Source organism: Bacillus sp. V33-4 (assembly GCF_002860225.1).
Lineage (GTDB): Bacteria > Bacillota > Bacilli > Bacillales > Cytobacillaceae > Bacillus_BJ > Bacillus_BJ canaveralius.
The window spans coordinates 1-57,671 of record NZ_PGVC01000006.1 but is presented as its reverse complement, the minus strand read 5'-3'; the positions used below and the strand labels follow the sequence as shown (position 1 = coordinate 57,671).

Annotated in this window: 53 protein-coding genes and 1 pseudogene (1 of these 54 running past the window's edge); 21 read left to right on the top strand and 33 right to left on the bottom strand. The window is 42.2% G+C overall.

What is annotated here, in order from left to right; genetic code table 11:
- Window positions 1-148 carry the final stretch of an SDR family oxidoreductase gene (locus tag CVD23_RS03140; protein ID WP_101665161.1) on the top strand. Its footprint begins 722 nt before the window's first position, so the window shows 148 of its 870 coding nt (coding positions 723-870); the start codon falls outside the window, past its left edge; it ends in the stop codon at window positions 146-148.
- 61 nt (window positions 149-209) lie between these two features.
- Here the strand turns inward: CVD23_RS03140 and CVD23_RS03135 are convergent, their stop codons facing one another.
- The 6 genes from CVD23_RS03135 to CVD23_RS03110 form a co-directional block, all read right to left on the bottom strand.
- Window positions 210-1,253, bottom strand: a complete 1,044-nt coding sequence (locus tag CVD23_RS03135; RefSeq protein WP_101665160.1) for a LacI family DNA-binding transcriptional regulator — start codon at window positions 1,251-1,253, stop codon at window positions 210-212.
- Between the two features lie 41 nt (window positions 1,254-1,294).
- Window positions 1,295-3,655 (bottom strand): glycoside hydrolase family 31 protein, encoded by a 2,361-nt coding sequence (locus CVD23_RS03130; protein ID WP_101665159.1) that lies wholly within the window; start codon window positions 3,653-3,655, stop codon window positions 1,295-1,297.
- Window positions 3,656-3,802: 147 nt separating this feature from the next.
- Window positions 3,803-5,344, bottom strand: a complete 1,542-nt coding sequence (locus CVD23_RS03125) for an alpha-amylase family glycosyl hydrolase (protein WP_101577697.1) — start codon at window positions 5,342-5,344, stop codon at window positions 3,803-3,805.
- Window positions 5,345-5,505: 161 nt separating this feature from the next.
- Window positions 5,506-6,348, bottom strand: coding sequence for a sugar ABC transporter permease (locus CVD23_RS03120; RefSeq protein ID WP_101665158.1), 843 nt, complete (start codon window positions 6,346-6,348; stop codon window positions 5,506-5,508).
- 1 nt (window position 6,349) lies between these two features.
- The gene (locus CVD23_RS03115; protein WP_101665157.1) at window positions 6,350-7,630 is read right to left on the bottom strand and encodes a carbohydrate ABC transporter permease; all 1,281 of its coding nucleotides are present in this window, start codon (window positions 7,628-7,630) and stop codon (window positions 6,350-6,352) included.
- A 115-nt stretch (window positions 7,631-7,745) separates the two neighbouring features.
- Window positions 7,746-9,020 (bottom strand): extracellular solute-binding protein, encoded by a 1,275-nt coding sequence (locus CVD23_RS03110; RefSeq protein ID WP_101665156.1) that lies wholly within the window; start codon window positions 9,018-9,020, stop codon window positions 7,746-7,748.
- A gap of 337 nt (window positions 9,021-9,357) precedes the next feature.
- Between CVD23_RS03110 and CVD23_RS03105 the strand changes: the two genes are divergently transcribed.
- Together CVD23_RS03105 and CVD23_RS03100 are read left to right on the top strand one after the other, a co-directional pair.
- A complete protein-coding gene (locus CVD23_RS03105; protein ID WP_101665169.1) occupies window positions 9,358-11,115 on the top strand; it encodes an alpha-glycosidase in 1,758 nt (585 codons plus the stop codon).
- Window positions 11,116-11,167: 52 nt separating this feature from the next.
- Window positions 11,168-12,520 carry an MATE family efflux transporter gene (locus CVD23_RS03100; protein ID WP_101665155.1) on the top strand — a complete coding sequence of 451 codons (1,353 nt, stop codon included), beginning with the start codon at window positions 11,168-11,170 and terminating at the stop codon, window positions 12,518-12,520.
- A gap of 75 nt (window positions 12,521-12,595) precedes the next feature.
- Here the strand turns inward: CVD23_RS03100 and asnB are convergent, their stop codons facing one another.
- Entirely contained in the window at window positions 12,596-14,443 is a 1,848-nt protein-coding gene (asnB, locus tag CVD23_RS03095) for an asparagine synthase (glutamine-hydrolyzing) (protein WP_101665154.1), read from the bottom strand.
- Window positions 14,444-14,612: 169 nt separating this feature from the next.
- Between asnB and CVD23_RS03090 the strand changes: the two genes are divergently transcribed.
- On the top strand, window positions 14,613-15,176 hold the full coding sequence (locus CVD23_RS03090; RefSeq protein ID WP_101577691.1) for a DUF2777 domain-containing protein: 564 nt from the start codon (window positions 14,613-14,615) through the stop codon (window positions 15,174-15,176).
- Window positions 15,177-15,279: 103 nt separating this feature from the next.
- On the opposite strand, the gene CVD23_RS03085 is transcribed toward CVD23_RS03090, so the two are convergent.
- From CVD23_RS03085 to CVD23_RS03060, 6 genes are all read right to left on the bottom strand, one after another.
- Window positions 15,280-15,582, bottom strand: coding sequence for a spore coat protein (locus tag CVD23_RS03085; RefSeq protein ID WP_101665153.1), 303 nt, complete (start codon window positions 15,580-15,582; stop codon window positions 15,280-15,282).
- Window positions 15,579-15,785: a hypothetical protein gene (locus CVD23_RS03080; protein WP_101577689.1), complete on the bottom strand. Its 207-nt coding sequence runs from the start codon at window positions 15,783-15,785 to the stop codon at window positions 15,579-15,581. Before CVD23_RS03080 ends, CVD23_RS03085 begins: the two co-directional genes overlap by 4 nt.
- A gap of 126 nt (window positions 15,786-15,911) precedes the next feature.
- Window positions 15,912-16,271, bottom strand: a complete 360-nt coding sequence (locus tag CVD23_RS03075; protein ID WP_101665152.1) for a YisL family protein — start codon at window positions 16,269-16,271, stop codon at window positions 15,912-15,914.
- Between the two features lie 89 nt (window positions 16,272-16,360).
- Window positions 16,361-17,269, bottom strand: coding sequence for a fumarylacetoacetate hydrolase family protein (locus CVD23_RS03070; protein ID WP_101665151.1), 909 nt, complete (start codon window positions 17,267-17,269; stop codon window positions 16,361-16,363).
- 41 nt (window positions 17,270-17,310) lie between these two features.
- Entirely contained in the window at window positions 17,311-18,501 is a 1,191-nt protein-coding gene (locus CVD23_RS03065) for a DUF418 domain-containing protein (protein WP_101665150.1), read from the bottom strand.
- A gap of 187 nt (window positions 18,502-18,688) precedes the next feature.
- Entirely contained in the window at window positions 18,689-20,281 is a 1,593-nt protein-coding gene (locus CVD23_RS03060; RefSeq protein ID WP_101665149.1) for a long-chain-fatty-acid--CoA ligase, read from the bottom strand.
- Window positions 20,282-20,522: 241 nt separating this feature from the next.
- On the opposite strand from CVD23_RS03060, the gene CVD23_RS03055 reads away from it, so the two are divergent.
- The 6 genes from CVD23_RS03055 to CVD23_RS03030 all read left to right on the top strand — a co-directional run bounded on the left by CVD23_RS03055 (window position 20,523) and on the right by CVD23_RS03030 (window position 22,504).
- Entirely contained in the window at window positions 20,523-20,744 is a 222-nt protein-coding gene (locus CVD23_RS03055; protein WP_101577684.1) for a spore germination protein, read from the top strand.
- A 15-nt stretch (window positions 20,745-20,759) separates the two neighbouring features.
- On the top strand, window positions 20,760-21,005 hold the full coding sequence (locus CVD23_RS03050; RefSeq protein ID WP_101665148.1) for a spore germination protein GerPB: 246 nt from the start codon (window positions 20,760-20,762) through the stop codon (window positions 21,003-21,005).
- Window positions 21,006-21,051: 46 nt separating this feature from the next.
- On the top strand, window positions 21,052-21,669 hold the full coding sequence (gene gerPC / locus CVD23_RS03045) for a spore germination protein GerPC (RefSeq protein WP_101665147.1): 618 nt from the start codon (window positions 21,052-21,054) through the stop codon (window positions 21,667-21,669).
- Window positions 21,666-21,848, top strand: a complete 183-nt coding sequence (locus CVD23_RS03040; protein ID WP_101577681.1) for a spore gernimation protein GerPD — start codon at window positions 21,666-21,668, stop codon at window positions 21,846-21,848. Before gerPC ends, CVD23_RS03040 begins: the two co-directional genes overlap by 4 nt.
- Window positions 21,849-22,217, top strand: coding sequence for a spore germination protein GerPE (locus CVD23_RS03035; protein ID WP_101577680.1), 369 nt, complete (start codon window positions 21,849-21,851; stop codon window positions 22,215-22,217).
- Window positions 22,218-22,285: 68 nt separating this feature from the next.
- Entirely contained in the window at window positions 22,286-22,504 is a 219-nt protein-coding gene (locus tag CVD23_RS03030; RefSeq protein WP_101577679.1) for a spore germination protein, read from the top strand.
- A 115-nt stretch (window positions 22,505-22,619) separates the two neighbouring features.
- On the opposite strand, the gene addA is transcribed toward CVD23_RS03030, so the two are convergent.
- Window positions 22,620-26,390, bottom strand: a complete 3,771-nt coding sequence (gene addA / locus CVD23_RS03025; protein WP_245917452.1) for a helicase-exonuclease AddAB subunit AddA — start codon at window positions 26,388-26,390, stop codon at window positions 22,620-22,622.
- The gene (gene addB, locus CVD23_RS03020; RefSeq protein WP_101665146.1) at window positions 26,359-29,880 is read right to left on the bottom strand and encodes a helicase-exonuclease AddAB subunit AddB; all 3,522 of its coding nucleotides are present in this window, start codon (window positions 29,878-29,880) and stop codon (window positions 26,359-26,361) included. Before addB ends, addA begins: the two co-directional genes overlap by 32 nt.
- A gap of 403 nt (window positions 29,881-30,283) precedes the next feature.
- Between addB and CVD23_RS03015 the strand changes: the two genes are divergently transcribed.
- Complete coding sequence (locus CVD23_RS03015) at window positions 30,284-31,297, top strand: DUF1646 family protein (protein ID WP_101665145.1); 1,014 nt, start codon at window positions 30,284-30,286, stop codon at window positions 31,295-31,297.
- 304 nt (window positions 31,298-31,601) lie between these two features.
- Here CVD23_RS03015 and CVD23_RS03010 read toward each other — a convergent pair whose 3' ends face one another.
- The 5 genes from CVD23_RS03010 to CVD23_RS02990 all read right to left on the bottom strand — a co-directional run bounded on the left by CVD23_RS03010 (window position 31,602) and on the right by CVD23_RS02990 (window position 37,830).
- A complete protein-coding gene (locus CVD23_RS03010) occupies window positions 31,602-32,960 on the bottom strand; it encodes an IS1182 family transposase (RefSeq protein ID WP_101665144.1) in 1,359 nt (452 codons plus the stop codon).
- A gap of 330 nt (window positions 32,961-33,290) precedes the next feature.
- On the bottom strand, window positions 33,291-33,845 hold the full coding sequence (gene lepB / locus CVD23_RS03005; RefSeq protein WP_101665168.1) for a signal peptidase I: 555 nt from the start codon (window positions 33,843-33,845) through the stop codon (window positions 33,291-33,293).
- 91 nt (window positions 33,846-33,936) lie between these two features.
- Window positions 33,937-34,539 carry a TVP38/TMEM64 family protein gene (locus CVD23_RS03000; protein WP_101576330.1) on the bottom strand — a complete coding sequence of 201 codons (603 nt, stop codon included), beginning with the start codon at window positions 34,537-34,539 and terminating at the stop codon, window positions 33,937-33,939.
- A gap of 119 nt (window positions 34,540-34,658) precedes the next feature.
- Window positions 34,659-35,606 carry an LCP family protein gene (locus CVD23_RS02995; RefSeq protein WP_101576329.1) on the bottom strand — a complete coding sequence of 316 codons (948 nt, stop codon included), beginning with the start codon at window positions 35,604-35,606 and terminating at the stop codon, window positions 34,659-34,661.
- Window positions 35,607-35,841: 235 nt separating this feature from the next.
- Window positions 35,842-37,830: a S9 family peptidase gene (locus tag CVD23_RS02990; protein WP_101665143.1), complete on the bottom strand. Its 1,989-nt coding sequence runs from the start codon at window positions 37,828-37,830 to the stop codon at window positions 35,842-35,844.
- A gap of 209 nt (window positions 37,831-38,039) precedes the next feature.
- On the opposite strand from CVD23_RS02990, the gene CVD23_RS02985 reads away from it, so the two are divergent.
- Window positions 38,040-38,423 (top strand): hypothetical protein, encoded by a 384-nt coding sequence (locus CVD23_RS02985; RefSeq protein ID WP_101576327.1) that lies wholly within the window; start codon window positions 38,040-38,042, stop codon window positions 38,421-38,423.
- Window position 38,424: 1 nt separating this feature from the next.
- Here CVD23_RS02985 and CVD23_RS02980 read toward each other — a convergent pair whose 3' ends face one another.
- Complete coding sequence (locus CVD23_RS02980) at window positions 38,425-39,006, bottom strand: competence protein ComK (protein ID WP_101665142.1); 582 nt, start codon at window positions 39,004-39,006, stop codon at window positions 38,425-38,427.
- 193 nt (window positions 39,007-39,199) lie between these two features.
- Between CVD23_RS02980 and CVD23_RS02975 the strand changes: the two genes are divergently transcribed.
- Window positions 39,200-39,436, top strand: coding sequence for an IDEAL domain-containing protein (locus CVD23_RS02975; protein ID WP_101576273.1), 237 nt, complete (start codon window positions 39,200-39,202; stop codon window positions 39,434-39,436).
- Window positions 39,437-39,604: 168 nt separating this feature from the next.
- Here the strand turns inward: CVD23_RS02975 and CVD23_RS02970 are convergent, their stop codons facing one another.
- The 3 genes from CVD23_RS02970 to CVD23_RS02960 form a co-directional block, all read right to left on the bottom strand.
- Window positions 39,605-40,885, bottom strand: coding sequence for a M48 family metallopeptidase (locus CVD23_RS02970; RefSeq protein WP_101576272.1), 1,281 nt, complete (start codon window positions 40,883-40,885; stop codon window positions 39,605-39,607).
- 175 nt (window positions 40,886-41,060) lie between these two features.
- Window positions 41,061-41,366, bottom strand: coding sequence for an AzlD domain-containing protein (locus CVD23_RS02965; RefSeq protein WP_101576271.1), 306 nt, complete (start codon window positions 41,364-41,366; stop codon window positions 41,061-41,063).
- On the bottom strand, window positions 41,356-42,087 hold the full coding sequence (locus CVD23_RS02960) for an AzlC family ABC transporter permease (RefSeq protein ID WP_101576270.1): 732 nt from the start codon (window positions 42,085-42,087) through the stop codon (window positions 41,356-41,358). The genes CVD23_RS02965 and CVD23_RS02960 overlap by 11 nt, the downstream gene beginning before the upstream one ends.
- A 131-nt stretch (window positions 42,088-42,218) precedes the next feature.
- Between CVD23_RS02960 and CVD23_RS02955 the strand changes: the two genes are divergently transcribed.
- The gene (locus CVD23_RS02955) at window positions 42,219-42,770 is read left to right on the top strand and encodes a helix-turn-helix domain-containing protein (protein ID WP_101576269.1); all 552 of its coding nucleotides are present in this window, start codon (window positions 42,219-42,221) and stop codon (window positions 42,768-42,770) included.
- A gap of 78 nt (window positions 42,771-42,848) precedes the next feature.
- On the opposite strand, the gene CVD23_RS02950 is transcribed toward CVD23_RS02955, so the two are convergent.
- The 5 genes from CVD23_RS02950 to CVD23_RS02930 all read right to left on the bottom strand — a co-directional run bounded on the left by CVD23_RS02950 (window position 42,849) and on the right by CVD23_RS02930 (window position 48,332).
- A complete protein-coding gene (locus CVD23_RS02950) occupies window positions 42,849-43,643 on the bottom strand; it encodes an ABC transporter ATP-binding protein (protein ID WP_101576332.1) in 795 nt (264 codons plus the stop codon).
- Window positions 43,618-44,646: an ABC transporter permease gene (locus tag CVD23_RS02945; RefSeq protein ID WP_101576268.1), complete on the bottom strand. Its 1,029-nt coding sequence runs from the start codon at window positions 44,644-44,646 to the stop codon at window positions 43,618-43,620. The genes CVD23_RS02950 and CVD23_RS02945 overlap by 26 nt, the downstream gene beginning before the upstream one ends.
- Before the next feature lie 31 nt (window positions 44,647-44,677).
- Window positions 44,678-45,673, bottom strand: coding sequence for an ABC transporter substrate-binding protein (locus CVD23_RS02940; protein ID WP_101665141.1), 996 nt, complete (start codon window positions 45,671-45,673; stop codon window positions 44,678-44,680).
- Window positions 45,674-46,142: 469 nt separating this feature from the next.
- The gene (locus CVD23_RS02935) at window positions 46,143-46,919 is read right to left on the bottom strand and encodes an enoyl-CoA hydratase-related protein (protein WP_101665140.1); all 777 of its coding nucleotides are present in this window, start codon (window positions 46,917-46,919) and stop codon (window positions 46,143-46,145) included.
- Between the two features lie 744 nt (window positions 46,920-47,663).
- Entirely contained in the window at window positions 47,664-48,332 is a 669-nt protein-coding gene (locus tag CVD23_RS02930) for a class I SAM-dependent methyltransferase (RefSeq protein ID WP_373270831.1), read from the bottom strand.
- Window positions 48,333-48,633: 301 nt separating this feature from the next.
- Here CVD23_RS02930 and CVD23_RS02925 point away from each other — a divergent pair.
- A pseudogene (locus CVD23_RS02925) lies at window positions 48,634-48,846 on the top strand (hypothetical protein); the annotation flags it as partial.
- 434 nt (window positions 48,847-49,280) lie between these two features.
- On the opposite strand, the gene CVD23_RS02920 reads toward CVD23_RS02925, so the two are convergent.
- Together CVD23_RS02920 and CVD23_RS02915 are read right to left on the bottom strand one after the other, a co-directional pair.
- A complete protein-coding gene (locus CVD23_RS02920; RefSeq protein ID WP_180955503.1) occupies window positions 49,281-50,186 on the bottom strand; it encodes an endonuclease/exonuclease/phosphatase family protein in 906 nt (301 codons plus the stop codon).
- A gap of 148 nt (window positions 50,187-50,334) precedes the next feature.
- Window positions 50,335-50,643, bottom strand: coding sequence for a sortase domain-containing protein (locus tag CVD23_RS02915; protein WP_101665139.1), 309 nt, complete (start codon window positions 50,641-50,643; stop codon window positions 50,335-50,337).
- Between the two features lie 82 nt (window positions 50,644-50,725).
- Here CVD23_RS02915 and CVD23_RS02910 point away from each other — a divergent pair, with 82 nt between their 5' ends.
- Window positions 50,726-51,283 (top strand): PhzF family phenazine biosynthesis protein, encoded by a 558-nt coding sequence (locus CVD23_RS02910; protein ID WP_245917340.1) that lies wholly within the window; start codon window positions 50,726-50,728, stop codon window positions 51,281-51,283.
- Window positions 51,284-51,383: 100 nt separating this feature from the next.
- On the opposite strand, the gene CVD23_RS02905 is transcribed toward CVD23_RS02910, so the two are convergent.
- Window positions 51,384-52,076 carry a DUF421 domain-containing protein gene (locus CVD23_RS02905; protein ID WP_101665138.1) on the bottom strand — a complete coding sequence of 231 codons (693 nt, stop codon included), beginning with the start codon at window positions 52,074-52,076 and terminating at the stop codon, window positions 51,384-51,386.
- A gap of 275 nt (window positions 52,077-52,351) precedes the next feature.
- Between CVD23_RS02905 and CVD23_RS02900 the strand changes: the two genes are divergently transcribed.
- From CVD23_RS02900 to CVD23_RS02890, 4 genes are all read left to right on the top strand, one after another.
- Window positions 52,352-52,453 (top strand): YjcZ family sporulation protein, encoded by a 102-nt coding sequence (locus CVD23_RS02900; protein WP_101576261.1) that lies wholly within the window; start codon window positions 52,352-52,354, stop codon window positions 52,451-52,453.
- Window positions 52,454-52,759: 306 nt separating this feature from the next.
- A complete protein-coding gene (locus CVD23_RS02895; protein ID WP_101665137.1) occupies window positions 52,760-53,659 on the top strand; it encodes a VanW family protein in 900 nt (299 codons plus the stop codon).
- A gap of 1,030 nt (window positions 53,660-54,689) precedes the next feature.
- Window positions 54,690-54,824 carry a hypothetical protein gene (locus CVD23_RS22265; RefSeq protein WP_257985631.1) on the top strand — a complete coding sequence of 45 codons (135 nt, stop codon included), beginning with the start codon at window positions 54,690-54,692 and terminating at the stop codon, window positions 54,822-54,824.
- 257 nt (window positions 54,825-55,081) lie between these two features.
- The gene (locus tag CVD23_RS02890) at window positions 55,082-55,183 is read left to right on the top strand and encodes a YjcZ family sporulation protein (RefSeq protein ID WP_101576259.1); all 102 of its coding nucleotides are present in this window, start codon (window positions 55,082-55,084) and stop codon (window positions 55,181-55,183) included.
- 78 nt (window positions 55,184-55,261) lie between these two features.
- On the opposite strand, the gene CVD23_RS02885 is transcribed toward CVD23_RS02890, so the two are convergent.
- Complete coding sequence (locus CVD23_RS02885) at window positions 55,262-56,704, bottom strand: aminotransferase-like domain-containing protein (RefSeq protein ID WP_101576258.1); 1,443 nt, start codon at window positions 56,702-56,704, stop codon at window positions 55,262-55,264.
- Window positions 56,705-56,833: 129 nt separating this feature from the next.
- Between CVD23_RS02885 and CVD23_RS02880 the strand changes: the two genes are divergently transcribed.
- Window positions 56,834-57,448: a LysE/ArgO family amino acid transporter gene (locus tag CVD23_RS02880; protein ID WP_101576257.1), complete on the top strand. Its 615-nt coding sequence runs from the start codon at window positions 56,834-56,836 to the stop codon at window positions 57,446-57,448.
- Window positions 57,449-57,671: the final 223 nt, after the last annotated feature.

Genomic DNA, 57,671 nt, shown 5'->3' with positions numbered 1-57,671 from the left:
CGCCAAGTTCGGTGCCAATACACCGATGGGCAGAGCCGGCCAGCCATATGAGCTTGCACCCAGCTATGTTTATCTCGCCAGTGACGACTCAACTTATGTCAGCGGCCAAATTATCCATGTTAACGGCGGAACGATTGTGAACGGGTGATACTGGCAGTGCTAGTTTGTATTTTGTGCAAAAAAAGCAGTGGGGCTGTCGCTCCGCTGCTTTAAATAATGATCCGGTTATTGATTTTGGGCTGGCCGCAAGAAGATCTGATCATAAGTTCATGCGGGATAATAATTCTTTTCACTGGTTCTTTCGGGTTTTCAATTTTTTCAATCAAGCTCCGCGCTGCTTCATATCCGAGTGCGAATATATTGATATCGACAGACGTTAACGGGGGCCGGGACATCTCCGACAGCAAAACATTGTTAAAGCTGATAATCGACATATCATCCGGAACGCTGATGCCCATTTCATCGAAGGTATTCAAAATACCTAAAGCCATTAAATCATCGGCAACAACAAGGGCTGTTGGCTGTTTTTCGAGGGAGATAAGTGCATTGACTGCTTCCTGACCGCCTTCTCGTAAAAACTCCTCATGGATGATGTATTCATTGGCAAGAGATATCCCTGCCCCACGGAGCGCCTTTTCATATCCTAGCAGACGGTCCACCGTTACAACAAGGTTCAAATTTCCGCCGACAAAGCCGATTCGCTCATGGCCGAGTGAGATTAAGTACTCTGTAGCCTCTTTCGCGGCGCGAAAATTATCATTATCGACATGGGTAATTTCTTCGACGTTTTTAAAAGGTTTGCCAATCACAACAAACGGAAACTTTTGGTCCTGCAAATAGGTGAGCACTTTGTCTTCTACTTTTGAATAAAGAAGAGCAACGCCGTCAACCCGTCGCCCCTGCACCATTTGAACGACTCCTTCAAAAATTTGTTCCTCCGTTTTGCCAGTTGTCATCGTTAGGGCGTATTGGTTTTCATGAGCGCCTTCACTCAACCCTCTTAACACGGTTGGGAAAAACGGGTTTTGAAAAACAACATCGGTTGAACTTGGCATCACCAGGCCAATTGCTTGAGTTGACTGGCTTGCCAGGCTTCTCGCTATAAAGTTCGGATGATAACCGAGCTGCTCCATTGCTTTGCGGACCTTTTTCTTTGTTTTTTCGCTGATACGCGGACTATTTGCAATAACACGCGAAACCGTTGACGGTGCTACCTTTGCAAGCTTGGCGACGCCTTTAATTGTAACAGCCATTCTATCACCCTCCCTCGGAAGCCGTTATTCCGTTAGTTATATTATAATTGAAATGTAAACATTTGTTCGTTCTTTTTTATCGCTGATTTTACGATACCGTTTACTGAAACAGAAATATTGTCGCACACACCGTGAATAACCAACTCAACAGTCTTCCAATCAGGCTGAAAATTTCCTCTGTCTGTTATCGTTAGGTCGACGTTTCCATCCCGGCATATAACGTTCATTTCTTTCGTAAGATATTTCCCATTCTCGTAATCGAAGCTGATGCCATCATCCTGATAAAGCTTGAATGAGTAATCGGTGCTGTCTCCATAGTACAAATGAACGGTTAACTTCTCGTCTTTCATTTCAGTAGTTTGCTTCAGTTCACCTTGAACGACAAGCGATCCCTTTTTTATAAATACCGGCAGCACATCGAGCTCTGCCTTTATTAAGTGATGCTGCTCTCCCGCCCATTCCTCGCCTGTCCAATAATCGATCCATTGCCCCTCAGGGAGATAAACAGCGCGGTGTTCTATACCCGGCTGCATGATTGGTGCAACAATCACATTATCGCCAACCATAAATTGATCTGACAGCTGATATGTGTTGGCATCATGCGGGTATTCGAACATTAATGGGCGCATCACCGGCGTTCCGCATCGATGTGCCTCCGCAAACAAAGAATAAAGATGCGGAAGCCACTGGTAGCGAATTTCAATATATTTCTTAATAATTTTTTCGTATTTTTCGCCAAACGACCACGGCTCCTGCCTTGCAAAGCCGATTGCACTGTGATTGCGGAAATACGGTGTAAAGGCGCCAACCTGCGTCCAACGCGTGAGAAGTTCTCCATTGGAATCATGGGCAAAACCACCGACATCAGGACCTGCAAAAGGAATTCCCGATAATCCGAGATTCATAACCATCGGCAGCGACATTTGCAAATGCTCCCAGAAGCTGCGGTTATCCCCGGTCCATACAGCTGCATAGCGCTGCACGCCAGCAAAGCCCGCCCGCGTCAGCAAAAACGGCCGCAAACCTTCCAGCTGGTTTTTCATGCCGGTGTAGGTTGCCTTCCCCATCATAAGTCCATAAAGATTGTGCAATTCACGATGGGTCTTCGGATCACCTTCGTTTTCATGAATGACTTTCAGATCCATCGTTTTCGTTTCGTTAAAGACGGCCGGTTCATTCATATCATTCCATATGCCTTCAATTCCTAAATTCGTGTAAAATTCGTGTTTTTCTCCCCACCATTTACGGACTCTGGAGCTTGTAAAATCAGGGAAAGCACTATTTCCCGGCCATACATCACCTAAGTAAATTTTTCCTTCGATGTACTTGCAAAAGTGGCCGCCCTGGACTCCTTCTTGATAGATCTTGTACTCAGGGTCCTCTTTAACACCCGGATCGACAATCGGAATGACGCGTATACCTTTTTCTTTTAGGTCACTGACAAGCTGGGCTGGTTTCGGAAACCGGGCGCGATCAAAGGTAAACACGCGATATTCGTTCATATAATGAATGTCTAAATAGATGACATCAAGCGGGATACCCTTTTCAAGAAAAGTATTTGCAAGCTCCCGCACTTCCTGCTCCGACTCGTAGCTGTAGCGCGATTGATGATAGCCGATTGCCCATTTCGGAGGAATCGGAATCCGGCCGGTTAAGGCCGTATATTGCTCAAGCACATCCTTTGGCTCAGGACCTGACATAACGTAATAATCGATTTGTCCTCCTTCTGCGCCAAAAGAATAACCATCTTTTTCAGTCTTAAAATCAAAAGTAGTTTTAAAGGTGTTATCAAAAAATAGTCCATGAGCACTGCCGTTTCTCAGCGTCATAAAATAAGGAATTGATTGATATAACGGATCTGTCTCGGGATTATGGGGTGCATAGACATCAGTGTTCCACATCGTCATTTTTTCGCCGCGTTTATCAAGAAAACCGGTCTTTTCACCAAATCCGTAAAAATGGTCTGCCACGTCCATCTCTTTAAAGCAAATCACTTCATTCGAATGATTATAGCCCATTCCTTTTGCCGCTTCCCGTATAAGTACGTTCCCGTCCTGATCAGACACAGTGAGTCTCACTGGGTTCTTTTTTATCTGAACGGTCAACTTTGCTGATTGCAAAAGTATATCTTCGTCTGCGTCTTCTGCTAAAAAATCAACACTCTCTGGTTCTGCAATTAGAGCCGGGCTGCTTGCAAGTGTTGTATCCCCAAACGGGTTTAAGACAAAGCGAACAATATCAGCACGATAAAAGACGATCTTCAAATCCCCTGATTCGGTTTGAACGGTTGCTCCATTGGCTGTTTGTTCAAATTTGATGACTTTTCCAATATCATTAAAATTACGATTTTTCACTTGCTTTTTTTGGCCAGGGTGAATAGCAAAACTAGTGTCTTCAAGCATCTCTCCGCCTCCTCATGCCATTCTAACAGGCTGTTATTAAGATGAGTTTCTGTCAGATCGATCGCTCCCTGATAAGTCCGCGTTGCGGCAACAAATCACCGGTGTGCAGGTTTAATTTGCAGGGTGACACTGCTTTACCATCCCTGCCTAGGAGCTTTTTCTTCTCGATCTCTTCCAGACTAAAATAATAAATACGAGGAACGCTGCATAGACAGCACCCATAACTGTGAGATAAGGAATATTTAAACCGGTTTTTTCTGTTAAAAAGTAGATTTCCGCTTCTTCCCGGTCGAGGACGAGTTTATATTGTCCTTCACTGCTCTTAATCAGGTCGCCATTCAACAGACCTCTTAACTCTTTGTCCGCATCAAGACTGCTCTCCTCCAGCTCAGCTGACTTTGTTTCAGAGCTGTTATTAATCGCAATCACCGACGTTTCGTCACCCGAGGTCCGCTTATAAACAACCATTCCTTTGTCTTCAAATAAAAGCTCGATCGTTCCTCTTGTTAAAGATGGATATTGATCGCGCAATTCGCCCAATTTTGTAATATAGTCAACTAATTCTTTATCTGTCCGGAAATCCATTTGCCTGTGATTATCTGGTTCGTCTCCGCCGTCAAGGGCAATCTCACTTCCGTAATAAACAATCGGAATTCCGGGCGTTGTGTATAGATAGGTTAAAGCAAGCTTCCATCTCGGGCCGGGATGAATCTCATTTTTGATAATATCCCGCGTGAAGCGGGCTGTCTGATCATTATCCATAAAAGTTCCCATTAAATATGGGTTATCATAGCTTTCCTGATGTTGCTCCCACGCGCTGAAAAGTGTGCCGAGTGACTGATCGGGCTTGGAAAATGCCTTTCTCAAGTAATTATTCAACGGATAATCAACAAAGCCATCAATACCTGTTTTTTTATATTCAGCAATTTCATTTGGATCGTCAGATGATATTTCACCGATTAAATAAAAATCTTCTTTTTTCTGTTTTACTTCTTTGGCAAAATCCTCCCAGAAGCTGATCGGCACATGATCAACAGCATCAAGGCCATAACCGTCAATGTCCGTCTCTTCAATCCACCAGGTAGCAGCATCCAACAAGTATTTTCTCACTTCAGGATGATCCTGATCAAGATCAGGCATGCCATTTAACTGGCCATTTTCCCGCGCTTCCTTGTCTTCGACATTTACAATTTCCTGCTTTTGTTGAAACCAATCCTGTTTTTCCGGATCGTTCGTCCATTCATGATTCGGCCCAACCTGATTAACGACAAAATCCAAAATAATTTTCATATCTCGATCATGTGCTTCTTTAACAAGCTGTTTAAACTCGTTTATCGTTCCGAAATGTTCTTCTGTTTTATAAAAGTCATTAATCAAGTAACCGTGATAGCCGCCCGCTTCATTATCAAATACAGGGGTAAGACGTAAAGCTGTAAATCCCATCTCTTTTAAATAATCAAGCCTGTCGATAATTCCTTTGAAATCGCCGCCATGGTATGCCATCGGACCATCGGCATCGACAACAAAATCATTGTTGGAATCAATATTGCTAAATCGGTCAACCATTATATAATAAATGGTCTCATCCTGCCATTTGCGCTCTTCTTTTTCAACCGCTCCTGCCGGAAAGGCGTAAAAAAGAACAAACGGAATTAAGATAAGAGTGAAAAGATACTTGTTCGTTTTCATCTCCGTTTCCTCCTTAAAGTCGTCTCAAGCTGCGCAGTCTAACGTGAAATCCGCTTTTCAACATTTAAGCAGAAATCCGCTGGCTGCCAGTGGGCTTTTCTCTATGAGCTTGCCGGCATTAACCGGCAATCACGCCGCAGCTTTCATATCCGCCTTTAAGATTAGCCTTTTGTTCCCCCTGCCGTCAAACCGGAAACGAAGTATTTTTGGAATGATAAGAACAATATCGATATAGGAATCGCAATTAATACGGATCCCGCAGCAAAAGTTGTAAACTGGCTTCCATACTGTCTTGATACCAAATCATACAGTCCAACAGCCAAAGTATATTTCTCAGGTGAGCGCAGCATTACTTTTGCCAGTATAAAGTCGGTGAAAGGAGCAATAAAGGTAAATAACGCAATGACGGCAACAATCGGTTTTGCCAACGGCATCATAATTTGCCAGAAAATACGGAAATGACCAGCACCATCGATCCTTGCGCTTTCATCAAGTTCCTTTGGAATCGAATCCAAATACCCCTTCATAAGCCAGGTATTCATTGGGATTGCCCCGCCAACGTAGATAAGTATTAATCCCGTATGTGTGTCCAATAGTTTTGTGACCTGTGCTAATATAAAAATTGCAATTAATGCGGCGAAGTTTGGTACCATTTGCAGGATTAAAAATGCTGTCAATCCGTTTTTTCTGCCTATAAATCGATAGCGCGAAAATGAATACGCCATGAAGCTTATTACAATGACAGATGCCATCATTGTGATGATACAAATTTTTATCGTGTTCCAATACCAGATCAAATAATTGCTTTTTTCCGGATTAAATATTGTACGATAATGGTCGAGTGAGGCATTTTTTGGAACTAAGGAAGAACTGGATATGCTGGTTCCTGGTGTCAATGATGCTCCAATAGCCCATAGAATCGGATATACAATGATGACCGCCATTATTATAACGACGAGATAGGTGAGAGAAAGACGAACGACTTTTTGTTGTTTCATGTTCATATCACATCATGTCCTCCTCTTTAAAAGCTTTTGTTCTTCTAAACTGCCACAAAGCTACAGAAATCACGATAATTGAAAGAATCATAGTGATAGCCGCCGCCATTCCATATTCTTGTTTTGTTACTGTCAGGCTGTAAATCCATGAGATCAGGATATCAGTTCCACCTGCGTTTTGGCCTGATATCGCAGGACCACCCATATTAAATAAGTAAATGATATTGAAGTTATTAAAATTAAATGTATACTGCGTAATTAGGATTGGAGCGATTGAAAACATTATCAAGGGAAGTGTAATGTTGCGGAATTTTTGCCACATTGTGGCACCATCAACAGTTGCCGCTTCGTATAACTCATCCGGAATTGCCTGCAAAACTCCTGTAACCATTGCAAAAATGAATGGGAATCCAAGCCATGTCTGAATCATAATTAACGCTGCTCTAGTCCAGAATGCCTCTGTCATCCAGGGGATAGATTCTATTCCTAACCCATCCAGTATTACATTATTGACTGCCCCAAATGATTCATTAAACATGCCGGAAAAAATTAAAATTGATACAAAGGCCGGCACAGCCCATGGAAGGATCAGGACGGTACGAATGATTGCTTTTCCTTTTAAATCTTTTTGGTTTACCAGTACAGCAAGAAAAATTCCTAAAGCTATTTGTAAGGTAGTTGCACCAAACGTCCAGATGATTGTCCATGCAAAAACGCTTACTAACGTATCCCTCCATAAATCCAGGGTGAATAGCTTTGAAAAGTTTTCAAGTGCAACCCAATCAACCAGTTTTGCCGGCCATTGGTGATATAAATTGTAGTTGGTAAAGGACAGCAAAAGCACAAATATGATCGGCAATATGACGACAAATACAAGAAGAAAAAATCCCGGCGTAACCATTAAATAAGGAAACCCTTCATCAATTACAGCATGGTATTGTTCTTTTATCGTGCTTAAGTTTTGACCTAAGTCTCGTTTTTTCCCATTTTTATATGCGTCCCGTAAATTTAAGAGGACAAAACCGATCGCAAACAAGAGCAAAATTAATGAGATTATCCCATAAACAAGCAAAAAAATGGAGTTATCACGTGGAAGCTTTTCTCCGAGAGTAGCCAGCCCCCATAAACCTATGTTTAAGAAATCTTTAAAAACGATAATAAAAGAAAATGATAATAGCGAAAAAACTATTCCTTTAAAAATTTGTCGATTATATATTTGCCCAAGTCCTGGCACAATGGATAATGCCAAAGCAGTCTTTCGATGGTTCGAACGGTATATTTCTTCCATGAAAGGATCCCCTTTCTATTAACTCTCTAGAGAATGGGTGAGGTATGATGAATGCACCCCGGTTTAATAAATTGAAGCAGTATCCCATGTGGGGGGATACCGCTTCCAGTAATAATTAATTGCCGCCGTGATTCGCTTCGATGTTCTGTTTGATTTGCTCCACAGCTTGATCAAGTGCTTTTTTCGCTTCTGCTTTGCCTGTAATCACTGTTTGAACTCCATTTTTCATTGGATCCCATACTTCAGCCATTTCAGGCACACTCGGCATAGGTACAGCATTTTGGGATTGCTCCATGACTGCAGCTGCCCCTTCATTTGCTTTTACGAACTCAGGGTCTTCCATCAGTGATTTAAGTGGAGGGATCTCCCCTGTCAATTCAAACCGCTTCGTGGCATTGTCTTCATTCGTAATAAATTCAACGAATTTTTGAGCCCAATCCTCGTTTTTACTGAAATTTGTCACAAACCATCCTTTGACACCCATGTATGTTTTAATAGATTCACCGTTTGGCAGCTTAGGCATTGACGCCACTCCAAAATCAACGCCTGCGTCTTTATAATCTTTAAATGCCCATGGGCCGTTTTGAACAGCTGCGGCTTTTCCCTCTTTAAATAAACCATTCATCTGATCGTTTGACTTTTCACCGATAATTCCACGTGGGAATAATCCCTCTGCATACCACTTATTGATATACTCCAGAGCTTCAACAGAAGCGTCATTATTCAATCCAATATCTGTTACGTCAGTATTGCCGTCTTTCTCGCTAAACGTATAACCGCCAAATCCTGCAAATACGCCGTGAGCGTGGTAGAAATCATCCCAAATTGCCAAAAATCCGTAATTACCGTCTTTTGTTACTGTTTTTGAGAATTCATACACCTCATCCATTGTCGCAGGTACTTGTTTAATGAGGGACTTATTATATATAAATACTGGTGTTTCAGTTGCTTTTGGAAGACCGTAAAGTTTTCCCTCATATGTAAGAGCATCTACAGATGAATCAGTAAACTGTCCAAGAATCTCATCACTTACTTCCAAATCTTTAATATACCCTTTGACAACGGAAGGCCCTACACCGTCATGTGACATGGTAACCACATCAGGTGCTTTATCGGTGTTCCCGTCAAGCGCAAGGTTTTCTTGCATTTTTGTGATATTGAATTCTTTAAATTCTATTTTAATGCCATGTTCTTCTTCGAATTTCTTAGCAGCCTCCTCTAATGCAACGCCCTTATCCTGATCTTCCCAAACAATTAACTTTTCCGGTTTATTCGCTGCCTCTCCATCTTTTGTTTCTCCACCAGTATCTGCGACTTCTTTAGGTCCGCAAGCAGCAAGAACTCCCAATAATAATACAAACATCATAAAAATTGATAATGCCTTCTTCACCTTTAACCCCTCCATATGTAATATTTAGTAGTTTCATACAACGTTTGTGCCAACAGTCAATAATGGCAATTTTATAAGCGTTACCAAATGAATCTAAAATCATTGCCATTATTAAACTCAGCTTTCGATGTATTAATTGTTTTGTGAAAACGATTGCACAAACTTCACTTTCATTATACCTATATTTTTACTTTTAGCAACCGTTTTCATAGAATTAGAGAAAAAATATTTTCACTTTTTAACAAAGGTATGGCTTGAATGATCAGAGATTCTTTGCTACCTTTTAAGAAAGTGTGCCAAAAAATGCAACCGATTGCATTGAAAGGAGAAAATTATGATCGATGTTTCAGCCGTATACCACAGACCTACAGATTCCTTTGCTTATCCTGTTCGTGAGGATGCTTTGCACATTCGGATTCGCACGAAAAAAAATAATGTAGAAAAAATTGATTTATTGTACGGCGATCCATTTGAGTGGATCGATGATAAATGGGCTACATATGAGGCTTCTTTAAGCAAGACAGGATCAGATGCCTTGTTTGATTATTGGCAAATTGAAGTAAAGCCACCAGCGAAGCGACTGCGTTACGGTTTTTTCTTAAAGAACGAAGACGAGCAGATTTTATACACAGAAAAAGGATTCTTTACTGAGCCGCCTGAAGATTCCGGCTACTATTTCTGCTTTCCCTATCTCCATGAAACAGAGGTTTTTCGAGCTCCTGAATGGGTCAAGGATACAGTCTGGTATCAAATTTTTCCTGAGCGTTTTGCGAATGGGGACGAATCGATTAACCCGGAAAATACGAAGGTCTGGGCGAGCGAACAACCATCGGCAGCCAATTTTTTTGGCGGAGATTTTCAAGGCATCCTCGACCATCTTGATTATTTAAAAGAACTGGGCATAACCGGTATTTATTTCACGCCGATATTCAAAGCATATTCGAACCATAAATATGATACGATCAATTACTTTGAAATTGATCCGCAATTTGGCGACAAAGAAACATTTAAAAAACTGGTAGACAAGTGCCATGAGAACGGAATCAGGATCATGCTTGATGCCGTTTTTAACCATAGCGGCTACCACTTTGAACCTTTTCAGGATGTATTAACAAACAGAGCCGCATCCAAGTATGCAAATTGGTTTCATATTTCCGAGTTCCCTTTAAAAGGCGGGGACCGGCCAAATTACGCTACATTCGGGTTTGTCGAGTCGATGCCCAAATTAAATACGTATGATCCTGATGTAAAGGAGTATTTATTGGAAGTCGGCCGCTACTGGATCAGGGAGTTTGATATTGATGGTTGGAGACTTGATGTCGCCAATGAAATCGACCACCAATTTTGGCGCGATTTCCGCCGCGAGGTGAAAGCGATTAAGCCGGATGTATATATTTTGGGTGAAGTCTGGCATGACTCGATGCCGTGGCTGCGCGGGGACCAATTTGATGCAGTGATGAATTATCCGTTTCTCACGAATGTTGTTGAGTTTTTTGCGAAGGAAAATATCAGTGCAGCGGAGTTTACTGACAATATGACAACCGTTACTCAGCTTTACCCTGCAACGATAAATGAAACAGTCTTTAATCTTGTCGGCAGCCATGACACAAAGCGAATCCTGACTGAATGCGGCGAGGATGTGCAAAAAGCAAAATTAATATATGCGTTTATGCTGACATTTACCGGGACGCCGTGTATTTATTACGGCGATGAAATCGGCTTGACTGGTGACACGGATCCAGGCTGCCGAAAATGTATGCCATGGGCGGAAGAAGAACAAAACAGGGAGCTGTTTACTCTCATCCAGGCACTAATCAAGCTGCGCGCAACAGAGAAGCTGCTTGCCAACAAGGGCCAGCTAACCTTCTTGCCGGTAAATGAAGACAGTCAGGTGATCGCTTTTTCGAAAACGGATGGACAAAAATTCGTGGTTGTCATTTGTAACAATTCTGCTGAACAACAAAAATACACGCTCCCTTTTCCTTTAAAAAGCCGGAAAATTACCGATCTAAAAAATGGCTCTGAATTCGCAGCCGAGGCCGATGATTTGTTTGTGTCTCTGGCTCGATATGATTATGCGATCTTAACGTTTTAAATGAGTCAGTCTTAAGCTGTTGCTTAAGACTGACTGGTAAGGGGACCTGCACATGGGAAAGACAGCAAAGAAAAAAATGACACTTTTTGCCTTAACATGGCCTATTTTTATCGAAATTCTGTTACATATGCTAATGGGTAACGCTGATACACTGATGCTTTCGCAATATTCGGATGACTCTGTTGCGGCCGTTGGCGTATCGAACCAAATTTTGTCGCTTGTTATCGTCATGTTTGGCTTTATTGCAACGGGGACAGCGATCTTAATTGCCCAAAATCTGGGTGCAAAACAGCTCCAGACCGCCAAAGAAATAGCGGCTGTCTCGCTGGGTGCAAACCTTAGCTTCGGCCTTCTGCTAAGCATTGCTGTCTTAATCTTCAGCAAACCGCTGCTGCGAATCATGGATTTGCCCGAAGAACTTTTAGATGAAGCTAACATCTATTTAGTCATTGTCGGCGGCTTTTCTTTTGTTCAGGCTGCAATTATGACGATCGGTGCGATTGTCCGCAGCTACGGTTTTACAAAAGATGTTATGTACATCACGATTGGCATGAATATTCTAAATGTAATCGGTAATTACCTGTTTATATTTGGCCCGTTTGGCATTCCAATTTTGGGTGTGGAAGGTGTTGCTATTTCAACGGTTGTAAGCAGGATTATTGGACTTATTGCGGCTGTCATTATTTTGTTTAAACGAATTCCTGATTCATTTCCTATTCACCTGCTTTTAAAATTTCCGAAGATTCATATGAAAAACTTGCTCGGCATCGGCATTCCCTCTGCCGGTGAGCATTTGTCCTATAACGGGTCGCAAATCGTGATCACCTACTTCATTGCGATTTTAGGTACAGAAGCATTAACATCAAAAGTGTATGCACAAAATATCATGATGTTTATTTTTCTGTTTAGCGTTGCCATCAGCCAGGGTACGCAAATCTTGATTGGGCATATGATTGGGGCAAAACAATATGAAGAAGCATATAAACGCTGCTTAAGAAGTTTAAAACTGGCGATACTCATGTCGTTTAGTGGCGCAGTGGCAGTCTCGTTTTTTTCCGATAGTTTAATGGGGGTTTTCACTGCAAATTCAGAGATTATCAAAGTCGGCGGCAGCCTGTTATTGCTGACAATCATATTAGAACCAGGGCGCTCATTTAATTTGGTCGTTATTAATGCTCTTCGTGCTGCTGGAGATGTAAAATTCCCGGTTTATATGGGAATTCTCTCGATGTGGGGAGTTAGTGTAACACTATCATACCTGTTAGGAATCTATTTTGGGCTCGGTTTAGTCGGCATTTGGATCGCATTCATTGCTGATGAATGGTTAAGGGGATTGCTGATGCTGTGGCGTTGGAAATCAAGGGTCTGGGTGAAAAATTCTTTTGTTACGTCCGAATCGGCATGATCATTCGTTCGGGTCCAATCTTGTGTGAAAAGGAAAGAAACAAAGAAGCCCTGAAAAGGAGCTTCTTTCTGCCATTTAATCAACAATTTGAATGTTGTATTTTTCAAACCAGATGTGAATTTGCGCTAAATGGGCTAACAGTTGCGGGCCTGTCATCAATTGGCCGTACCACGGTACAGTAAATGCGGATCCTCCAGAATCAGCGATTTGTTTTAATTGATTTGCGTCAAAAAACTCATATAATGCCGAGCTTTTGTCCCTTAAAATCCCGGAAAGCATTTTTTGAACAGCCTTAGTATATGTCGGGTGATGGGTTTTCGGATAAGGGCTCTTTTTCCGGTAAAGCACTTCATCCGGAAGCATACCCTCCAAGGCCTTGCGAAGGATGCCCTTTTCTCTGTTGCCGTGCATTTTTAATTGCCAGGGAATATTCCACACATACTCAACAAGGCGATGGTCTGCAAACGGAACCCTGACCTCCAGGCTTGCTCCCATGCTCATTCGGTCCTTCCGATCAAGTAAGGTTGTCATAAACCAGAGGATATTCAAGTAAAATATTTCTCTCCTTTTTGCATCCTCATTGCTTTCACCATCTAAACGAGGTGTTTCTTGAATGGTTTCTTGATATTTCTGAGATACATAGACTTCAAGCTGCAGCTTGGTTCTCCAGTGATCTTTTAAAAGATTTTGCCGTTCTTCCGTAGAGCGCATCCATGGAAATCCATTCCGGTTTAAGTCTTCGCTGCGGTGAAACCATGGATATCCCCCAAAAATTTCATCGGCACATTCACCGGAAAGACTGACAACAAAGTCTTTTTTAATTTCTTTGCAAAACCATAATAAAGACGAATCAATATCAGCCATTCCCGGCAGATCCCTGACCAGCACCGCTTCCTCAAGGTACCAAGCCACATCCTCTTGTGAAATAATGCACTTATGATGAATGGTTTGAAATGAATCTGTCATTAATTGAATCCAGTGGGCGTCTGAGTTTGGCTGAAACTCACTTTCCGTAAAAAACTGCTCGTTTCCCTCATAATCAATTGAGTACGTATGAAGATTCCCTTTTCCCTCTTTTCCAAACTGTTTTGCAGCAATTGCTGTTATCGCACTCGAATCCAACCCTCCCGATAGAAAGGTACAGAGCGGCACATCGGAAACCAACTGTCTGGTAACAGCGTCGGTCACAAGAAAGCGGATTTTTTCAGCCGTTTCCTGCAAATTATCAGTGTGCTGCTCACTTTTAACATTCCAGTAACGATAAGTTTTCAAACCATTCCTGCTAAAGCGAAGGCAATGTGCCGGCCGCAGCTCTTTAATTCCTTTAAAAACCCCACTGCCAGGAACGCGGGACGGACCGAGTCCAAAAATTTCTGAGAGGCCCTCGCGGTCAAGCTCTGCAGTGACATCAGGATGGGTTAATAACGCTTTTAGTTCCGATCCAAACAACAATCCGTTCTTGGCTTCAATAAAGAAAAGCGGTTTAACACCTAGCCGGTCCCTGCCAATAAACAGCTGCGCCCTTTTTTCATCCCATATCGCAAAGGCAAAGATACCGTTTAAATATTCGACGCATTTTTCTTCCCATTCCATATAGGCAGTCAGCAATACTTCTGTATCAGAATGACCTTTAAAGGAATATCCTTTTAATATCAGGTCTTTACGCAGATCTTCTGTATTGTAAAGTTCACCGTTATAGCAAATTGTAAACCTTTTACCATATTTTTCTTTTGTCATTGGCTGTTTTCCTCCGGCAGGATCAACAACAACGAGCCTTTTATGACCAAATCCGGCATGCGCACAAGTCCAAACATTCGTATCATCCGGACCTCGTTTTGACAAAGTTGCCGCCATTGTTTCGATAACTGTCTTCTCTTTGTTCATGTCCCTGGCAAAATCAATCCAGCCGGTAATTCCACACATTGTGATCATCCTTTCTGAGCGGAAAATATAATAGGCGCAGGTTAGCGTGCTTTCAGTGTATGCAATCCGGCAAAAATGGTTAACAGCCTAAATTAAAGAAAGAGAGTTATAAAAACGGGTTAAACTGTCTACAAAGGATGGTGAGGCAACTAATGACGGAGGTTATACCATGAATCGACAGCAGCGAACAAGGCTTTTTGAATGTCAAACGAGGGCATATACAGAAGGAACCATTGAGTACATTAACGATCAATGGATCTTTTTTGATGGTGAAACGGAAGAAGCAACAATGCTCGATGACTATCTCCACCAAGAAATCCAGGTTTTCCGTTATAATCGCTGGAAGAAAGGTATTCTGTTTGAAGAAGGAAAAATCGGACTTGCAGATGAGGTCATTTACTTAAATAGTCAGGATCGTGTTAGAATGCGCAAGCATCTAATTTATTCACTTGAACAATTGCTGGAAGGCATTAACGATGATGCTTTTTTTCAGTTCATTACGACGCTTAATTCCCTGCACTTTTCGGCATTTGACTGTATTTATTGTTACAACCACCTATCTTTTTTGAACGATGAAAAGCGAAAAAGCGGTGTTAATTTCCTTGTTTTTGACAATCAAGACCACATTTGTGCCGTCCAGCATCATTTTTACTATTACGAAAACAGCAATGATCGCTTCGAATTCACATTAAACAGCGGAAAGCGCATGGTCATTGAAAAAATTTCAAAATAATCATCGTTGGAGACTTTTCAACTCAGGTATTAGCAGGACAAAAAGAAGAACTCCGAATGTGAAGTTCTTCTTTTTTGTTATTAATACAGTGTTCTCTATTACATTATTGCTGTTGAGTGAGGTTCATCGCCGTCTCGGACATATTCATATCGACCTGTAGTTGCTCGTCCAATCGATGCGGATGATAATACCCTTTTGAAATCATATATTGACTGATTTTTCCGTGTGTCTCAATTGCTGAATTTAATTGCTGCCTAAACGCTGTTCTTAGCTCCGGCGTGGCAGATTCAGTAATGGCCATCGAAAGATTTCTGACACCTGATTTTGCTGTATTTAAAAAGTCCGTCGCAATCACTTGATCGGTCATTCCGCCCATTCCAGTCATGTTCCGCAAAATTTTATTCATGAAAGCGCCTCCTGTTTTGTTAATAACTCCTGCAACTGCTGAATGTGCGCCCTGTTGACTTCTACATCACCGGCAAGCAATGCCTTAAGCTCTTCGTCCTGCGCTAATCCACTCATTGTGTGGGATTTTGTTAAACAAACATTTTTGAAGGTCAATATTTCGTGAGCTTCCAAAGTTTCATGAACGCCGAGATACTTTGTCATTATTTTCACTCCCTAATCGTTATAGCTACTTGTTTATACTTTGTAGAAAAAATCAGCTTTATTCGTCGCGGCCAAACAAAAAAACTGCCCGACATGAACTGGCAGTTTCCTGAAATATTATGCTAATTAGAACCAATCAAATCCGATTGGCAGGCTGAGTCCGAGATAAAGGACTAGCACAAGGGCAACAATGAATTGTCCCCATAAAGTAGATGTTTTCTTCTGCTTTTTTGTGCGAATTAAAATCATTTCAAGCATCGCAATTACCCAAAGTCCGACTGCGGTTTTTAGGATATAGGCTAACGTAACGTTTTCGATTCTAAATAAAAACTCAGCTCCGGTAGCAATAATCAAAAGATACAATACTCTTAAGATCATATGTACTATTTTAGAGCCTTTTTGATTCCCGCTTTTATGCAATCCGAGCACCACGAAAAACAAAACAAGCGCTAAAAACCATGCGGTAATATGAAAATGCGTGGTCATGCACAGATCCCCCTTATGTAAAATTCGATATCATCATAACATATTCACAGGGAAAAACCTAAAAATAAGCTGGTCCCAGTGTGGCAAATCTAGCTTTCTACTTTGTTGACAAGTTTTCCAATTCCCTCTACTTCAATTTCGATCAGATCACCTGGCTGCAAAAAGCGAGGAGGACGAAATCCTTTCCCAACTCCTGCCGGTGTTCCGGTTGCGATAATATCCCCCGGTTCAAGGGTCATTCCTTGGGACAAAACCGAAATAATTTCTTCAACAGGGAAAATAAAATTTTCCGTATTGGAATTTTGCCTCAGCTCTCCGTTGACCTTTGTCTGGATGAATAAGTGATTTGGATTCGGCAGAGCTGACGCATGAACGATCCACGGTCCAACCGGGCAGGAGCCATCAAGGCTTTTTCCGATAAAAAATTGTTTGTGCCGTGTCTGTAAGTCCCTTGCGGTAACATCATTCAATACCGTATACCCGAAAACATAGTCAAGAGCCTCTTCTTTACGGATTTCTTTACCCTTCTTTCCGATAATGATGGCAAGCTCCCCTTCATAATCGAGTTCGTTTGTCACGTGTGCGTGATTCAAAATGGTGTCTTCGTGGCCAATCACTGTAGTAGGCGCCTTTGTAAAAACCATAATATGCTCCGGTATATCTTCTTTGCTGCCCATTTCAATCGCATGCTCTGCATAGTTTTTGCCTACACAGAAAATATTTTTCGCGGGGCGCGGGATCGGTGCTAACAATTTTACTTGATCAATTGGTATATAAAGTTCGGCTTCCCGCTGGTTTTCACTTGCCCATGCCTCAAGGGCTGCTGCTTTTGCAATGAACGATTCCCCGAGTGAGATACATTCGATCAGCTTTTCAGGAAATCCATTCGAGCCTGTTCTTATTTTTTCCGCTCGGTTTAAAGGAAGAATACGCTCTCCCTTGTTATCGACCATGCCAACAAAAACTCCTAATTGATCCTTTGCTGTTGCAAATTTCATTTGAACACCCCACTAAGTCATTATTAAAGCTGTTTTTAATATCATGATTTTTTCAACTCGATCATCTCAGTTCGTTTCAATTTTTGCAGTTTTAGATAGGTAAAACATCTCCATAACCATTCGAACGGGCCATATAAGAAATGTTTCATCCATAGTTGGCTTATGATTATTTGAAAGGCAAAAATAAACACGACAAGAACCGTCCCGCCTGCAAGGGAAATATCGCCGTAAAAACCAAGGCCATAGCTGTAAAAAATCAGCGTCGAGACGATTGATTGGAGCAGATAATTGCTGAGCGACATCCGGCCGACAGTTGCAAACGGCATGAGCAATTTTGCAGTTGCTGGTCTTCTTACGGCAAAAGCAACCATCAGTGCATATGAGATTGCCAGGAGCGCCCCGCCAAAAAAATCCTGTACAAATTCGCTCGCCACATTTCTGCCCAGTAAGTAGGGAGATATTTTAATAAGTAAACCGCTTATCAGCGTCACGAACAAAATCTTCCCGAGCTTCTGTTTATGCTCTTCAGGATGCTCCAGCCATTTCAGCTTCGCTGCTCCAGCACCGATCAGAAACAGGGGAAGAATCGAAGACAGCATTAAGAAAAACGATACAAAGTTATTCACCATATACCAATCAGTTGCCCGTTGGACCGTAATCTCGCTAAAGCTGCCTTCCTGATAAATTTGCTGGGATAATGCCGCTGCAGCATGATCATACATCGTTAACTCAGCTTCAGGAGTAAACATCACCATGCCGATTACCAGTATGCCGAAAATAATATTTGCGATTGTATAGAGCAAAGTTCCTGTCAGCATTAAAGCTTTTCCTGGTAGTTTTAAAAATAAAAGTGCGATAAAGCCGAACACCGCGTAAGTAATCAAAATATCGCCGTGCCAAATGAAGAAGGCGTGGATGATGCCCATCATTAATAGAAGAAACAACCGGCGCAAGGCGATCGGCGTAAAATTTGCTTGCCTTGCGAGTACACGCTCCCGTAAAATCACAAGTCCATAACCAAACAAGAGCGCAAATAACGGGTAAAAGCTGGCTTGTGCAAAAACGTCGATAACAACGTACACTGCTTTGTCCACTGGTTCATTCCACCATTGCAATGGATCAATATAAAGAATTGGCGAATGAAAGGACATCATATTAACAAGAAAGATCCCCAATATCGCCACGCCTCTCATCGTGTCGATCGAGGTGATTCTCTTATTTATTGTTGGCATGGCATCATCCCTTTTTTAGAAAAGTCGTGAAATTCATTATACCTGAAAAAGCGGGAAAAGTGATTATAATGTGCTCTGGAGTTCATCGTAATTTCTGGCTGGCGATCATCGTAAATTGCGAGTTACGCTCGTAAATTTCAATTCTTCAATATTCACGATATAAAAAACTGCCCATGAACGAGCAGTCTTAGTTGACAAACCGACCTGTTTTTCCTTGCGCTTTCCAGTAATCGTCTCTAAGATGGACCTTCTGGATTTTCCCGGAAGCTGTTTTCGGAAGCTCCTCAACAAATGTCACTCCTGTAATCGCTTTAAAATGGGCCAACTTTTCCCGTGAAAAAGCAACAAGATCAGCTTCTGTGCAAGTTTCCGCGTCCCTCAGCACGACAAACGCGTGCGGCGTTTCACCCCATTTTTCATGCGGAACGGCGACAACAGCAGCCTCCAATACAGCTGGATGGTCGTACAGAGCACCTTCGACTTCAATTGAAGAAATATTTTCACCGCCACTAATAATGACATCCTTTTTGCGGTCGACAATTTCAATATGCCCTTCGCGATCGACCATTGCCATATCACCGGTATAAAGCCAACCGTCGCGAATCGCTTCCATGGTCGCTTCTTCATTTTTCCAGTACCCTTTCATGACTCCATTGCTTCTTGTGATGAGTTCGCCGATCTGTTTGCCGTCATGGGCCACTTCGTCACCATTTTCATCGACTACCTTCACTTCACAGCCAATCATCGCAAAGCCCGTTTTTGCTTTCACTTGATTCTGCTCGTCTGCCAGCAGATCCTTTAAATGGGAGCGGATCAGCGAAATGGTGCTTAAAGGCGACGACTCAGTCATCCCGTAGACTTGAATAAACTCCCAGCCCAGTTCATTTTCTACTCGCGTCACAAATGCCGGCGGAGGAGCGGAACCTGCAATAACGACCCGAATTTGCTGCCTGATTGCGGGCTTATGTTGTTCATTATACTGGAGCAATGAATTCAATACCGTCGGAGCCATGTGCATGACCGTTACTCCATGTTTTTCAATGGCTGCAAAAATTTCCTCGGGAGACGTTTTCCTCAGGCAGATTTGCGTCGCACCGTTCGCAGTATAGTAAAATGGTGAACCCCAGCCGTTAACATGGAACATCGGAAGAACATGCAGCAGAACATCCTCATCGTTTACCCGCAAATGGTGCATCGCGCTTAAAGCGTGCAAATAATTGTTGCGATGGGTTAGCATGACTCCTTTCGGATTGCCGGTTGTTCCACTAGTATACAAAAGACTGCAAATATCATCTTCATCCACTGCTGTTCTCGTAAAAGAATTTGCCGGTTGACCTGTAAGCCAATTTTCATAATCCATTTCAGCATATTCATTTTTGTTTTCATGGACGATGATCGTCTTGACTGTTGTCAGTTTTTCTTTGACAGGTACGATCAAGTTGTACAGCGTGCGATCAACAAACAAGATGGTTGTTTCGCTATGGTTCAAAATAAATAAATAATCATCCGGCTTTAATCGGGTGTTAAGCGGCACCATTATGGCGCCGGTCAGGAATACGCCGTAAAACCCTTCAAACATTTCAACTGTGTTTCCGGAGAGATATGCAATCCTGTCACCTTTTTTTACTCCCAGGTTTGTTAACCCGTGCGCAAGCTTATGAACTCTTTCATTTAGTTCCTTGTATGTAAGAACATGTTTATCGCCAAAAATCGCTCTCTTTGAACCATACAATGATACAGCCCTGTCCAAAAATTGCGAAAGAACTAATGGCACCTTCATCCTTATCCCCTCCCTAGAAAAAATTAAACGCTTTCAAAATATACATTTATTATGGCAGGTTTTTACCCGTTTTTTTGTCGTAATATGTCTATTTGATATTTTTTTCCGAACAAATTCTTTCATCCAGCTTCAATTCCTCTTTATTGATGACAGTTAACGCCTATAAAGTTGGGCGATTTAATCACATTTCCGGTCCTTGCACATACGATATTAAAGAAATTTACTTTAAAGGGTGTAGACCATGCCGGCAATTGTAGGAGTTGTCCAAGTGATTTCAATCGGGAGCAGTTCTGTCTTTAACATTGGCGATGTTTATAAAATAATGCCTGTATCGACGGCCAAGACATTCTCCGGGGCAGGTTCCTTTAATACCGGTAACGGTTTAAATGTATACAACAAGCGGAGCTCAACCAACACTTTTGACCGGGATGCGATCGATCAAGGTCCATATTTAAATGCATAACAGCAGGTGATAGCGATGAATTTTTATATTCAACAGTCAATTCACATCAATTTGATCCGAATTGACAGTATTATGAATTCGGCAGTATTGCAGATCGGCAGTTCCGGGATTATTAAACCTGTTTCTTATTTAAGCAACACCGGAGGGTTTATGGAGCCTGCGCCGGAAGCTGAAGCGCCCGATTTCGAAACCGGAACACATTTTGAAAGTCCGGCAGTGCCTTTGACAACAGCGAGAGGCAGAGTCAGCCAGGATTTGTAATGCGAAGAAAATTTGGTCAACTGGACAAACATGTGAGGTGGTATTCATGAACGAGGAGTTTTACCGGTACCTTCAACATCTGCATAATTTTGTTCAGGCTCAAGACAAGAAAATTCGCGCGTTGGCAAAATCAATGGCGATTCTGGAGAATGAAATGAAAGACTTGAAGGAAAAGCCATCCATTCGGGTTGAAAGGATTGAATATAAGTTTGACCAGCTCAAGGTAGAAACCCTTGAAGGCACGCTTAATATTGGTTTAAATCCAACCGATTTGCAGGGGATCGAAGATTTTTCCGTTAACAATGACCAAATGAGTACTCCTTTTTCACCTAAAGAGCGGATGCAAATGGTCGTCGATATCGAGGAGCACATGAACAACTATATCGATTCAGACTTAAAATCGATCGTTGATGAAGCAAAAAACCAATTGAACCTGCGTTTAGATGATTCGTATACTTCCTTTATAAAGGATGACATAAAAAAACAGCTTCCAGCCAGGATTGAACATTTTATCAATCAACATATTCCTGCTGAAAGGTCTCCAGAGTATTTCGAAAAATACAGAGAAAAAATTATTGTTCAGCTGAAAGAGGAAATCAATAGAGGTGTATACACCTTCCTAAATCATTTGCCCGATACTGTGAAAGGAATGAAAACAGAATGAATTTCCATGTTCTGAACCGGGAGATTTGCGTAGGACATATACAGGTGATTGGGGTGTCGAGTTCTTCGCTGTTAATGGTCGGGGATGCAAACACGATTCAGCTTGCCTCTGCCTTTGATACTCCGGCTGAATCGTTAATTATTGGCCCGTTTGTGCCGTTAACCCCGGATGTGCGATAAATGCTGCAACGGACTTCCTATGTAACAGACTTGAAGGTCACCACAGTATCATACTCCTCGGTCATCCAGTTGGGAGATTCAGAAATCATCAACGGGTTTTCCCGTGCCATTGCAGTCCAGCGGGAAGAGGAAGTTTTTTATAGTGATGAAGGAAGCTTTTCTGCTTACCCTGTTTTCAATAAACCGATTCCGTTCATGCCAATACGGGAACAACTTGTGCAGCAAACATCCCACATCTTTCCTGTCCTAAAAGTGAAAAAAATAGATATTCTCGGAATTTCTGCTTCATCTATTCTCCATATTGGAAACAGCCAAAACATATCTTTAGAATCGAGGATCAAACATATCCGGCAATTGAGACCCCGTTAATTGCACAATATTGTCACATGATATTATCGGAGCCGGACAAGGTCATCATTCAGAAAAGGATGTTATATATGCCCGCCATAATTGGTCCAGTGCAGATTATCAATGTTGGAAGCGGGATCGTCCAGTTTGGCGATGCCGTATATATCTCCCCAAAGCATGCATCTAAATCGGTCTCGGGAGCCGGCGCGTCGAACACAGGGGGCTTTATCATTACGAATAACGGAATAAATATCAACAATGTGATTGATACAAATCTGTTGGACCAGCCTGTTGTTGGCAACGCCTAAATTTTCTGCTCCCTTCGGAAAAACCTCACGCGCCCGGATTTGCCGCTTTTACCTTAACAAATTAAACAGGCGATAACCACTCACGGTTATCGCCTGTTTGCCTTAAGCAACTGACTTATTTATCAAGTTTTATGATGTGCCCGCCATCAAAGAAAAATAGGTATCTTTCTTCAATTGTCTTTTTGAAAATTTGCTCAAGTGCTCTCGTATACAGATCTATTTGCACTTTATACCTTTTTTCAAGCACTGGCTTCGCTTCCTCGAAGCCCCCTTTAAATCGATCATGAATTTGATCTGTTTTGTAGTCAATCAGCACTGTAGCTTGCTCATCTTCAAACACACAATCGATGATCCCCTGCACAAAAACGCGCTCCTCCTGCCCTTTCCAATCACGATAAATTTCTTTTGCGGACAGTGATAAATTAAACGGGACTTCGCGGTTTATCTTTGATGCGCCTATCAGCCTTTTACCTAAATCAGTCATGAAAAATTGTGCGACAAGGTCTGCTTCAATAACGGAAACTTGTTCTTCCGTAAGCAATTCTTTTTCCTGCATGACCTTAATTTGTTCTTTTATGCTTTGTTCGGTCAAGGGAAGGCGAAGGTTTAGCTGCTGCATGACCATATGCATCGCTGTTCCCTTTTCCGCAGGTGTAAGTGACTTTTCCTGCATAAACTTCGGCCGTGTCAATATCGGCTTTTTGAGTTGGCGCAACCATTCCGTGCTGCTCTCCTCAGCAAATGCTTCGCCCTGCCGTTTTATTTCAGAAACCGATTGTTTGGATCGATAGACGGCTGCCTCAGCATGTTCATATTTCCATGACAGTTGATGATTGACGATTTCGGAAAACGGAGAAACAACATCGACAGTCTCCCCTGCTGCCACTTTCGCCAGCAAATCATCCTGCTTCACCATCGCTTCCTCCCGCTGTCCGGCCGCTTCTTCTGCAGTGACAACCTGCACTCTCCAGCAGGAAGGATGTCCAGCGATCTCTTCATTTGAAAACGAGCTAATGATGCTTCCTTCCGGCCCGAAAACCTGGAAATCGCGATGGCGGACTATTGATGGGCCGATCCAATCCATATAGCTGCCCGCGGACGCCCGCTCAAACTCGGATAGAAGCCATTTTTGATTCGAAGCTGCTGCTGACCACTTATGAATCGTTTTTTCGGCATCTTTCACAGACCCAATCAAAAACAGTTTTTCCTTCGCTCTTGTTAACGCCACATAAAGCACACGCATCTCTTCGGCAAGCATCTCCATCTTCTTTTTCCGTTTGAAGGCAAGCTGTGGAAGTGATGGATAAGAAATCCGTTTTTGGGCATCGACATATTTAGCCGCAAACCCAAAGTCCTTATCAAGCATAAAAGCCTTTCTTATGTCCATGACGTTGAACTTCCGTGAAAGACCAGCGACAAATACGATTGGGAATTCGAGGCCTTTGCTGCTGTGAATCGTCATGATTCTGACGACATCCTCCTGTTCGCCCAGCGCCCGTGCTGCACCGAGATCATCGCCGCGGTCCATCATCCGTTCAATAAAACGCAAAAAGCGGAACAAGCCCCGGAAAGATGTTGACTCGTATTGGCGGGCCCGGTCATAGAGTGCCCGTAAATTGGCCTGGCGCTGCTTTCCGCCCGGTAAACCACCCACATAATCAAAAAAATGAGTTTCCCTGTACAAGCTCCACAACAATTCGGAAAGTGAACCTTGGCGGGCCCTCTTTCTCCAGTTTGTCAATTGCTCAAGGAAATGGTTTGTTTTTTCATGAAGCTCTTCCCCTTCGTGTCCCGGTTTTGCCCGGCAAAAGCTCACAAATGCGTCATAAAACGATCCCCTTCGCTCGCTTATCCGAACCTGCGCGAGCTCATTTTCATCTAAGCCAACAATCGGTGAACGCAGGACAGATGCAAACGGAATATCTTGAATTGGGTTATCGATGATCTTCAACAATGACATCATAATCGCCACTTCTGTCGCTTCAAAATATCCGTTTGAAAGATTTGCATAAGCAGGAATTCCTTGCTGCTTAAACTCTTCCATTATTTGCGGCGCCCATGTCATCGAACGCAGCAAAATAACGATGTCCCGGTATGCTGCCGGCCTATCCATTTTTGTTTTTGCATTAAAAACAGGCAGTCTTTCGCCAATGATTCCCTTAATTTTTGTCGCCATCAGTCTCGCTTCAAGCTGGACCTGTTCAAATTCTTCGGCATCATAGGCTGCCAGGTCATCTTCCTGCTGTTCAGCTTCATTGTTTTCTCCGGATTGGTCAATCAGCAAAACTTCAACCGGATGCTCGATGTCTTCCGGGTAAGCTGCGCCCTTTTTTAACTCGGCCGCTTCATCGTAGTCAATTTCGCCAACCTTGACACCCATTAACTGCTTAAATAAATAATTGGTCCCGTCCAGTACTTCCTTCCGGCTTCTAAAATTCCTTGCCAGGTCAATGCGCAGTCCGGATTTTTTTCCTTCAGTCGAAAATCTGTTGTATTTTCCGAGGAATAAATTTGGTTCGGCAAGCCGGAATCGGTAAATGGATTGCTTCACATCCCCAACCATGAACAAATTCCCGGCTTCTTCACTATCCTTCGTAACGAGCTTAAGAATCGCTTCCTGAACCAGGTTTGTGTCCTGGTACTCGTCCACAAACACTTCTTTAAAATGATTGCGATAACTTTCGGCAGCCTCAGAAGGAAATCTCAATCCGTCTTCCTTCATTCCTCCGGTTAAAATTTCAAGGCAATAATGCTCCTGGTCGGAGAAATCAACGAGTCCCTTTTCTGTTTTTACCCTTTGAAATCGTTCCGAAAAGGTTCTGACAAGGGTAACGAGTGTTTCGATATGAATCTTCATTTCCCGCATATCCTTTATAAAGCTTTCAGGCCTTCTTGAAAAAAGTTCATTTTGGATTTCCTGTAAAATTTTCTTTGCCTTTTCGCGCAGCTTTTGGGCACGGTCCAGCAATTCTTGATCAAAATCATCGCCGCGGCATGTTTTTGCCCGCGAAAAAGACCATGACTGCATCGCCTGATATAGCGTCTCCCAGGAATCATTTTTTGCAGCCATTAATATGTGGACGATTTCGATATCTTCGACAAAATTTTCCGCGCGTGGGGCTGGCCCGCCTGGAAGCCTGGTTAGCTCGAGCCCCTGTTCAAGAAGCTGCATCGCTCCTTCAAGCTGAAGCTCAATATCAAATAAGAGAGACTTCACAAAAGGCAGATCTTCAATCAAAGCCGATTCATCAACATCATACATCGCAATAATTGAAGCAAGATACTGTTCAGGAGAAGGATTCGACCTGGCAAAATCATAAAGCTCGCGGACAATGTCCTGTAGTGCAGCATCGTTTCGGTCATTCGTGAATGTGTCGACAAGAGCAAAAAAGGCATCATTACCGTCTTTCCCGTATTCTTCTTCAAAAAGCTCATCAAGCACTTCATCGCGCAACAGCTGAGCTTCTGTTTCATTGGCAATCCGGAAGCCTGGGTCAATATCGATTAAGTAATAATATTTTCTGATTACATTTAAGCAAAAAGCATGCAATGTCGAAATTGAAGCACGGTTTAACAGGCTTAGCTGCTTTCTTAAATGGATTGATTTCGGCTGTTCCTCAATCGCTTTTTCAAGTGCTTCACCAATCCGGTGCCTCATTTCAGCAGCGGATGCGTTTGTGAAAGTCACAACCAACAGTTCATCGACATTGATTGGGTCCTGCTCATCAACTATTTTGCGGATCATTCTTTCAACAAGAACAGCCGTCTTTCCCGAGCCTGCCGCGGCAGCGACTAAAATGTCCTTTCCCTTTGCCGCGATCGCTTTCCACTGGTCATCGGTCCAGGTGACGTTGTCAGGCTTCGCCGGAATTTGGAGATTCGTCAATCCCTTCATCCTCCCCTCGAATTATCTCAAGCACATCGTCCTTTTGCTTCGGATTCAGAATCCGGTAGTTATTGCCCTCGACTGACTGGTCAAACTGGCAGACGGACTTAAAGGAGCAGAATGTGCACGGAATCTTATTCTTCAGCTTATACGGGGATACATCGGTAATACCTTCCGTAATTTCATTGCCCGTTTTTTCATATATGTTTCTGACATGGTTTGTCAGCCGGGCAAACTCCGCGCTGCTTGCCACTTTAGAGCGTTTTGAAAGTGTCCCGTCTTTCTTTATTCCGGCCGGGACAATCAAGGATTCCCCCGAATCAAGCGACCGGTCCATTAAGTTAAGTACATTTTCATCACCGAGCAACAGACCGTTCATTTTAAACTTTTTAAAGATTTCGCGTTCAATCTCATCCAGAGAAAGCATTTTTGACGTTTGGATGATCGGATTGTGAACATGAAAATATAGAACACCGGCTGGACTCGCTTCAGTACCGATGAGCGAGCCAGCGTGGCTGATTACGATATCGAGATAAGTAAGCATCTGTAAAGATAAGCCGTAATAAACCTCGCTCAAATTCAAGTCTCTTTCACTTGATTTATAATCGACTACCCTTAAATAAACCCCATCTTCGTTCTCTGCTTTATCGACCCTGTCTATCCGGCCAGCCAATTCCATTTTCGCACCATTTTTAAGTGAAAATGATAACGGAGGCAGCTGTTCCTTCAGCCCGAACCCAAGCTCCAAACCGATCGGAACGAACCCGCTCGCTTTCGAATGCTCGCTCAAAATATAGGACGCCCGGCTAATAATATTTTCAAGTTTTCTCTTAATGTAAAAATGCCTGTTTGAGCTTAAAAGAATCTCATTCTGCAATTTTGGCGCCAGTTTCTCAACCGCTTCTTTGGCAAGCATTTCGCAGTCAGCCCTCGTCATGCTTGACCATGACAAATTCCTTGCATTGACAGCTTCTGAAATATGCTTTAATGCAGCGTGAAATAAGTCTCCGATATCGGGGGCTTCAAGCCTGAATATTTTTCGATCACGGAGTTTCAGGCCATGCTGGGCAAAGTGTGAGAACGGGCAGCTGTTAAACATTTCCATTCGCGAAACACTTGCCTGAATATGATCTCCATATAGCCCACTGCTCACGTTCCTTGACAATTGCCTTGCTTTATTTTCATAAAAGAGACTGGACAAAACTTTATACGCGGTTTTTTTCTGTTCCGAACTTTTCATGTAATAGTTGTATACATCCCACCAAAAATCGTATATCGGATAATTTCGTTTCTTGAGCTGCATTTGGCCCGCTAAATAGGAAAGCGCAGTCGTTTCCCCTGAGACAAATTCCAATTGTCCCATTTCCGGAAGCTCGGAAGGATCGACCACAAAATAATCGTGGCGCGCTTCCGGCAGCAAATCAACGATTCTCTTAATATAGGGGGACGGCATCAATGCTTTTCCTTCTTCATTGGCGAGCGGATAACTTAAATAAAGCTGCTTCGAAGGGGTTATAAAAGCTTTATAAGCGAGAAAATTCTCATCAAGCAGTTTCGTTTTGCTGCTTGCAGCGATTTTTAATCCGCCCGCAAGCAGGGCTTCTCTGTCTTCATCGGCAAGGATGCCCTCCTCGTTGATCTTTGCAGGCAGGACTCCTTCATTCAGGCCAATCACAAACGCCGCTTTTATATCAGATAACCGCGACCTTTCCAAATCAGCAGCAAGCACCTGGTCGATAGCGGGCGGTACAAGCGAAAATTTCAGTGCCTCCATACCGGCATCGAGTATCGAGGCAAATTGCTTTAACGGCACTTTTTCTTGACCAAGCATTTCAACAAACTGGTCAAGCATGGCAATAATGGCATCCCAGGCCTGGTCATGCTCACGTGCTCTGACAAGATTCCCCTGCTCTTCTGCTGCCAGCTTCCATTGCTCAAGCTTTGCCGGAATATCAAGCTCCTCAACAAACAGATAAACCGCTTCACTAAGATCACGGCCATTTTCCGCCCTTTTCAAACGCCTTGACATTCTTAAAATGGGGGCGGTAATCAAAAGCCGAAGCTCATTTAATTCCTGCTCCGCCCGTTTTTCCGCATCAGTCTGGGCGATAGCCTCGTTTTCCAAGCCCCTGATGCGCCGATAAACCCAGCGCTCCCGCTTCGTCCACTTGTCTCCTTGAATCCCGTACGCCAACACATAGTTTTCAAGCCTGTCCATTTGTTCACGAAGCTGCGCCGGATTAGAGGTAAGCGGATATAATAATTCCGTTTTAACGGCACGGAATACAGGCTCATAACGCCAATTTCCAACGATCACTTCAAGACTTGAGCGAATCAGCTCAAGCAACGGATGATGCAGCATCGTTCTTTTTTGATCGATAAAATAAGGAATGCCGTAATCATGGAAAATCGTTTCAATAATTTCATGATAGTCACTGCCGTTTCTCGTTAAAACAGCTATGTCTTTAAAACGATAGTCTTTATCGCGGACTAAATGCTTAATTTCACGGGCGACGCCTTCCAGTTCCGCTCTTCGATTGGCTGCCTGTACGATCGTAACAGCGGCCGCTCCCTGGAAAGCTTGAGCAGGCCTTGTATCAAAATGCGCTTCGAGATGGTTAAGTGATGGATGCTCCCAGCGCTTTTGCTCGTTTAAAATGAATTCCGGCTCCAGCTCAATGTTTCCAGCCTTAACGATTTCATACAGCGTCTGGCAAGTTTCACCGCTCATTCTAAACAGATGCAGCTCATCCGGGGCTGTTTCATGAAATGGTTGATCAAGCGTCAGCGTAATCGTTACCCGTTTGCAATGCTTCATAAGCTGCTGAATCACCAAGTACTCCTGGGGGGTAAAGCTGTAAAACCCGTCAATATACACTTCGGCGTTCTTCAAGTATCCAGATGAAGCGGCTTGTTCGGTGAACAACCTGAAGTAATCCTCTGAATCGGTATATTTGCCGGCCATTGCCTCGTCAAAATGGTTATATATTAATTCAAGGTCATGAAGCTTATCCTGAATATCAATCCGTTTTTGTTGTTCATTCTCAGCCAAAGCTGCATGCTTTTCAGCGAGTTCCTCCGGATTTATACAATACCGCTTAAACTCTGTGAGCATTTGTTCCATCTGCTGGATAAAACCGTTTTTATCAGCAGCACGCTGGAAGATGGTGAGCTCGTCTTTGTTTTCTTCAATAATTTTTCGAATCAGCATGCTTATTCCAATGCTGTTTAAATGGTAACGGCTGATGCCGCCCGTTTCCTGCAGGACCCGCCATGCAAGACGTGTAAAGCTGTACACTTGCGCCCTGATCATTCCCCCCAGGTCAGGCGTTGTCACAAGCCTGTACTCCGAAAGAAATGTCATCTGTTCCGGTACAAGATAAATTATCGGATCGCCATCCGGTTCCTGAAATAATCTCTCGCGTATTTCATTCAGGCATGTCTCCGTCTTACCGCTCCCGGAACGCCCGATTAATAGTCGAACAGACATCTCCCCATCCTCCTAATAAAGCTATCTTTCTCTTATATTATTTTAGCACAGCATATGATTAAAATTTTATCGCCTGCGTTTGGCAAATAGTAACTGGTTTCATTCTAAATGCTTTTCAGCTTTTTATGGTTTGAGATTTCCCACATGTGCGCGCAGCTAAAGTTCTTAGTTGTAAAAATGATTTCAACTAAACTTATGATATCATATTTACCGCTTACATAGCGAACGTTAGTTCCTATCGTTTTATACAGCTCTATAATTTGAAGGCACTATAACATAAATAGTTCCTGCTAAATGATTTACGGGGTCATTTTTCTTTTCAGCCCATAATATAGTACATATTAGACAAGCTTGGATGGTTCTTTTGGAATTATATTAAATTAACAATTGAGAAGGTATAAAGATGACTGGATTAATCATTATTCTACTGCTTGTGCTGGTGCTTCCATTTACAATGAAAGCCGTTGAGGATAACCTCGAAATTTTCTTATTTTCAATGGGGGTTGCTGCCGTTTTGTTCAGCGGGGTGTTGGACAGGCCTTTGATGGTGAAAGCATTGGAAGACCCTATTAAAATTGCAATAACCGTTCTTATTGCGGGTTTGCTGTTCAAATGGCTGTTAAGACCTTTTGAAAACTTAGTTAGCAAAACTGGTAAATCCATACCTTATCCATTATTCTTCGCCCTCGTCGTCATTGTCCTTGGCTTCCTTTCAAGTGTCATCACCGCGATCATTGCCGCATTAGTCCTTGTAAATATCGTCACTTTCCTCCGATTAGATCGAAAATCGGAATTGCGGCTTGTGATCATTTCCTGTTTTTCAATCGGCTTGGGAGCCACTTTAACACCAATTGGCGAGCCGCTTTCAACAATTGTCGTCAGCAAACTGAATGGGGATTTCCTGCTTCTGTTCAGGCTGATAGGGCCGGAGGTAATGATTGGGGTATTGATGATGGGTGTTTTTGCGGCCCTATTTATTCAGCCTCAGCCGCATAAAAAAGGACTGTCTGGATTTAGCAAGGCTGAAACGTACCAGGAAATTCTTAATCGTTCTATAAAGATCTATCTGTTTGTAATGGGCTTGACGCTGCTTGGCGCCGGATTCGAACCGATGATCAATATGTACATGCTTCAACTCAATCCATTTTTGCTGTACTGGATCAATATGATTTCTGCGATTCTTGATAACGCCACCCTGGCAGCTGCCGAAATTAGTCCGGCGATGGACTACATGGCCATCAAAGCAATTTTACTTGGCCTGATTACGAGCGGCGGCATGCTGATTCCCGGAAATATTCCCAATATCATCTCCGCTGGCAAACTGAACATTACCAGCACAGAATGGGCAAAATTCGGCGTTCCGTTCGGATTGATGACGATGGTTGTTTATTTTGTGGTGATCTTGTATGGGGAGTGATTTTTCATTACTTGTAAATGGCTAAAAGATTTGTTTTGAATCTTTTGAGTAAGGGGGTTTCTTGATAAATTCGAGTTTATAAGAAGGAAGATTTATACGTGATTGATTAGGTTGACGTAATTATGCAGGGAATCACCATGAACCAATTTAGGAGATTTTTTTTCAAGTAAAAAGACTCGAAGTCATCCGAGTCTCAGATTGTCGACAAAAGGGGTTCGGAATGGTCTCATTCCGAACCCCTTTTGGTTATTTTTATCTATTTGTCTCTGTTTTTAGTGTGAATGGCCTATCACTAGCTCATTTGTTAAGCCATTTCTGGACCTTTCCAGGTCCAGTTAGCCATTTTCTTTAGATTCATGGCAGCGAAAGTAAGCATCGCCTGCATGGACAATTTTTTAAGTCCCCTTAACGTTGTCCAACGCATACCATGCTTTTCTTTAGCATCTGCGAAAACGCGTTCAATCGTTTCCTTGCGTTTCGCATAGATGAGTTTTACTTCTTTGTGATGACGCAGGTGATCGGCTTCCTCTACATATTCCTGCCAAATATGCCTGGTCACCACTTTTTGATGATCTTTACTCTCAGTACACTGTGATAAAAATGGGCAGGCTGTGCAGATATGCTTTGGTGACTTGTACTCACGATAGCCTTCCTTGTTCGTCGTCGAGTACTTTAAGACCTTGCCCGCCGGGCAAAGGTAACAGTCGAAGTGTTCATCATAGACATATTCGTATTTTCGAAAAAAACCATCTTTTGTGCGTGGCCGTGTATAAGGCATAGCCGGCGTCATTTCGTTATCAATCAAATACTTTGTAATGGCAGGTGTTTTATAGGCTGCGTCAGCCGCGATAGCTTTAGGTTTTCCGACCTTCTCCATCACCTGTTCAACCAATGGCTCCAACATATGACTGTCATGCGTACTTCCCGGCGTCACCACTGTCCCCAGTACAAACCCGTTGCGGTCGGCCGCCGCATGAAAGGAATAGGCGAATTGCTTGGTCCGTTCGTCCTTCACATAGTAGCCACTCTCCGTATCAGTTGTGCTTTCCTTAATTTCTTTCGTCTCCTCCTTTTCGAATCTATCAGGAGAGAAAGGCTTCTTCCCATGGTCTTCCCGGTCTTGGTTGATCTCTTCCTGAAGGCGTTCCTGGTAGGCCCGTGTTTCCTTCCGTACCATCTTCTTTACGAATTTATGCTTGTTCGCACTGGCCTTGACATGGGTCGAGTCAATAAAGACATGGTCGGCACTGATTAGTTTATTCTCGGCTGCCGTCTTGAGGATACGATAGAAAATCTGTTCAAACAGGTCTGTATCCTTAAAGCGACGCTCATAATTCTTCCCGAACGTAGAAAAGTGAGGTATCTTATCATGGAACCCATAGCCTAGAAACCAGCGATAGGCCATATTGGTTTCTGTTTCCTTGATGGTCTGGCGCATGGAACGAATGCCGAATGTATATTGAATAAAGGTAAGTTTAATCAAAATGACAGGATCAATACTTGGGCGCCCCACTTCGGAGTACAGATCTTTAACAAGATCGTAGATGAAGGAGAAATCAATCGCTCTCTCCATTTTGCGGACCAGATGGTCCGCAGGTACCAATTGATCTAAAGTAATCATTTCAAGTTGATCCCGACCGATTGAAGGGTTTTTTGAAAGCATCTTCATCACCTCAAGCATTAATATGTATCTATTTTAAAACAGGCTTTGGTTATACTGCTACACTAACTTTTTAAACCCTGTTGATTGGAGTGGAAAGCGCGAAGACTCCTGCGGGACTACGGGTCAGGGGAGACCCCGCAGGAGTGAATAACGACGAGGAGGCTCCCCGGGCCGCCCGCGGAAAGCGAAGCGGTTGGAACGGAAATCAACAGTCCCATTTTAAAAATTAGACAAAAATAAAAAAACTGTAGGCAAACTCGATATTAGTCGAGTTTGTCTACAGTCTGAGACTCGAAGTCATTCGAGTCTGAATGTTTACATATGCTTGTTTTAAAACGAGACATCCATTTCATCCAAGGGCCAGTAGCGAAGATTGACTTCCCCGACGACTTGATCGGCATCGATAAAGCCGAATTGGCGGCTGTCCCAGCTCCCGCGCCGGTTGTCCCCAAGCACAAAGAGCTTGCCTTCCGGGACTGATTCTACGCCGGTGATTTCCTGCAAGGTAAAATCGCCTGTTAACTTCTCGCCGGGAATCTCCATTCTGTATCTATCCAAATAAGGCTCCTCGATTTTTTTTCCATTTATAAATAGCTGATCATCACTGTATTCGATATGATCTCCAGGCAGGCCAATAATTCGTTTGACGTAGTCTTCCTGTTCGTTTGCGTGGAAGACTATAACATCGAACCGTTCTAAATCGCCGATCTGATAACCGATCTTGTTGACGACGAGTTTGTTTCCATCTTCAAGGGTTGGCATCATCGACTCGCCTTCAACAATATAATTGGAAAAGAAAAAAGTGCGGATAAAGGCAAATATGACGATGCCGATTGCAAATGCTTTAATCCATTCCAGCCCTTCTCGTTTCAGCTCTTCTTTCATTTCCATCTCCTCCGTCTTTGTCTTAAACTTGCGTTTCCTGCTAATTATACTAGCTCCGCCTCCCAGTTCGAGCTTTTCATTTGCCATTTTACTATTTCTCTACACTCATATTGATTTTTACTTCGATTCTTTTACCAACATACCAAAGAATCGCAATAACTAACAGTACAATGGCTGTCCGTAGCGGCTGATGGAATAACGAGTATATATCGTACCCAATAAAACTAATCGTAAAAATCATTACCGCCTTTCCGGTAATGACGGCCAGCATATACTGGGCAGTGCTGATTTTCGATAGCCCGGCAACAATATTCACGACTGCGGATGGCGTAAATGGGAAGCAGAGCATCAGGAATAACGGCCCAAACCCATGTCGTTCCAGCCAACTCATCAGGCGCTGGACGCGATGATGTTTTTTCAAAAAACGCAGCACCCGCTTCTGTCCATATTTCCTTACAAGGAAAAAGACGAGAAACGCACCTGCTGAAGCCCCGATCCATGAATACAAAAAGCCAAACCCGAGACCAAATGCGTTTACATTTGCCATCACAAACAAGAACAGGGGTAAAAACGGCAGGAACGCTTCCAGCATCGGCAGCAGGATCCCTGGAATGGGCCCTAAAGCCCGATACTCTTCAATTACATCCATTATATTCTCTAAGGTGAACCATTCTTTTAATATGTCAAAATCCATTCACAGTCTCCTTACAGCTCATCTGTTCGTGCCAGAGTTTTCCGACTCTAGCTGGCACATATAATTTGTTTACCTCATATCCGTCCATTTCACACCTGGATTTTTCACCAGTGAAGCCGTTATTGGGTTTGGTCTGCTTTAAGAAATTCGTCGAGGGCGGCCCTGTTCTTTTCGAGATCAGGCGCGAGAATGTCTCCTATACCTGACACCCTCTGTTCCTTGAAACCACCCTCTACCGGAATGGTTAACGACTCGATATTTTTATTTCCTGCTGTTAAAAAATCCTTTCCCATAAACAGCATTGTCGCCGTATTAAGATTCGTATTAATAAACGGAGTAACTACCCCAATTAACTTCGGGAGTTTAGGAACGGTTTCCAGGCTTGTCAGCTGTCCCGCTACATTTTTGACAACTTTTTGCTGCCTTTCAACCCTTGTAAAGTCACCCATCGTATCATTCCTGAAGCGAACATAGCCCAATAAATGCTCCCCGTCAAGCTGCTGAACCCCGGGTTCAAGGGTAACTCCGATATAATCGGACATATGCTTTTCTACGTCGACTTCGACTCCGTCGGGAAATGCTTCATCAATCAATTGAACAAAACCTTCAAAATCGACGATTGAATAATATTGAATGTCCAATCCGAAATTGTCTTTAATTGTTTGTCTGAGCAGCTCAGGACCGCCAAATGCGAAGGCCGCATTGATTTTATTTTTCCCATGTCCGGGAATCTCAACGTATGAGTCGCGCATAATCGAAGTAATTTTATAAATGCCTTTGTCTTTATGATAATGGGCAATCATGATTGTATCGGACCTGGCGCCCTTTTCCCCTCTTGTGTCGCTCCCAATCAGAAGTGTATTCGTCCAGCCTTGTTCGTCTTTTTCCCCATTAAATTCATACTCTACCTTTTCAACATTTGAGTCCTTCGTCGATTCCGAAACGCCGGCCCGGAATTGCCAGTAAATATATGCAAATACAGCAGCAATCAATATGAGTAACACTAATAAAAAAGCCTTCCGTTTCCTCTTTTTTCGGTTTTTATGCTGATGCTTATCTGATCTCATAGCGCTTTTCCTTTCATTACCTTAGTATGACCCCTTTAGCATATATGACTTCTTTATTCGACAAAAAGTTTCCTTCAAAACGGTGGAAATTTTTTCACCAGTCCCGATCTGAACTGCAAAGTTATTTATACAGTCAACCTCAACTCATCCACAAAATATCTTATTTTCAATGTACCATGATTCTTGAAAAAGAAAAAACTGCAATCAATGATGACCGCAGTTTTTTCGAAATTTTTTAAATATGGTCCTTAAACCATTCGGTTATATAGTTTAATCTTTGAATACGAAGCTGAGGTTTTCCGCTTCTTGATAATTCGTGGTTTGACTCAGGGAAGCGGATGAATTTCGTTTCTTTCCCCTGCCTTTTCAAAGCAATAAACAACTGTTCCGCCTGCTCAACCGGACAGCGGTAATCTTTTTCACCGTGCATGATCAACAGCGGAGTTTTAATATTGCCGGCATAAGCTAGCGGAGAATGCTTCCACAATGTTTCAATGTCATTCAAATCAGCATTGATTTGCCATTCTGTGAAATAATAACCGATATCGCTGACACCATAAAAGCTGACCCAGTTTGAAATCGATCGCAGGGTAATCGCTGCTTTAAAGCGGTCAGTCTGGCCGACGATCCAGTTCGTCATGAAACCGCCGTAGCTTCCGCCCATAACCCCGAGCCTTTCTTTGTCAACGAACGGGAACGAATCAATCGCGTAATCGACGGCTGCCATTAAGTCTTTATAGTCTTCGCCGCCATAATCGCCCCTTACCGCATTGACAAATTCCTGGCCGTAACCAAGGCTGCCTCGTGGATTGATATACAACACTGCGTAACCTTCTGCAGCAAGCAATTGAAATTCATGAAAAAAAGTATTCGCATACATCGCATGCGGGCCGCCGTGAATTTCTAAAATAAGCGGATACTTTTTACCTTCTTTATAGTTGGCCGGTTTCATAATCCAGCCATGAAGTTCCGTCCCGTCTTTTGCAGAAAGATTGATCGCTTGCGGCTGTGACAAAGTAACCTCCTTGAGGAAGTCAGCGTTCACATTTGTCAACTGTTCAAGAGCTCCCGTTGATATGTTCAATGTATATAAATCTCCAGGCTGGTCAGCTTTGCTGATCGCTACAACGGCCCGCTCGTTTCTTCCGTCAGCCGCCAGCCCGTAAACATGCTGGTTATCAAGAAGTGCCGGGTAGATCTCACCTTTTAAGTTCCCGTAGTATACAACGGTGTTGCCATGATCTGTGGCGACAAAATAAAAGCTTTCATTATCATCGGCCCAGAGCATTCCCGGTGTGACTGCTCCCTGCTGGAAGTCACCGACTACCGTATCTCCTGCCTGTACATCCCAATTGTTTGTTAAACATTTTAACGTTCCAGAACTAATATCATATACCCATAGCTTTGTAAGCGTAGCATTTTCATACTCGCGTCCATGGCCAAACAAGCCGAGATGTTTCCCGTCCGGAGACCAGGTTACACTTCCGAAATAACCTGTCCCATCAGTGACTCTTTGCAGTTTGTTATCGGCCTTCACATCAATCAAATAGACATCATTAAGGAAAGTCGAATCAGTATCATCACTCAGATCAGCGGTAACAGCGATTTTTCCTCCGTCAGGCGACCAGCTCTGCAGGTGGTAATCTGTTTTCCCATCGGTGATTTGGGTAATCTCGCCTAAATTGAGATCGACGACAGCTACTTGCGCGACCTTTCCGTTCAAAAAGCCCTGGGCATCTGATTTATATTTCATTTTATCCACTTCAAGAGGAACAAGTTCTTGCTTCTTTTCCTGCTCTCCGTCACGGTCGGAAACACTGTCATCCTTTCCTAATGAAATGGAGAAGGCAATTTTCGTACCGTCCGGCGACCAGACTGGACTTCCTGCTCCGTTACGGCTAAAAGTAACCTGTTTTGCTTCTCCGCCGCCCGCATTCAAGATATAGATTTGATTTTTCCCCGTCCGGTTTGAGATAAAAGCGACCCGTGATCCATCAGGCGACCAGCGCGGCGAATGGTTGCGGTGCTCACCATAAGTCCACTGAACAGGCTTTGCTTTCTCATCAAGGTTTATGTAAAAGAGGTGTGCACTATAGTCATTTTTCTCCTTGAGCATAGCGGTCTCTACATAAAGCAGATCTCTCCCATTTGGTGCAAGGCGAGGATCCGTTGCAGATTTAAGTGTATACAAGTCCTCCGCCGTAATTGTTCGTTTAGTTGTCATTAAGAAGCCACCCTTTCATTAAAAGCTTTCTTAAAATATATTTCGACACTAGAAATATATTTTCCCTATTCATTATAAGGCTTCTTTTAAAAAAGATAAATGAATTTTGCAATATTTGAAAAAAATAAATCTGTCTTGAATTTAGGATATATATTAGTTAATATAATATCGAACAAATGTTCTAATTTTGATAAAAGGAGTAAACGAACATGACAAGAATCCCTGAAGAAGACCGCAATATGATGGAACAGGCCATCTACTTACCATTAGTGTTAACCGTTTTAAACCGAGATCTTGTTGTGGTCGAAAAAAGCCCTTTTAAACTAAAAGATCCTTATAGACACTTAATTGAGGAAACAATGAAGATTATCCAAAAGGAATTGTACGAAGTAAAGCGATACATGAGTAAAAACAAGCTAAAGGTTGAGCAGTTGAACCGGGACGAAGCCTTCACGATGTATCTGTTTTTGTATAAAGGCTATGAGGAACACCATAGCTATTTTAACCCACGGATTCGCAACAAAGTACAAGAATTAATGGAATTTTATTTGTTTAAACGGCATGTTTGTGGGCAGGAAAAAACAGAGGCTTAACTTATTGTTTGAAAGTACGGCCTTCAGATTGATAATGGTGATGACTTTCAGAGGCCTCCATATATCTGCCCGTCCGGGAAAAATAATAAGCTTTTCGTTCTGTCTCTTCTAATCTCTGCATGATTTTCGTTCTCAGCAGTGCGGTCCGGAGCAGTTGATTTTCAAAAGAGGCCGATGAAATGGGGAAGGTATAATGCCTCTTGTTGCGAAAGGTAACAACTGTCTGCTGTGAATCCACTCTTTGATGGGATAAAACATTCTCATGTGAAATCCAGATGCAGTCATTGTTGTTCGGCGATGTCGTCGGGAAAAAATAAATAAAATGAACAGGGTCAATCGTGATTGGAACCTTGTGAGTGATGCCGATAAGCGTTTTTGTCCCTTGTTTCCTGCCTTCATAGCTTGAACCAAAGTATTCACAGCTTTTCTTGATAATATCGAGCGGCTTGAAAGGGGAAATGTATTCATCCTCCATTTCAATGATCCTTGCATATAGCTTGCTTCCATAAAGGGTCGGCCTAACCATTAATGTACAAGGATTTACTTCATATTCTTCAATCAATGTTCTCCTCTGCTTGTCCATAGGTACATCTCCTTCTGTTAAACTGATCTTATCGTACCACCAACTTCCAGATATTTTACAAAAACAACGAAATATTCGCAAAAAATTCACATTTTAAAAGTGCCAAAAAAATATTTTCTAAAAATTTAAAAAATTTAGTTGATTCAAGAGTGAAAATTCCATATAATATTAAAAAGTGTCAGGGGTGATTTTCATGAACGAAAGGTCCTACACAGAGCTAATGAAATCGAAAGCAATGAGCCGCCAAAATGCAAAAGATGCTTACATGTCAAACCTTTACATTGATATGCTCCTTGATGAAATATTGCTTAACGCTGAGAAACAAAAGTTGTTGAACAAGATTGATCAAGCCATCGATGTTAATGATAAGCCGGCATTTTTGCAATTGACTGAAGAATTAGCTTCCTTAAACAAAAGGTTTGGAACTTAACTTAATTTCTGCGGTTGAAACCTTATTTGGAGACTGACCACAAAGCTTCCATCTTTTATCAAAAAGATCGGGTGACAAGCCAGTGGTGCACAGTCTCTTATTTTTGTTTTAAGGAGTCAAGGTCCTCCTCTTTTAAAATAAAACATGGACCACCAGAGGCGGCCCATTTCAATCAATGTTTTCATTTCGCATCTTTATTTCATATTCTTCAAGAGCAGAAATTCTTTCAAGCATTGTCGGATGGCCGTAGCGGAATATTTTCACCAATAATGGCGGGTTAACCTGGCTAAGCCCGGCACGTGTCAACTCCTGGAATGAAGTAATAGCAGCTTGCGGATCCTTTGTCATCTCAATTGCATAAAGATCAGCCTGGCTTTCCTGGTATCTTGACACAAAATTGGTTAGCGGGCTCGCTGCAAACATAAGCATCGACAGAATCATCAAGAACAGCGGCAATGAGCGTAAGTCCTTGACATGGTCAACCTTAAATTCATTTCCCCAGCGGCTGATTGCCCAATTCATGATTCTCGCGGTTGCGTATAATCCGGCTAATGATAACAGCAGATATCCGGCAATTCCAACATAAATATGCTTCTTAACATAATGGGCCATTTCATGCGCCATTATGAATAAAATTTGATTATCATTTAAACGGTTTAGAGTCGTATCCCAAAGAACGATCCGCGAATTCCCGCCGATGCCGCTCACGTATGCATTTAAAGCATTAGTCTTTTCGGCCATGTCCACTTCAAAAACATGGTCAGCCGGGATGTCCGCTTTGTCTGCAAGTGCTAAAATTTTCTGTTCGAGCTCTTTATCTTTTAACGGATAAAAGTCATTGTATAAAGGATCAATGACGATCGGCTGCAAAAATACCATAATCAAGGTAAACGGGATTGTTAACATCCAGGCATACAGCCACCACCTCTTGCGGCTTTTATTCATCAGCCAATAAAGCACAGAAACGACAATCACCATAATTCCGTAGTTGATCCAGAAGTCAATAAGCTCATCCTTCATCCATGAGGAGAAGGTCTGTGTGGAAATATTGTAGGTCTTCGCCAGAGAGTAGCTGATATAACTCAATGGAAAAGTCGCCACGAATGCAAAGAAAGACAGCCAAATGAAATAGATCGCTGTTTGGAAAAACTTGAATCTAGTTGACTGTTCGGCCCAGCGCTTAAATGCCTTTGAAAGCCCCACCAACAAAATTAATAAATAAAATAGCCATTCAAGCGGTGTAGACAGGAAAAACAACAGATTTCTCACCTTTGAATATTCCTCGCTCAAGCTAAGTTCCCGCGCATTGAGAAAAACGGCCGGGTCAGCCTGTGAACCTTCGTATTCAAACGGCAGGCTTGTATCGGCGAAATAAAAAAGGTACCAGTAAATAAATAGCCCATAAAGAACATAGGCAATAACCGCATAAACCCCGATCTTGCGTGCCAACTTTTTTCACCTCCAATGTACAACCTGTTCTCTTATTAGTTTAATAAAAAATTCCCGAATTAGAACCAGATCTTAACCAAGCTATCAGTTCTCTAAACATAGGATGCACGGTTCCAGCAAAAATCAATGAAAAAATTACTGCCGGTCCACATCAGGAACCGGCAGTCGCGAAAGTTCAAAATAGATAGGAATATAAAGTTAATACCGCAATCGAGCCGAGGACCACGATGATCACATTAGCGCCGAGATAAGCTACAATAAAGGCAGCGGCAGCTCCAAGCAGCCCGTACCATATATCCTCCTGAATGAACAGTATCCCTGGAAAAATAAGCGCCCCTAAAGTGGCATACGGGACATTTCTCAGTACCCCCTGCAAAAAAGCAGGCAGCTCTTTTCCTTGAAACAAGACAAATGGAAGCATTCTCGGGATATAGGTAACAACACCCATTCCGATAATCATCCAGACGATTTCACTGCTCACTTGCGTCACTCCTTTGCTTCCCTTTCATCAGTTCAACCGCTTCAGCGATCACGGCCGAAAGGAGCGTTGCCGATACAATCGCCCATCCAGTTGAAAGCCATCCTGCCAACGTAAAAATTGTATTAAAGGAAGCCGCAAGAGCAGCCAAAAAACCCACTTTAACAGTTTTTTTCATAGATGGGACGAGCAGGCCGATAAACATCGCATACAAAGCGACAGACATGCTTTCCTGCAACGTTTCCGGAAGGCTTGCACCGAGTAAATGTCCAAGTCCGGAATTGACTACCCAGCTTGAATAGGAAACCGCGATCACGCCGAAAATATATCCTGTCGTAACCGTCCCTTCTTTTGTTGCTGCTACCGAGAACGTTTCATCGGTGATTCCAAAAGAATAGATCGCTTTATTGAAAAGATGGTCATCCTCACATTTTTCATTAAGGGAAGCCGCCATCAGAAAGTGGCGGATATTCACGATAAAGGTTGTTAAGATAATTTCAAAAACACCCGTTCCGAGCGTTAATAGACTGAGAGAAATGTATTGCGCCGCGCCTGCAAAAACAATCAGGCTCATCAGCATCGTTTCACCGATTGAAAGCCCTGTTGTTTTTGCCAATAGCCCGAAAGTTACCGCGATCGGAAAATAGCCGATCCCAATGCTGACTCCGGCTTGAATTCCTTTTCTAAACTCGGAAGAATGTTTGCCCAACGTTAATTCTGCCACAGTGCCACCGCCTTTTTCCGGTTTATATTCCGCTAGTTTTATATTAAAATAAACGTATATATTCTCAGGATTATAATTAAACTATATTATACATACGTGCGTTATATTGTACAATTCTTTCGGAGGAAAAAATGGAAAATATCCAAAAAAATATTGGGAAAAATTTAAAAGCAGTTCGGAATAATCGAGGCATAAGCCTTGATCAAACGGCCAGCCTTACCGGCGTCAGCAAAGCGATGCTCGGCCAGATCGAGCGAGGCGAATCCAACCCAACCGTTACCACCCTCTGGAAAATTGCCACCGGGCTCCAGGTGTCTTTTTCTTCGCTTATAAACGACGAGCCTGCAGATATTGCGTTTGTGCCATTGCAAAATGTTTCCCCTGTCATCGAAAATAACGGCGACTACCGCGTTTATTCAATTTTTTCCTTTGATCCTAGAAAAAGGTTTGAAATATTTATTGTTGAAATGGACAGAGGCAGCATCCATACTTCCGAACGCCATAACGAAGGGGTCGAAGAATATATTACCGTCATGAACGGAAGCCTTGAAATGCTTATCGGCGACAATACATACCAAATTGAGGCTGGTGGTTCGATCCGGTTCACAGCAAATAAATCACACACCTATAAAAACTCCGGGGAAGAGATGATCAGGTATCAAGCTGTCATGTATTATCCGTAAAAGCTTGATCCACCGCCCTAAACCTCGTTTAAATCCCGCCAAATAAAAACACATGGTCCACTCCCATGTGTTTTTGTTTTATATCAAGACTGAGCGGTCGCTGTTAATTTTTTCACCGCGGATGCGCTGGAACTCCTGGAGCAATTTATCGACCGTCAAACCGCTTTTTTCACTGGAATTCGCTTCAAAAATGATCTGGCCCTGATCCATCATAATAAGCCGGTTTCCGAGATCGAGAGCCTGCTGCATATTATGGGTAACCATTAACGCCGTCAATTTATGTTCGGATACGATCTGTCCGGTTAAGCTCGTAATCAGCTCTGCCCGGGAAGGATCAAGTGCTGCGGTATGCTCGTCGAGAAGCAGCAGATCGGGCTTCGTGAATGTCGCCATTAACAGGGATAATGCCTGGCGTTCGCCGCCAGAAAGCAAACCGGCTTTTGCCTCGAGCCTGTTTTCCAGCCCGAGCTGGAGCGTCTCAAGCACTTCTTTAAAAAACTGCCTCCGCTTCTTTGATACTCCCCGCCTAAAGCCGCGTAACGCTGTTCTTGCATAGGCAATTGCCAGATTCTCTTCAATTGTCATCCCTGGGGCGGTGCCGGCCATCGGATCCTGGAAAACCCGGCCAATTCGTTTCGCCCTTTTAAATTCCGGTTCATCAGTGACATTATTCCCATGAATATAAACCTCTCCTTCATCAGGTGCATACTTGCCGGAAATAATGTTCATTAACGTCGACTTACCTGCACCATTGCTGCCGATTACTGTCACAAAATCACCAGGGACAAGATGCAGATCGATATGATCGAGAGCAATTTTTTCGTCAAGGGTCCCTTCATTGAACACTTTAAATATCTGATTTAGCTGCAGCAACATGTTCACCACCCTTCTCCACGACGTTAAACTCTGCCTTTCGGCTTTTGATTCGTTGCCTTCTCCGCTGTTTCTCCTTCTGGTTTTCTATCAATCTCGGAAAAACTAGCGCACAAACAACGATAAACGCGGTGATTAATTTCATATCGCCAGTATCTAAAAATTCCACCCTTAAAGCAATCGTTACGATGATCCGGTACAGAATCGCACCGCCAATCACGGCCAAAGTCGCCCTGACAATGTTTTTTGCTCCGAATACCGCTTCACCAATGATGACTGAAGCGAGCCCGACAATGATCATCCCAATTCCCATTCCAACGTCACTATAGCCAGAATACTGGGCAACCAATGCACCTGAAAAAGCGACAAGTGCATTGGAAAGCCCCAATCCTAGTACTTTCAAATAGTCCGTGTTAGCAGAAAAGCTGCGGATCATCATTTCATTATTACCGGTCGCCCTGATCGCCAAGCCGAGATCCGTCCTCAGGAATAAATCAATTCCGAGCTTAACAATAAGAGCCAGCACGATCATAACGATCAAGATTCCCCATGTATTTGGAACAAAGGCAGATAAACCAGCGCTGTTCAGCAAAGTTTGCATGCCATCGTCTATCCCGAGGCTTTTCCAAAAATCCCTGATCGCTGTGATCACCGTAGATTCCGCTAAAAGCGGTACATTGGATTTGCCCATAATTCGCAGATTAATAGAATAGAGGGCAATCATCATTAAAATTCCTGATAACAATGCATTAATTCTCCCTTTTGTGTGCAACAGACCGGTGATGCATCCAGCTAAGAACCCCGCCAGTATCGCAGCGGCCGTTGCCAAAAAGGGATTCGTTCCTGAGACGACCAACACTGCAGCCACAGATGCCCCGGTAACAAAACTTCCGTCAACTGTTAAATCAGGAAAATCCAATATTCTGAAGGACAGATAAACCCCCAAAGCCATAATCGCATAAATAGCACCTGATTCGATCGAACCAAATATGGCTGTAAACATAAAATTCTTCCTCTCTATTTCGTTTAAAATGTTATTTTACGAACTCTGCAGTTTCTTTCCATTCTTCTTTGATTTCAATATTCATGTCTTCAGCAGCTTTCTCATTGATTACGAGCTTCAATTTTTGCGGATATTGAACGGGAATCTCTGCAGGCTTCTTCTCACCTTTCAATATTTGTGCCGCCATCACACCAGCCTCGTGACCGATATCAGCATAATCGAATCCATACGCAGCAAAACCGCCCCGCTGCACGGAATCCAGTTCTCCGACAAATAACGGGATATCATTATCATTCGCGGTTTGAATCACCGATTCAAGTGCCGAAACGACGGTGTTATCTGTAATGATATAAATCATATCAGCCTTGCCGACCAATGATTCAGCCGCCTGTTTGACTTCAGAAGAATTGGACACGGTCGCTTCCGTTAATTTCAAATCGGTATCTTTGAGCGCTTTCTTAACCAAATCGATCTGCGCAACCGAATTTTGCTCACCCGAGTTATAAATGACGCCGACTGTTTCTCCGTCCATCTGCTCGCTCATGAATTTGACCGTATTCGGAATCGCATCCGGGTGTGTATCGGTCGTTCCGGTAATATTTTCCCCAGGCTGATCCATTGCCGCAACCAGCCCTGCACCAACAGGATCAGTCACAGAAGTAAACACAATTGGAATCTCTTTAGTAGCATTTAATGAGCTCAGCGCACTTGGAGTGGAGTTTGCGAAAATTAAATTAACCCCGTCTCCCGTGAAATTATTGGCAATCGTTTGACTATTACTTTGATCACCCTGGGCAATCTGCACATCGTATTCAACCTCGACATCATTCTCTTCAAGCGCCTTTTTAAATCCTTCAAACGCGGCATCAAGGGAAGGATGCTCGACAATTTGCGTAACGCCAACCTTAAAAGCATCATCCCCTTTAGGCTGCTTTCCACTTCCGTTTGTACTTGTAGTGCCGCACCCGCTTAATAACACTAAAGCCAACAATCCGCTAATGCCCCCGAATACCAATCTCTTTTTCATTTTCAGTTTCCCCCTCAATCATCACTTTCGCGCTTTTATGCTTTTATGTACTAAATTATATATGTAAGTTTAGCTATTTTACAAGTATTTTCGTGGAATATGCAATAATTTCTATTGGTGGATGTTATTCAGAGGATGGCAAACCACTTTTAGGTGTTAAAGCGACCGCGACTTGAATAAAACCAGCTGCAAATTTGCTTTTTTTTGTCTTTTTAGAATGATATGTTTGAATTTGATAAAATCATAGTTATTAAACGGCGAATTTTCCCTAAATATATCTATTATTTACCACAAAATAACTATTATGGGTAACAGCCCAAAATAATTAAGCGAAAAATCGGGGGAATTAAGCGAAACGACTCGGGAATTAAGCGTTTATTCCAATAATTAAGCGGAAGTCGGCTTTATTTAAGCGAAACCGTTTTTTGCACAGAAATTCCGAATAAAAAACACGACAGAATCGTGTTTTTTATTCTCCCTTGTATTCAGGTTTTCTTTTTTCACTAAACGCCTGTAGCGCTTCGAGCCGATCAGCAGTTGGAATCGTAATTTCGTAGGCTTTTCTCTCAATTTGCATTCCGGTTTGCAAATCGGTGTTCATGCCGTTCTTGATTGCAAATTTCGCTTGCTGCAAGGCAATCGGGCCGTTGTTAAGCATGCTCTCAGCCATTGCAAGGCAATCCGCCTGCAATTGTTCCCGTTTGGAAATTTTATTTAAAAGGCCATACTCGTATGCTTCCTCTGAAGTGAGGCGGCGTGCCGTTAAAATCAGCTCAAGTGCCTTTGACTGTCCGATCAGGCGGGGAAGCCTTTGCGTTCCACCTGCTCCGGGGATAATGGCCAGGCTTGTTTCCGTCAATCCCATCTGCGTGCCCTCTGCTCCGATTCGGATATCGCAAGCTAAAGCGAGTTCCATCCCACCCCCAAAAGCATAACCGTTGATTGCTGCAATTGTCGGCTGGGGCAGCTGGTCGATCAGGTTGAACACTTCATTGATTTTATACAGATTCCGCTTTACTTGCTGTTCTGTTAATGTTTTACGCTCTTTCAAATCGGCTCCAACAGAAAACGCTTTGTCACCTGCTCCTGTAAAAATCACAACGCGAATCTCTTTATTGACCCGAATTTCTTCCGCTACCATTTGGAGCTCTGCAAGTGTCTCATAATTAAACGCATTTAAAGCATCCTCTCGATTTAATGTCACCACAGCAATATGGCCTTCAGTCGTCATTAACACAGACGGCATAAACAAATTTCCCCCTTCTTTTTCAGTGCTGTAACAAAAATTCGATTCCCCCTATTGAAAACCCTTCCAAAAAATCACAAAAAACAAATGGGTCTTTTATAGCTGTAAACAATGTGTAGACTTTGGAAACAGGCTACCTTTTTACATACGCCATCCTTTTCCTCCTCTATCTTTGACTGACTAAATAAAAAACCTAAGCATATCGTCAAAGAAACAGATGACTAAAATATCGATGATTAATGTAATCAAAATAATTTTTTTGCTTTGTAGAAACCAGGTAAACATCAATAATAAAAAGGATAAAGGAATGTAAAATAAAATCAAACTTGCGCGAAGTCCCTCGAATTGTAATCCAACGGGAACTTCCGGAGAAAAGTGTTGAAAAAAATCATATGTAATTAATCCAAGTATAATTACTCTTATGAAGAACATCAGGAATGTAATTGTTGAAAAAAATCATATGTAATTAATCCAAGTATAATTACTCTTATGAAGAACATCAGGAATGTAATTGCTTTTTTTAATAAATAAAGCTTCTTAAACGGTTTAATATTACCCACCTTCTTTATAAATAACAAGAAAAAACATGATTTGCTGCCGGACTTCATTTCTCAACTAATTTTTTGAAGACTTTTTACTTGAACAAAGTTAGCCTTCCTATTGATGTTTTTCAATATAGTGTTTATATCAAGATTCCCGTCCATTGCCCGAATAAATTGATCTTTTCCGTCAAGGTGAAATACTTCATTTTTTCCTAAATAAAGCTGTCCACAAATCAGAAACACCAAAAAGGGAATTTGGCTGTGTGATTTCCTTCATTTTACGGATTTCAACTGCTTCAAAATCTTTAAAGATCGCTGTTAATTTTTCTTCTGTAAAACCCAGCCCGCCTTTAAGGCTGCGCAACCGGTATACTTCCCAATCTGTGATGTCTGATCCGCCCAACCGACCGCCCTGGACAAAAAACGTAAGGGCAAAGAGACCATTTGGTTTTAGAGCGGTCTTTAACAAATTGATATAGCTCATCCTCCTGTGCGGCGCGATATGATGAAAACAACCTGAATCATATACGAAATCATATGCACCTTCTTCAATCTTCAGTTCGAAGATGTTTTTCAACATGAAATTTATGTCAAGATTCCTTTCTTTCGCCCGTTCGGCTCCCCACTCAAGTCCCTCTTGTGAAAGGTCTACCGCATCAACAGAACAACCTTTTTCAGCCATATAAATGGCATTCCTGCCAGGACCGCAGCCAAGTTCAAGCACTTTCCCGGGACCAATCAGATTTTTTTCAAAATAACTTACTAAATTTTCATCAGGACAATTCACAAAAAACGGTATGCCTCGCTCCCGCTCAGAATAAAAAGTATCCCAATTAAAACGAGATTCTTCTTTTAATAGAGCATCAAGCATTTCCAACACATCATCAAAGTTATCAATAGATTCTCTCAAAAATATCGCCTTCTTTACAATTATATTTTCATCAATATAATTGTACTAAAAATTACCATCATTTTTGTTGCAATAGTATTAAAAAACTCCGGTTGAATTCCCCCGCAGAGATGCTGCTTCATGTTATATTTTTATTTCAATTATTAGCTAATAAGGAATTGTTCCTGAACAGTGGTAAGGAGCTTGTAAAGCCCTTAAAAGCTGTAAGAAATTTTGATTCCACCAAAGATTATTACAAATATTACGATTATGTAACAAAAATCATCTACCAAAGTTCCTCTTAGTTCATGCCTTAGCTTATCTGATAGGTGCGGGACTTTTACTCGGAATGATTTATTTTATAAACGATCCGTCCCGGACCGAAGCATTAAATGGAATATTAAAAATCTGGACGGTTGTGTTAAGTGTTGATTTCCTCATTTCAGTCAGCAATTTTATTTGCCCAAAAAGAGAAAAAGCTAAAATCGGCGCTTAAGTTTTCGACTACTGCTGACTTTCAATTTTCTATTCCTGGGAGTAATAACACTTGAAAGTAGTACACATTACAAAAAAACGCCCTGAAGCCGGACACCAATGGTCCATGCAGTAAAAGTTTCAAAGGTGTCGATAATCCACCACCGAGCGCGTAAACTCAAGTGTGGATTTTTTTCCGGTTATATGACTGGCTCTTCTTTAGTAAATGACAAACTTCAAACACCTAAACATTGTTTCCAGCAACATTCCCTTTCCGCCGTTGCCTCAGATATGGATATACGGATGCCCTACGGGCGATCTTGCGATTGGACTTTACCGCAATGCACGGTGAAGGAGATTAGGAACCAGAAGTAATGTTTTCCTCATTAAATGAATTTTTAGAGTATGTATCACGAAAAAATCCCCGGTGATGGCACCGGGGAATCGTCGTTTTATTTACTTGTACTCCAATGTCAGGTTGCTGATGACTGGGTAATGGTCACTCGGAAATTGGCCGTTCTTTTGATAATCAATGATTTCTGTTGAGTGGGTAATTACATTTCCTTTTGTTAAGATCCAGTCAATGCGGTTTTTACCACCTGTCGGATCACGGAAACCGTTGAATGTGCCGAGATGGTCGTTGATTTTCTGCTCGGCGGACTCCATCGTATCTACAAATGGGCCTTCGTCTGTCAGGATTTGATGAGGTCTCGTATCAGGGGCAGTATTAAAATCTCCTGTCAACACAACCGGCAATGCAGGATCGAACGCTTTGATTTTTTCCACAATCAAGCTGGCGCTTTTCTCTCTTGCTTCTACGGAACGATGGTCAAAGTGTGTGTTCACAAAGTAGAATTGCTTGTCCGTTTTTGTATCAAGGAACTTTACCCAAGTCACCATACGAGGAATCGTGTTGCCCCATGACTTGGAACCAATCACTTCCGGAGTGTCTGAAAGCCAGAAGTGGTCGTATTCTAATGGTGTAAAGCGGTTTTTGTTATAATAGATTGCCATGAATTCACCTTTGCTGCCACCTTCGCGGCCAAGGCCAATCCATTCATATTTAGGCAGATCATCTGCGACTTCAGCAACCTGTTGATATAGAGCCTCCTGAGTCCCAAAGATATCCGGCTGCTCCATGCGGATCAACTGTCGAACGGTCGGTCGTCTTTCATCCCATGTGTGAGGTGACGGATCGATAGTGTTTTCATACCTAAGGTTATACGTCATCACCCGCAAATTCATTTCTTCAGCTTCACCCTCGCTGGCAGATGCCTGTCTTCCCGGAGCAGCTGAGAGCGTGCTTCCGACAAGAAGTAACGCAAAAGACAACAAGAAAACCAATCTTACAGCTTTTTTCACTGTTTTTCCCTCCTTGTTTTGTAATTGGTACAAAACAAGGGTAACGAATGAATGTAAATTTAAAGATACATTGGTATAAATATAGTTTTAATGATTGTTAAGAGATTCTATAAATCACAGAAACTACTAATCAAAAGCAAAAGAACACCTATGGCATGATAGGAAAGTGTTCTTCATTTGTAGATTCTCTTTGCTTGTATGATGTAGCGATCCGGTGCATCCCCCAAATAATCGAACGGGTAACAGTGGTCAAGGTCAACTGTTCCGTTTCGGTTGGAACGATCACGCTTTGGTCTTCCGTATGGGTGATCCACTTTTTTTCTACGGCGTACACATACAGTGTTTTGTTGAATTCGACGACAATCTCATCTCCCGCAGACAAATCCAGTCCATCGAAAACCGTATCCCTGTGCCCGCTTAAAACAACATGCCCTTTTTCCCTGGAATAACGGTGTATCGCTTATCAGAATACATTCCGACGCCTTTCTTTAAACTATCTTCGTCGGTGCCCCAGTAAACAGGGAATTTCTTATTCATCTTTGGAATCATTAATACCGCGATTTGCTCGCCCTTCAAAAGACCAGCAAGCAAATTTCTATACAAAGAGTGGACTTCTTACAGCGACAAAGAATGGCTCATGGATTCAACTGAATTTCCCTGCGGAGCCTATAATTGAAAGTGAGTATCCTTCGGAACTGATTGAAGCTTTAAATATCAGTCCTATTTATGTGGGTCGAAATCGGTTTGACTATTTTATTAAAATCGAGTCCGAAAATGTAATCAAGAATTTAAGTCCTAACTTCTCTTTGTTGGGGACGATTCAAACCAGAGGGATTATTGTCACAAGCAAGTCAAATGAATTCGACTTTATTTCGAGATGCTTTTTCCCAGCAGCAGGGGTCAATGAAGATCCCGTTACTGGCTCAGCTCACTGTGGTCTTGCTCCTTATTGGAGCAGAAAATTAAACAAAACTGAAATGTATGCTTATCAGGCTTCTGCAAGAGGTGGCGTGCTTAAAATCAATTTGCAAAACGACAGGGTTGTAATGGCGGGACAAGCAGCTACCGTTATGAAAAGTGAACTATTAATCGTTTAAAAGCAAAGCTTATTAGCCATTGGCTTTGCGAAAATGACTAACCAATTGCCCCATCTGGCCTCCGTTAGTTTCGTGCGTATACCCCTAACTTTCCTGTGACTTAACCAACTTTAATAGGGCTTATATGAATGCCTTCACGGTCGTCCCAGTCGGCGTAGAAGATATCTTTTTCACTGTCATAGCCTTGCGCGGTTAATTGCTTATGTAGCCATTGTTGATCAAATCCGCGTTCGTGTAGATTATCCCATATTATTTCCCCGTCAATAATCAAGGTGGTTGGGAGGTCTACTGGGCTATCGGGAAGATTGAGATCTTGCCTGTCCGGTTTTTGGTACTTGGATTTTAATAAGGTGCTTATATGGCCGTTTGGTTCCAGTATTCCATATTTCACTTCACGTACTGAAAAAATATTGGCTTGACGCAGCAAGCTCGACAACTGATTCACATCCAATTTATTCTTTTTAAGCATTTTTCGATCGATAATCCCATCGCGAACAATAATGTCAGGATTGCCTTCAAACACAGAGCGGGATGATTTCTTTTTTAAAGTGATATACTCCACAGCCAACATGAGCAGTGTCCACAATCCGACAGCATAAAAAAAATAGAAGATCCCAATGCGGTCTTCATAAATAGTGTCTCCTAAAAAATCCCCGAGCAGTAATACAAAAACGAAGTGAAAAGGAGTTAATTGATAAATGGATGTTCTGCCTGTTATGAAAATGATAAAAAATAAGGTAACAAAGCCGATGACGACTTTGGTTGTCAGCAAAACAATATTAACTTCTCCCACGTTGTTTCCCTCCACTTTTGATTCAGAGTTATCAAACATATTATGGCTAACATGTGGAAAGATATACCTCTAAATGAACTCACGTTTGATAACTAAACACCAGACATTTAACCCAATATCCATTTTATTAGCGGTTAAGCTATGTCCACAGTGCAAGTCCTGAAGTCCCCTACAAGTATGGAAGCCCTTTTTAATTCTTTGTTCAGAAATTGTCCAACCCGCGACGTTTCTCTTCCCATACAATGTAGTATTCAAATCAAGGAGGTGGACTTAATATGGGTGAAAGTTATGGATACGGAGCAGGTTTTGCTCTCATCGTCGTTCTGTTTATCCTTCTAATCATTGTTGGTGTTGCGTTTGTTGGTGGTGGATATTAATGCACTGCCTATTTCCTAAGTGCACAACGAAGGATAGTCGAATAGGCTATCCTTCGTTGTTTTGCATCCAATTTATTCGGTTTTTCAAAATAACAATAAATAAACGAAATGTGGGAAATATTAAAAAAGAGTTTTTTAATGACACAAATGGCTAAAGACATTCTGTCGGTATCATAAACTTACAACATAAGGATAAATCCAGTTATATATAGCTATACGCAAGGATACTCCGCAGAGACTTAAGGTTTAGGGGAAATAATACCGGTGCATTATAAAAAAATATGAGTTGGAGAGGTATCCTTAATTATGAAATTCATATGGTTTACCAAACTGTTACTAATCGCACAACTTGTCAATTTTCCTGATAACCTAATGATCACCCAGCAAGGCCAGACGATTTTCTCCGTCAACCGAAATGAGTTTGTGATCCCCACTGCTGGTCAGCCAATAATTGATAGTTACAAATACCTTCAATTTATCGAAAAATTAGACCGACGAGTTTATCAGGAGCCAGAAAATGCAAAAATCGATGTTCAAGAAAATATTGTGTCAGAACAGATCGGATATAAATTGAACCAACAAGAATTCACAAATCAATTTTTGATTTATGTTTTCGGTAATGGCCCAGCTAAGATAGAAGTTCCGACCCTTTCCATATACCCAAAAGTGGACAGTGAATTGCTTTCGTACATAAGAGAACAACAGATAGGCCAATACCAGACTTATTTTAATAGCAACAACAAAAATCGTGCGCATAATATCTCCCTTGCCGTAGAAGCTCTAAACAATCATATATTATTCCCGGGGGAGATGTTTTCATTTAATCACGTCGTTGGCAAGAGAACCACCAAACGGGGGTATTTAAAAGCACGAGTCATCGTCAAAGGCGAATTTTCCGAAGGAATTGGGGGCGGAATTTGTCAAGTCTCTTCGACGTTATTCAACGCAGTAGATAAGGCTGGAATGGAAATTGTTCAACGCTATTCCCATAGCAGGCGAGTTCCCTATGTTCCACCAGGAAGAGACGCAACGGTAAGTTGGTATGGTCCTGATTTTCAATTCAAAAACAAGTATAACCAGCCCATCCTGATCCGTGCTAAGGCACAAGGAGGCACGGTTGTTATTAAGATTTATTCCTCAGATGCAATTAATGATGACCCGGGAAGTCACCCTGCTTTAGCCATTAATTTGCAAAAGATGAAATAACTTTTCCGCAGTTAATATGAAGCTACCTTGAGAAAACAGTTAAAAACAACCTGATTCCTTAAGGGAACAGGTTGTTTTACGATTAACATTTAGACTTACATATACCGTTAATATCCCCAGCATATAGTACCAATGATTATCAATAGAATAAAAGATCATATCGGAAGCTCCATAAAAAAATTTTCCAGCACTAGAAGGTTTAAAGTAGATATTTTCGCTAAAGCCATGAATATCATCATTTTCGATATACCGTTACATTTTTATTCATTGAGTGATTTAACACAATCATCGATTCCATTTTTTCATATATTATAAGATAATCAACAAAAGTTGTGATATTAAGACATGAGCGATTTGAATAATATTTTGGCTGGTGAAGCTTCAGTTACTAAATTGTTGATACTTTGATATTGGTTACCGTAGATAATACGATTCTAAAGGATGTAAGTGATTAGAACGAGTGAGTTTTGTTCACATGCAAGTGTCTTTATACTCCTGTCAGTAAGTAAGCAATACGGTTATTATATTGGAGGTGAATACATGCCATTTTATCCACCTAATGCAAGACGAAGGGTAACCAATAGAAGGAATTCTGGCCCGTTTCAAAACTATATACCGCATTCAAATCCCAGACCGAGACATGGTTCTTATTCAACACAGGGTCTCCCGGCAGGTATAAATAAAATAATGTCGCATGCTGGGAAAATAAGAAACGGTATGAATATGGTGAATCAAGTTCGTTCTATATTATCGTTTTTTAAGTAATGGATGGTTAGAATTATACTGTTAGAAGGCACTTAAACCTTTGCAAATATTTGCAAAGGTTTAAACAGTTCTTGCTCATCTAGTCTACATTTATACGTGATATTCATACAGGAAATTTTAGATGAGGAAATTTTAAATGGCTGTTAGTCGTCTATGCCTAAAAATATAATTACCTATCCAAATGCTCCGATTATGAGTACAGTCATCAAGATTCGTTCTTTTAAAAACAAGGAATTAAACCCAAAAGACTTTTGAGTTTTGGAGTGTGGAAGCGATTAAGAAATGCGTGATGTGTGGCCTCGGGATTGCACTGCTGCCATCGATTACGGTCCAATCAGAGTTAAAAGAAAAAAAGCTGCATGGAATGTTAACAGATAAAGCACGGATTGCACGCAAGTAGCCTACCATAAAAACAAATATCTCTCGCCAGCGATGACAAAGCTGTTAGCTCTTGTCCGGGAGCATGCTGCGAGATGGAAATGATATATGCCCATATGTTCTCCACTTTAACCAGGCTGGATTTTTTATTTCTTTTTTTCGAAAAGGGTGCTATTTCCTTAGTTAAACAGCCTTTTTCCCTATTCTTAAACAGATGTCCAACCCTCTAAGCTTCTTTTCCATACAATATACTATTCGAGCTAAGGAGGTGGGCATACTATGAGTGGTGGCGGTGGATATGGAGCAGGTTTTGCTCTAATCGTCGTTTTGTTTATCCTTTTAATCATCGTTGGTGTTGCTTTTGTTGGAGGAGGATACTAAACATTAGTTATCAAACTACCTATTGGCAATTCCAAAAGAGGATAGTCAATCTGACTATCCTTTTTCTGCTTGAAAATCTTATATTAGACCTTTAATCAGCTCCGAAAGCCTTATTAATCCCTTTTGTAATTCATTGAGCGGTGCATACGAATAGGACAGCCGCAGATGTTGCTGGTCATTTCTGTCGTAAACATTTCCCGGGTTTAGCAAAATCCCTTCTTTCAAGGCCTCTTCAAATAATTTTCGGTATGAAATGGGGAGTTTGATCGAAAGCCATATGTAAAACCCGCCTTTGGGAATAGTCCAGCTTGCCAATTCATGAAAATGTTTATTTAAAATATCAATTGTCAAATCCCGGCGGAATTTTAATTCGGCCCTTATTTGCTCAACATGTTCCTCATATAAACCACTTGATAACCATTCTGCTACTGCAAATTGGGATAAGGAACTTGATCCATAATCTGTTTGCATTTTAATATCGGCTAAACGATCGATGACAGGCTCAGGGCCAACAACCCAGCCAATTCTTAAGCCAGGCCCGAGCGTCTTTGACATGCTTCCCATATACAGGACAAGCCCTTGTTTGTCACTTGCTTTTAACGGGCTGGGCGGAGGACTATCAAACCATAAATCTCCATATACATCATCTTCAAGAATCGGCAGCCTTTCTTTCTGGCAAACGTTCAATAGATCATTTCGCCTTATTTCCGACATCACGATCCCGGTTGGATTGTGGAAGGTTGGGATCGTATAAAGCAATGCCCCGTTATGCTGCCTCTTCAATTTCCCAAGCGAATCTATGATCATTCCATCGTTATTCATAGGTATCCCGAATAAATTCATGCCCGATGACTGGAACACCTGGATTGAGTTAAGGTATGAAGGAGTCTCTAGGAAAATCGTCGAACCGCGGTGCAATAGTCCGAGCGAGATCAATTGCAAACCCTGCAGCCCTCCAGATACAATCAGGATTGATGAAGGCGAAGCCTCAATCCCCTTTTTCTTTAAATATCGGCTGATCATTTCTCTTAAGTATAAATTGCCTTTTGGTTCAGAGTATCCTAACGAGAATGTACTCGACGAATTGAAAATATCCTTCATCCGCTCAGAAGGCAACAATTGCGGAGCCAGCTCACCTGTACCAAGCCGGATCAAGTTCGGGTTTTTTTCGGCTTCATTAATTTCCTGGATGGTCCTGATGTTGGGGTGATAAGCTCCCGACTGTACATAGCTATTCCAATCAGGCGGCGGAACAGAAGCGAGCAAATTCCAGCTATTATTGATCACGACCGTACCTTTGCCTACTTTAGATTCGAGTAATCCATCTGCCGCTAACTCGCCCAGAGCAAACACAACGGTACTTCGATTCACTTTGAACTTATTTGCCAGGGTTCGCTGTGGCGGTATCTTCGTACCAACCGTCCATTCGCCAGCCATTATTTTTCGTTTCATATATTCGTATATTTGTTGATGGAGCGGGATTAACGAAGCTTTAACGGGCAGCCACTCTTCATCAGGCATAACAGACACACTCCTGTAGTTTTTTATCATTATAAGCGATTGGTTGGATAAAATACCATCCAATTGGTTGGAGACATCAGTAAAGCAATCTACTAAAATAAAACCATTAACAACCAGGAGGCGCAGGCAATGACAGCTGCAATAATTCATGGAATGATTTTAGCATTTGGCTTAATTCTCCCTTTAGGAGTACAAAATGTTTTCGTGCTTAATCAAGGAGCCGTTCAGCCAAATTTTATAAGAGTATTACCAGTCATCATTACTGCATCAATATGCGATACTTTATTAATTTCATTAGCGGTTTTAGGGATATCCGTTGTGGTGTTCGGATCATTTTGGTTGGAAATGATCCTGCTTACTGTCGGTATTGTTTTTCTGATCTACATGGGATTTGTTACGTGGAGAAGCAAACCAGGCAGCGACCAGTTGGAAGCGTCGCAATCCTTTTCAGCGAAGAAGCAAATTGTCTTTGCGATGTCAGTGTCGCTGCTGAATCCCCATGCCATCCTCGACACAATCGGTGTGATCGGAACCAATTCGTTACAATACGCCGGAGTTGAAAAAATGGTGTTCACATTGGCATGCATAACGATCTCATGGCTATGGTTTTTCGGCCTCGGCATCGCTGGCCGGCTGACAGGCAAACTAGCGAAATCAGGTCGTTTTCTGGTCATTATCAACAAAGTTTCAGCCTGTGTGATTTGGGGGACAGCGGTTTATTTAGGCATTTCTCTTATAAAATAATCACTGAAACTGGACATTATAAACATTTGTTTTGGCCAACGATGCCGGGAACGAGGGCTAAAAGCCAATTTATACGAATCCGGCTTACAGGAGCTATCTTTGCCGTATAAATATGAGTCTATCATTATTCCAGGCGGTTCATTTTTATTGATTGAAAAACGGTTTGAGTCAAGCATTTGTTGGCGGAATTTATTTCCACCTAAAACGTGTAAGCGGATTCATG

Bases quoted from the DNA above. Each gene is read 5' to 3' on its own strand.
- gerPC (WP_101665147.1), top strand. From the start codon at position 21,052: ATGAACGAGGAGTTTTACCGGTACCTTCAACATCTGCATAATTTTGTT.
- CVD23_RS03000 (WP_101576330.1), bottom strand. From the start codon at position 34,539: ATGGATTTTGACATATTAAAAGAATGGTTCACCTTAGAGAATATAATG.
- CVD23_RS02940 (WP_101665141.1), bottom strand. From the start codon at position 45,673: ATGAAAAAGAGATTGGTATTCGGGGGCATTAGCGGATTGTTGGCTTTA.
- CVD23_RS03080 (WP_101577689.1), bottom strand. From the start codon at position 15,785: ATGACAAAGTATCTCGGCGTTCATGAAACTTTGGAAGCTCACGAAATA.
- CVD23_RS02935 (WP_101665140.1), bottom strand. From the start codon at position 46,919: ATGCCGTCTGTGTTAATGACGACTGAAGGCCATATTGCTGTGGTGACA.
- CVD23_RS03060 (WP_101665149.1), bottom strand. From the start codon at position 20,281: ATGAAGGTGCCATTAGTTCTTTCGCAATTTTTGGACAGGGCTGTATCA.
- CVD23_RS03030 (WP_101577679.1), top strand. From the start codon at position 22,286: ATGCCCGCCATAATTGGTCCAGTGCAGATTATCAATGTTGGAAGCGGG.
- CVD23_RS03115 (WP_101665157.1), bottom strand. From the start codon at position 7,630: ATGGAAGAAATATACCGTTCGAACCATCGAAAGACTGCTTTGGCATTA.
- CVD23_RS02990 (WP_101665143.1), bottom strand. From the start codon at position 37,830: ATGACAACTAAACGAACAATTACGGCGGAGGACTTGTATACACTTAAA.
- CVD23_RS02975 (WP_101576273.1), top strand. From the start codon at position 39,200: ATGAACGAAAGGTCCTACACAGAGCTAATGAAATCGAAAGCAATGAGC.
- CVD23_RS03090 (WP_101577691.1), top strand. From the start codon at position 14,613: ATGAATCGACAGCAGCGAACAAGGCTTTTTGAATGTCAAACGAGGGCA.
- CVD23_RS02980 (WP_101665142.1), bottom strand. From the start codon at position 39,006: ATGGACAAGCAGAGGAGAACATTGATTGAAGAATATGAAGTAAATCCT.
- CVD23_RS03015 (WP_101665145.1), top strand. From the start codon at position 30,284: ATGACTGGATTAATCATTATTCTACTGCTTGTGCTGGTGCTTCCATTT.
- CVD23_RS02900 (WP_101576261.1), top strand. From the start codon at position 52,352: ATGGGTGAAAGTTATGGATACGGAGCAGGTTTTGCTCTCATCGTCGTT.
- CVD23_RS03040 (WP_101577681.1), top strand. From the start codon at position 21,666: ATGAATTTCCATGTTCTGAACCGGGAGATTTGCGTAGGACATATACAG.
- CVD23_RS02985 (WP_101576327.1), top strand. From the start codon at position 38,040: ATGACAAGAATCCCTGAAGAAGACCGCAATATGATGGAACAGGCCATC.
- CVD23_RS03070 (WP_101665151.1), bottom strand. From the start codon at position 17,269: ATGAAATTTGCAACAGCAAAGGATCAATTAGGAGTTTTTGTTGGCATG.
- lepB (WP_101665168.1), bottom strand. From the start codon at position 33,845: ATGAAAGAAGAGCTGAAACGAGAAGGGCTGGAATGGATTAAAGCATTT.
- CVD23_RS02885 (WP_101576258.1), bottom strand. From the start codon at position 56,704: ATGCCTGATGAAGAGTGGCTGCCCGTTAAAGCTTCGTTAATCCCGCTC.
- CVD23_RS03100 (WP_101665155.1), top strand. From the start codon at position 11,168: ATGGGAAAGACAGCAAAGAAAAAAATGACACTTTTTGCCTTAACATGG.
- CVD23_RS02955 (WP_101576269.1), top strand. From the start codon at position 42,219: ATGGAAAATATCCAAAAAAATATTGGGAAAAATTTAAAAGCAGTTCGG.
- CVD23_RS03055 (WP_101577684.1), top strand. From the start codon at position 20,523: ATGCCGGCAATTGTAGGAGTTGTCCAAGTGATTTCAATCGGGAGCAGT.
- CVD23_RS02945 (WP_101576268.1), bottom strand. From the start codon at position 44,646: ATGTTTACAGCCATATTTGGTTCGATCGAATCAGGTGCTATTTATGCG.
- CVD23_RS03065 (WP_101665150.1), bottom strand. From the start codon at position 18,501: ATGCCAACAATAAATAAGAGAATCACCTCGATCGACACGATGAGAGGC.
- CVD23_RS02930 (WP_373270831.1), bottom strand. From the start codon at position 48,332: ATGCTTGATGCTCTATTAAAAGAAGAATCTCGTTTTAATTGGGATACT.
- CVD23_RS03075 (WP_101665152.1), bottom strand. From the start codon at position 16,271: ATGACCACGCATTTTCATATTACCGCATGGTTTTTAGCGCTTGTTTTG.
- CVD23_RS03010 (WP_101665144.1), bottom strand. From the start codon at position 32,960: ATGCTTTCAAAAAACCCTTCAATCGGTCGGGATCAACTTGAAATGATT.
- CVD23_RS03130 (WP_101665159.1), bottom strand. From the start codon at position 3,655: ATGCTTGAAGACACTAGTTTTGCTATTCACCCTGGCCAAAAAAAGCAA.
- CVD23_RS02895 (WP_101665137.1), top strand. From the start codon at position 52,760: ATGAAATTCATATGGTTTACCAAACTGTTACTAATCGCACAACTTGTC.
- addB (WP_101665146.1), bottom strand. From the start codon at position 29,880: ATGTCTGTTCGACTATTAATCGGGCGTTCCGGGAGCGGTAAGACGGAG.
- CVD23_RS03035 (WP_101577680.1), top strand. From the start codon at position 21,849: ATGCTGCAACGGACTTCCTATGTAACAGACTTGAAGGTCACCACAGTA.
- CVD23_RS02880 (WP_101576257.1), top strand. From the start codon at position 56,834: ATGACAGCTGCAATAATTCATGGAATGATTTTAGCATTTGGCTTAATT.
- CVD23_RS03135 (WP_101665160.1), bottom strand. From the start codon at position 1,253: ATGGCTGTTACAATTAAAGGCGTCGCCAAGCTTGCAAAGGTAGCACCG.
- CVD23_RS03050 (WP_101665148.1), top strand. From the start codon at position 20,760: ATGAATTTTTATATTCAACAGTCAATTCACATCAATTTGATCCGAATT.
- CVD23_RS03125 (WP_101577697.1), bottom strand. From the start codon at position 5,344: ATGAAAACGAACAAGTATCTTTTCACTCTTATCTTAATTCCGTTTGTT.
- asnB (WP_101665154.1), bottom strand. From the start codon at position 14,443: ATGTGTGGAATTACCGGCTGGATTGATTTTGCCAGGGACATGAACAAA.
- CVD23_RS03120 (WP_101665158.1), bottom strand. From the start codon at position 6,348: ATGAACATGAAACAACAAAAAGTCGTTCGTCTTTCTCTCACCTATCTC.
- CVD23_RS02995 (WP_101576329.1), bottom strand. From the start codon at position 35,606: ATGAGATCAGATAAGCATCAGCATAAAAACCGAAAAAAGAGGAAACGG.
- CVD23_RS03085 (WP_101665153.1), bottom strand. From the start codon at position 15,582: ATGAATAAAATTTTGCGGAACATGACTGGAATGGGCGGAATGACCGAT.
- CVD23_RS02890 (WP_101576259.1), top strand. From the start codon at position 55,082: ATGAGTGGTGGCGGTGGATATGGAGCAGGTTTTGCTCTAATCGTCGTT.